Annotated in this window: 46 protein-coding genes (1 of these 46 running past the window's edge); 35 read left to right on the top strand and 11 right to left on the bottom strand. The window is 47.5% G+C overall.

Features of this window, described 5'->3' with window-relative positions; all coding sequences use genetic code 11:
- The 7 genes from DWW90_RS01720 to DWW90_RS01690 form a co-directional block, all read right to left on the bottom strand.
- On the bottom strand, positions 1 to 714 hold the 5' portion of the coding sequence (locus tag DWW90_RS01720) for an MFS transporter (protein ID WP_122343765.1). It extends 486 nt beyond the left edge of the window; 714 of the gene's 1,200 nt are visible here — the first part of the coding sequence; the start codon lies at positions 712 to 714; the stop codon falls past the left edge of the window.
- A gap of 24 nt (positions 715 to 738) precedes the next feature.
- Entirely contained in the window at positions 739 to 1,848 is a 1,110-nt protein-coding gene (gene pdxB / locus DWW90_RS01715; RefSeq protein WP_122343764.1) for a 4-phosphoerythronate dehydrogenase PdxB, read from the bottom strand.
- A gap of 34 nt (positions 1,849 to 1,882) precedes the next feature.
- Positions 1,883 to 2,737 (bottom strand): hypothetical protein, encoded by an 855-nt coding sequence (locus DWW90_RS01710; RefSeq protein ID WP_122343763.1) that lies wholly within the window; start codon positions 2,735 to 2,737, stop codon positions 1,883 to 1,885.
- A gap of 159 nt (positions 2,738 to 2,896) precedes the next feature.
- Positions 2,897 to 4,042 (bottom strand): Fic family protein, encoded by a 1,146-nt coding sequence (locus tag DWW90_RS01705; RefSeq protein ID WP_122343762.1) that lies wholly within the window; start codon positions 4,040 to 4,042, stop codon positions 2,897 to 2,899.
- Positions 4,043 to 4,167: 125 nt separating this feature from the next.
- Positions 4,168 to 5,745, bottom strand: a complete 1,578-nt coding sequence (locus DWW90_RS01700; protein WP_122343761.1) for a hypothetical protein — start codon at positions 5,743 to 5,745, stop codon at positions 4,168 to 4,170.
- A 44-nt stretch (positions 5,746 to 5,789) separates the two neighbouring features.
- Positions 5,790 to 8,282 carry a carboxypeptidase regulatory-like domain-containing protein gene (locus DWW90_RS01695; RefSeq protein WP_122343760.1) on the bottom strand — a complete coding sequence of 831 codons (2,493 nt, stop codon included), beginning with the start codon at positions 8,280 to 8,282 and terminating at the stop codon, positions 5,790 to 5,792.
- 256 nt (positions 8,283 to 8,538) lie between these two features.
- Entirely contained in the window at positions 8,539 to 9,396 is an 858-nt protein-coding gene (locus DWW90_RS01690) for a GLPGLI family protein (protein ID WP_122343759.1), read from the bottom strand.
- 360 nt (positions 9,397 to 9,756) lie between these two features.
- Between DWW90_RS01690 and DWW90_RS01685 the strand changes: the two genes are divergently transcribed.
- The 3 genes from DWW90_RS01685 to DWW90_RS01675 all read left to right on the top strand — a co-directional run bounded on the left by DWW90_RS01685 (position 9,757) and on the right by DWW90_RS01675 (position 14,986).
- Positions 9,757 to 10,773 (top strand): DNA-binding protein, encoded by a 1,017-nt coding sequence (locus tag DWW90_RS01685; RefSeq protein WP_122331475.1) that lies wholly within the window; start codon positions 9,757 to 9,759, stop codon positions 10,771 to 10,773.
- The gene (locus tag DWW90_RS01680) at positions 10,766 to 11,242 is read left to right on the top strand and encodes a Fic family protein (RefSeq protein ID WP_122331476.1); all 477 of its coding nucleotides are present in this window, start codon (positions 10,766 to 10,768) and stop codon (positions 11,240 to 11,242) included. Before DWW90_RS01685 ends, DWW90_RS01680 begins: the two co-directional genes overlap by 8 nt.
- Before the next feature lie 114 nt (positions 11,243 to 11,356).
- A complete protein-coding gene (locus DWW90_RS01675; protein WP_122343870.1) occupies positions 11,357 to 14,986 on the top strand; it encodes a discoidin domain-containing protein in 3,630 nt (1,209 codons plus the stop codon).
- A gap of 38 nt (positions 14,987 to 15,024) precedes the next feature.
- Here DWW90_RS01675 and DWW90_RS01670 read toward each other — a convergent pair whose 3' ends face one another.
- Together DWW90_RS01670 and DWW90_RS01665 are read right to left on the bottom strand one after the other, a co-directional pair.
- Positions 15,025 to 15,741: a response regulator transcription factor gene (locus tag DWW90_RS01670; RefSeq protein WP_122343758.1), complete on the bottom strand. Its 717-nt coding sequence runs from the start codon at positions 15,739 to 15,741 to the stop codon at positions 15,025 to 15,027.
- On the bottom strand, positions 15,738 to 16,946 hold the full coding sequence (locus DWW90_RS01665) for a sensor histidine kinase KdpD (RefSeq protein WP_122343757.1): 1,209 nt from the start codon (positions 16,944 to 16,946) through the stop codon (positions 15,738 to 15,740). Before DWW90_RS01665 ends, DWW90_RS01670 begins: the two co-directional genes overlap by 4 nt.
- A gap of 150 nt (positions 16,947 to 17,096) precedes the next feature.
- Here DWW90_RS01665 and DWW90_RS01660 point away from each other — a divergent pair, with 150 nt between their 5' ends.
- The 11 genes from DWW90_RS01660 to DWW90_RS01610 all read left to right on the top strand — a co-directional run bounded on the left by DWW90_RS01660 (position 17,097) and on the right by DWW90_RS01610 (position 27,783).
- Positions 17,097 to 17,666: a metalloprotease family protein gene (locus DWW90_RS01660; RefSeq protein ID WP_122343756.1), complete on the top strand. Its 570-nt coding sequence runs from the start codon at positions 17,097 to 17,099 to the stop codon at positions 17,664 to 17,666.
- Positions 17,667 to 17,673: 7 nt separating this feature from the next.
- Complete coding sequence (locus DWW90_RS01655) at positions 17,674 to 18,273, top strand: DUF3267 domain-containing protein (RefSeq protein WP_122343755.1); 600 nt, start codon at positions 17,674 to 17,676, stop codon at positions 18,271 to 18,273.
- A gap of 23 nt (positions 18,274 to 18,296) precedes the next feature.
- A complete protein-coding gene (locus tag DWW90_RS01650; protein ID WP_122343754.1) occupies positions 18,297 to 18,881 on the top strand; it encodes a metalloprotease family protein in 585 nt (194 codons plus the stop codon).
- A 277-nt stretch (positions 18,882 to 19,158) separates the two neighbouring features.
- Positions 19,159 to 20,592 carry a sensor histidine kinase KdpD gene (locus DWW90_RS01645; RefSeq protein WP_122343753.1) on the top strand — a complete coding sequence of 478 codons (1,434 nt, stop codon included), beginning with the start codon at positions 19,159 to 19,161 and terminating at the stop codon, positions 20,590 to 20,592.
- Between the two features lie 2 nt (positions 20,593 to 20,594).
- Positions 20,595 to 21,278 (top strand): response regulator transcription factor, encoded by a 684-nt coding sequence (locus DWW90_RS01640; RefSeq protein WP_122343752.1) that lies wholly within the window; start codon positions 20,595 to 20,597, stop codon positions 21,276 to 21,278.
- Between the two features lie 77 nt (positions 21,279 to 21,355).
- A complete protein-coding gene (locus DWW90_RS01635) occupies positions 21,356 to 22,417 on the top strand; it encodes a glycosyltransferase family 9 protein (protein WP_122343751.1) in 1,062 nt (353 codons plus the stop codon).
- 17 nt (positions 22,418 to 22,434) lie between these two features.
- A complete protein-coding gene (locus DWW90_RS01630; protein WP_122343750.1) occupies positions 22,435 to 23,151 on the top strand; it encodes a glycosyltransferase family A protein in 717 nt (238 codons plus the stop codon).
- Positions 23,152 to 23,158: 7 nt separating this feature from the next.
- Positions 23,159 to 24,625 carry a glycosyltransferase gene (locus DWW90_RS01625; RefSeq protein WP_122343749.1) on the top strand — a complete coding sequence of 489 codons (1,467 nt, stop codon included), beginning with the start codon at positions 23,159 to 23,161 and terminating at the stop codon, positions 24,623 to 24,625.
- Positions 24,626 to 24,679: 54 nt separating this feature from the next.
- Positions 24,680 to 25,591 (top strand): glycosyltransferase family 2 protein, encoded by a 912-nt coding sequence (locus DWW90_RS01620; RefSeq protein WP_115498293.1) that lies wholly within the window; start codon positions 24,680 to 24,682, stop codon positions 25,589 to 25,591.
- A gap of 4 nt (positions 25,592 to 25,595) precedes the next feature.
- On the top strand, positions 25,596 to 26,477 hold the full coding sequence (locus DWW90_RS01615; RefSeq protein WP_115498294.1) for a beta-1,6-N-acetylglucosaminyltransferase: 882 nt from the start codon (positions 25,596 to 25,598) through the stop codon (positions 26,475 to 26,477).
- A gap of 16 nt (positions 26,478 to 26,493) precedes the next feature.
- Positions 26,494 to 27,783 (top strand): nucleotide sugar dehydrogenase, encoded by a 1,290-nt coding sequence (locus DWW90_RS01610; RefSeq protein ID WP_115498375.1) that lies wholly within the window; start codon positions 26,494 to 26,496, stop codon positions 27,781 to 27,783.
- Between the two features lie 2 nt (positions 27,784 to 27,785).
- Here the strand turns inward: DWW90_RS01610 and DWW90_RS01605 are convergent, their stop codons facing one another.
- Entirely contained in the window at positions 27,786 to 28,421 is a 636-nt protein-coding gene (locus DWW90_RS01605) for a viroplasmin family protein (protein ID WP_122343748.1), read from the bottom strand.
- A 170-nt stretch (positions 28,422 to 28,591) separates the two neighbouring features.
- Here DWW90_RS01605 and DWW90_RS01600 point away from each other — a divergent pair, with 170 nt between their 5' ends.
- The 14 genes from DWW90_RS01600 (at position 28,592) to DWW90_RS01535 (ending at position 46,323) form a co-directional block, all read left to right on the top strand.
- Complete coding sequence (locus DWW90_RS01600; protein WP_115498298.1) at positions 28,592 to 29,125, top strand: shikimate kinase; 534 nt, start codon at positions 28,592 to 28,594, stop codon at positions 29,123 to 29,125.
- 1 nt (position 29,126) lies between these two features.
- A complete protein-coding gene (locus DWW90_RS01595) occupies positions 29,127 to 30,332 on the top strand; it encodes an alanine dehydrogenase (protein ID WP_115498299.1) in 1,206 nt (401 codons plus the stop codon).
- Between the two features lie 88 nt (positions 30,333 to 30,420).
- Positions 30,421 to 32,277, top strand: coding sequence for a 2-oxoacid:acceptor oxidoreductase subunit alpha (locus DWW90_RS01590; RefSeq protein ID WP_122343747.1), 1,857 nt, complete (start codon positions 30,421 to 30,423; stop codon positions 32,275 to 32,277).
- A gap of 3 nt (positions 32,278 to 32,280) precedes the next feature.
- Positions 32,281 to 33,297 carry a 2-oxoacid:ferredoxin oxidoreductase subunit beta gene (locus DWW90_RS01585; RefSeq protein ID WP_122343746.1) on the top strand — a complete coding sequence of 339 codons (1,017 nt, stop codon included), beginning with the start codon at positions 32,281 to 32,283 and terminating at the stop codon, positions 33,295 to 33,297.
- 113 nt (positions 33,298 to 33,410) lie between these two features.
- Positions 33,411 to 33,704 carry a nucleotidyltransferase family protein gene (locus DWW90_RS01580; RefSeq protein ID WP_115498376.1) on the top strand — a complete coding sequence of 98 codons (294 nt, stop codon included), beginning with the start codon at positions 33,411 to 33,413 and terminating at the stop codon, positions 33,702 to 33,704.
- Positions 33,688 to 34,101, top strand: coding sequence for a DUF86 domain-containing protein (locus tag DWW90_RS01575; RefSeq protein ID WP_115498302.1), 414 nt, complete (start codon positions 33,688 to 33,690; stop codon positions 34,099 to 34,101). The genes DWW90_RS01580 and DWW90_RS01575 overlap by 17 nt, the downstream gene beginning before the upstream one ends.
- A 237-nt stretch (positions 34,102 to 34,338) precedes the next feature.
- Positions 34,339 to 35,946 (top strand): phosphoenolpyruvate carboxykinase (ATP), encoded by a 1,608-nt coding sequence (pckA, locus tag DWW90_RS01570; protein WP_115498303.1) that lies wholly within the window; start codon positions 34,339 to 34,341, stop codon positions 35,944 to 35,946.
- A gap of 150 nt (positions 35,947 to 36,096) precedes the next feature.
- Complete coding sequence (locus DWW90_RS01565) at positions 36,097 to 37,203, top strand: TlpA disulfide reductase family protein (protein WP_199662156.1); 1,107 nt, start codon at positions 36,097 to 36,099, stop codon at positions 37,201 to 37,203.
- A gap of 63 nt (positions 37,204 to 37,266) precedes the next feature.
- Positions 37,267 to 38,805, top strand: coding sequence for a YifB family Mg chelatase-like AAA ATPase (locus DWW90_RS01560; protein ID WP_115498305.1), 1,539 nt, complete (start codon positions 37,267 to 37,269; stop codon positions 38,803 to 38,805).
- A gap of 106 nt (positions 38,806 to 38,911) precedes the next feature.
- On the top strand, positions 38,912 to 39,934 hold the full coding sequence (locus DWW90_RS01555) for a sensor histidine kinase (protein ID WP_115498306.1): 1,023 nt from the start codon (positions 38,912 to 38,914) through the stop codon (positions 39,932 to 39,934).
- 7 nt (positions 39,935 to 39,941) lie between these two features.
- On the top strand, positions 39,942 to 40,694 hold the full coding sequence (locus DWW90_RS01550) for a LytTR family DNA-binding domain-containing protein (RefSeq protein ID WP_115498307.1): 753 nt from the start codon (positions 39,942 to 39,944) through the stop codon (positions 40,692 to 40,694).
- A 114-nt stretch (positions 40,695 to 40,808) separates the two neighbouring features.
- The gene (locus DWW90_RS01545) at positions 40,809 to 42,323 is read left to right on the top strand and encodes a 4Fe-4S binding protein (protein ID WP_122343744.1); all 1,515 of its coding nucleotides are present in this window, start codon (positions 40,809 to 40,811) and stop codon (positions 42,321 to 42,323) included.
- A gap of 21 nt (positions 42,324 to 42,344) precedes the next feature.
- Complete coding sequence (locus DWW90_RS01540; protein ID WP_122343743.1) at positions 42,345 to 43,724, top strand: aldo/keto reductase; 1,380 nt, start codon at positions 42,345 to 42,347, stop codon at positions 43,722 to 43,724.
- Between the two features lie 34 nt (positions 43,725 to 43,758).
- A complete protein-coding gene (locus tag DWW90_RS01535; RefSeq protein WP_122343742.1) occupies positions 43,759 to 46,323 on the top strand; it encodes a glycoside hydrolase family 38 C-terminal domain-containing protein in 2,565 nt (854 codons plus the stop codon).
- Here DWW90_RS01535 and DWW90_RS01530 read toward each other — a convergent pair.
- Positions 46,320 to 47,168: an AraC family transcriptional regulator gene (locus DWW90_RS01530; RefSeq protein ID WP_115498311.1), complete on the bottom strand. Its 849-nt coding sequence runs from the start codon at positions 47,166 to 47,168 to the stop codon at positions 46,320 to 46,322. The two genes, DWW90_RS01535 and DWW90_RS01530, sit on opposite strands and share 4 nt — an antisense overlap.
- A 260-nt stretch (positions 47,169 to 47,428) precedes the next feature.
- Between DWW90_RS01530 and DWW90_RS01525 the strand changes: the two genes are divergently transcribed.
- The 7 genes from DWW90_RS01525 to DWW90_RS20705 all read left to right on the top strand — a co-directional run.
- A complete protein-coding gene (locus DWW90_RS01525; RefSeq protein WP_122343741.1) occupies positions 47,429 to 50,089 on the top strand; it encodes a DUF4493 domain-containing protein in 2,661 nt (886 codons plus the stop codon).
- Between the two features lie 61 nt (positions 50,090 to 50,150).
- Positions 50,151 to 50,813 (top strand): DUF4493 domain-containing protein, encoded by a 663-nt coding sequence (locus DWW90_RS01520; protein WP_158582796.1) that lies wholly within the window; start codon positions 50,151 to 50,153, stop codon positions 50,811 to 50,813.
- Entirely contained in the window at positions 50,810 to 52,060 is a 1,251-nt protein-coding gene (locus DWW90_RS01515) for a DUF4493 domain-containing protein (protein WP_122343739.1), read from the top strand. The genes DWW90_RS01520 and DWW90_RS01515 overlap by 4 nt, the downstream gene beginning before the upstream one ends.
- Before the next feature lie 8 nt (positions 52,061 to 52,068).
- The gene (locus DWW90_RS01510) at positions 52,069 to 54,240 is read left to right on the top strand and encodes a PCMD domain-containing protein (RefSeq protein WP_158582794.1); all 2,172 of its coding nucleotides are present in this window, start codon (positions 52,069 to 52,071) and stop codon (positions 54,238 to 54,240) included.
- Positions 54,241 to 54,249: 9 nt separating this feature from the next.
- Positions 54,250 to 54,990: a hypothetical protein gene (locus DWW90_RS01505; protein WP_199659136.1), complete on the top strand. Its 741-nt coding sequence runs from the start codon at positions 54,250 to 54,252 to the stop codon at positions 54,988 to 54,990.
- Between the two features lie 11 nt (positions 54,991 to 55,001).
- Entirely contained in the window at positions 55,002 to 56,654 is a 1,653-nt protein-coding gene (locus tag DWW90_RS01500; protein ID WP_122343737.1) for a PCMD domain-containing protein, read from the top strand.
- A gap of 779 nt (positions 56,655 to 57,433) precedes the next feature.
- Positions 57,434 to 57,671: hypothetical protein (locus DWW90_RS20705; RefSeq protein ID WP_233547625.1), on the top strand; the 238-nt coding region annotated here is incomplete at its 3' end.

Raw genomic sequence — 57,671 nt, 5'->3', positions numbered from 1 at the left:
GGAAATCCCGATTTCATCGGCATACATGGCGACGTATGTGGTCGTCATGCCGTATGGAATGGAGAGCAACAGCAGGGAGATTCCCGCCCAGGTCCCTTTCACTAAGAAGAAGCGGTCTAAGGAGATCGGCTCCTTCTTGATCGTTTGTTTCAGGGGCGTTTTAACCAGATAGGCCATGATGAACCCGAGGAAACAGGAGACGAGCGAGCAGGCAAAAATCGTTTCGTATGAGAAACTGGTGTGCATGAAAAGTCCGGTCATCGGCCCGAAACTCATGGCGATGTTGTTTGCCAGCCCGTAATAACCGATCCCTTCGCCGCGGCGGGAGGAGGGCAGGATGTCGATCACGATCGTATTGCCCGACACCGTTACCATCCCGAAGGCGAAGCCGTGCAGGATGCGGAAGATGATAAACAGGCTCAACACGCTGGCAATCATATACCCGGCAAAAATAACCATAAAGACAGCGTAGGCAATCAGATACAGCGGCCGCCGGGCAAACGTGTCCAACAGATAGCCGGAGAACGGGCGGATGCACAGCGCGGCAATGGTATAGCACGAGAGGATAAACCCGATCATCGACCTGTCCGCGTTGAACTGATCTTGCAGGTAAAACGGCAGGATCGGCAATATCAGATAGAATGCAAAGAACAGCAGGAAGTTGGCTGCCAGAATGTAGCAGAAGCTGGGTGAAACGAGTTTGTCTTGTGCCATTATATTACGTCTTGTTACGCGTTATTATTGAATCCTGAATCCTAAATTCCGAAGCAGTGCGGCTTCGTCCGGCGTTGCGTGTGCGATTGTGTATGCCCGGTATTCCCGCGGATGGCGGTAGTTCGCCCGGAACCACTCGAACTTGTCCGGCTCTTCGCGCAAAGCCTTGTCCACGGCGAGCGGGTCGAAGGTGGCAAGGATTGCCTGCTCGATCCGGTTTCCGGTGAATACATCCAGGTCGATTACTGGGTTTGCGGGTGCGGGCGGCACGACTTCGCCTATCTTTTCCACTTTCACGCCGAAGAAGGCTTCGATGTTTTCGAGGCACGTGCGCGTCCCGTTCGCTTTCCCGTCGGCGGAGAAACCAGCTATGTGCGGAGTTGCTATCGCTGCCGTCGCCAGCAGTTCGCGGTCGATACGGGGCTCGTTTTCCCAACAGTCGATGATCAGTTCGCCGACCTTTCCTTCCTTCCGGGCCTGCAAGAGGGCTTGCGTGTCGTGGACGGCCCCGCGTGAGGCATTGATGAACCAGGGTTTGCGCCGGAGCTTCCCGAAGAATGCAGCGTCCGCCAGGTGGCGGGTGGCAAAACGGCCCTCTTTGGTCAGAGGCGTATGGAACGTGATGATATCAGCCTGCGCGGCAATGGTATCTAACGGTACGAAGCCGCTTTCCCCTTCCGCCTCTGCGCGTGGCGGGTCATTGCGGAGCACTTTCATTCCGTAGGCTGTGCACACTTTCTCCACCTCTTTCCCAACATGGCCGACACCGACGATCCCGATTGTCTTTCCCTGAAGTGTTTCCCCTTTGCGAAGTGCTGTCGTAATCAATCCGGCGAGCACGTACTGGGCGACTGAGACGGCGTTACATCCCGGAGAGTTTTTCCAGGTGATGCCTGCTTCGTCGCAGTAGCGGGTGTCGATATGGTCGAAGCCTATCGTTGCACTGGTGATCAGCCTGACGCGGCTTCCTTCGAGCAGTTCGCGGGTGCATTTGTCGATGCTGCGTACGATCAGTACGTCTGCATCGTGAATCCGGTCCGGTGTAAATTCGTTGGATGTGAGGTATGTTACATCTGCGATAGGCTCTGCGACCCCTTTCAGATAGGGAACGGTGTTGTCGGCAACTATTTTCATCTTTTTGTCCTTTTGTCGGGGACAAAGATAGACATTATTTGTTGAACTTGACATAATTCAGGCGCGTGTACCTAACGCCATAACTTTCGTAAGTCGCCGCTATCCGGGCCGAGGCGATACGGAGAAATTCTCCCGGTTCGTAGGCATGTTCTAATGATGGCAACTGACCGGATACGCGGCTCGGATGCTTGGACGGGAGCGTGAGGCAGACCAGGTTGCCGTCCCGGTCGATTGTCGTGAGGCGCTGGCGGACGTAAAAGAGTGGGCTTGTTCCGTCGACACCGGTCTTGTACGGGTCGTCTTCTAACCTGACTTTGGTCACTTTCAGAGTCAGGCCGGTCAGCTTGTCGCCCGGCTTTCCTAAATACTGGCTTGGCGGGCGCGTCTGCTGTTTCTTTTTCAGCATCTTGTCGAGCTGTACCATATTATAGGCTTGTGCCATCTTGACGAACCGTTCCTGTTTCGGGATGCGCGCCGTGAACTTGCAGGCGATCCAGTTGATATATCCCGGATCGATCTTCGAGACTTCATACAGGAAATGTCCGCGGTATTTGCCAAACGGAACCAGGTCGTCGCCATGCGTGGACATCCTCTTTTCATTATAGTTGGTGATCAGGATGCACCGGTTGGAATACCACAGTTCCGACGTCACGAGCCGGAGCGAAGCGACGATGCCGGGTTTCAGGTCTTCGATGTACAGGAAGGAACGCCTGTCGAGCAGCGGCGTGTAAAACCAAAGGCTGTAGTTAGGATGTCCCTCGGTCGGAAGAACAACAAGATAGCATCCCGCCTCTTTGTAAGAAGCTTTTCCCTGATTGTAAGTATTCAACTTCTCGTACAGAAGAATCTGTTCCTGCTCGGATATATCGGGTAACCTGGGATTTGCCATATTATTACCTCCTTGTTGTCAATTTTTTTTGTTTTCGGGTACATGACAAACTTATCATGTGCTTGTTTTTGGTTTTTCAGGTACATGAGAAACCGATCATGTACCTGTTTTTGGCTTTTCGGGTACATGAGAAACCGATCATGTACCCTTTCTGCTGTATTATTGCGCACTATGGACAGATTCTATTGTCTCCGCCTTTTGTTCCGGTTCAATTCGCCTGTTGACAAATAAATCCATCAGTGCTGTATTTATATAGTAATTTGTTTTCCATATTTTTATTTTCTCTAACAAGCCTACTTCAACGATCATATCAAGATACTTTGTTGCGGTCTTTCTTTGCACCATCATATCTTTTTCTACAAATTCAATCTTGGTGTATGGATGGAAAAACAGATTATTCAATAATTCGTGTTTATATTGTTTGCCGAACAAAGGACGTAATATTTGTTTATACTGCGACATTAGTGTGTTTATGCCTTTTACTAATTGGATAGTGTCATCGGCTGTCTCCTCAACGCCTTTGAGTATAAATAATATCCATTGTACCCATTCTTCGGCATTATTTTCCCCGGCATCTCTGATATCCTGTATTAACTTGTAATAGGTTCCTTTATTATGTGTGATATATCTACTCAAATAAAGAATAGGCAAATCTAACAAGTTATTGATAACCAAATATAAGATGGATATTATCCGGCCGGTACGGCCATTACCGTCATAAAACGGATGTATACTCTCGAACTGATGATGAATAATGGCCATCTTTATGAGCGGGTCGATATCTTGCAAAGAATTGTCATTAATGTACTGCTCTAAATTAGCCATCAATTTTTCCACATCTTGCTTATCCTGTGGCGGAGTATACACTGTATCCCCGAATTGATTTTTCAATTTTGTCCCCGGCACAGATCTGAATCCGGCATTGTTGCATTCCAACTCTTGCTGAATCCGTTTAATATCGTTCAAGGTTAATAATTTGGTTTTTCTGGCCGATGTAAAGCCTGAACGTATAGCTTGCCTGTAGTTTAAAACCTCTTTGGCAGAAGCGTTTATCAGATTGCTTGTCAAATCAAGTTCAGCCCTGTATAACTCGTCATTGGTCGTGACGATATTTTCTACCTCCGAACTGTCTTTGGCTTCCTGTAATGTTAAGCTATTGATAAGTATATCTTCATTCGGAATAGTCAAGGCGACCCCTTTTAACTCCGCTAATTTTTTATTGGACAGATTCAACTGTTTCAATATAGCTTTTGTCTCTAAGTCATATTTTAAAGGCAATTCGGGGATGATATATTTATGGTCCATATTAAACTCTATTTCTGTTATTTATATTAATAAACATGAGCAATGAACGAAGATAGCAATAAAATTAATAATAAGCGAACCTGTCTTTGTTTTTTTAGCATAGATGTTTTGCTTGTCTACGGCTGTTAGGCTTGCATACCCTCTATCGTCCGGTACGCATCCTGGATGATTGCGGGTGGGAAGCCGTTTATCTCCAACAGGCGGATGGCGTTGCGGCGGTAGAGGGGGCCGCTTTTCAGTTTGTAATCGAATGAGAAGGAGTTGCCGTGTATTACTTCGCTGAAATGATAGAGGTCGTATTCGGAATCGAGCAGTGTGGCTAACTCCGTGTCGTGCGTGGAGGCGACGATGATGTTGTCTGGCGTGTTCAGGTAAGATAAGACCGATTTGGCTGCGGCGATCCGCTCTGTCGTGTTTGTCCCTTTGAATATCTCGTCGAAGAGGAACAGGTGGGTGTTTCCGTCCTGGCTCCGGTCGATCATGTCCTTGATTGTATCGACTTCTTTCATATAAAAGCTTTTCCCTTCCGAAAGATTGTCGGCGAGCATCAGGGCGGAATAAATGTTTATGGGGGCGGAGAGGCGGAATGACCGGGCAAAGGCGGTGTGCAATGTCTGGGCCGTTAGGACATTGATCCCGGCTATGCGGATGAAAGTGGTTTTGCCGGACATATTCGAACCGTTCAGCAGCACCGACTTCCCTTCTATCGTAATGGAGTTTGCAACGCAGTCCTCGATCAACGGGTGATACATCTCTTCACTGGCTAACCTTTGCTTCCCTTCGGTTTTTCCTGGCAGGCAATAATAAGGTAGCTCTTCCCGCAGGAAATAAACAGACAGCAGACTGTCCACCAGACCGACAAACCGGTATACTGTCTCGATCTCCCGGTTCTTGTTCTTCAGGATGGAGACGGATTGCAGGAAAGAGAGCGGTTCCGTCAGGAAGAATATATGGATCAGTTCGGTGAAAAACCAGACAAACGCTGCTATATCGCTTTGCATCTTGTTCTCCATGCGGAGGAATAAGGCAGTCCGCCGGATGGGTTTGAGTGTTGCCAGAGCCTCGGGGATCTCTTCTGTCAGTTTGCTTAGTTCCGGATATTTGCACAGCTTGCCTGCGATACTCATAAGCTTGATCAGTTGGGGAACGGAATAGATATAATCGATGCTTTTCATTTTGAATGTGTAATGAATGACAACATTTGCAATGATAGCGGTTAGGAACAGTATTCCGTACGTCGAAACTTGTGTCAACAGATAGAGAAGCAGGAACAGGGTCGGCAGAAACTTCAGGACTGTAAGAGTGATTCTCGTCTTCCCGGAGGCATTGGGAAGTTCATCTGTCAGCAACCGCACGATCATATAAGCCTCCGTGTCCCGCAAGCCGGACAACACTTTCGCCAGCCTCTCCCGCAGACCGTCGTCGGTTTGCAGGTGGCCGATGATGTCTTCATTCTGCTCGATCTCCCCTGTCGTTCGGGGAACGGTGCATAATGTATGGTACAGGTATTGTTGCCCGACCCTCGATTGCGTCCTGTCCACAAACGTAAACAACTCCTCAGTCCCCAGGTCCGAACAGGTCTGTTCGGACAAAGCATGACTCCCTTTCTCCTGCTTCTTATAAAGGAAGTAAGCAGCGATATCCATAAGGTTGAACTCCTCTGTCTTTATCTTGCCGGGGTGGTTGTTTGCTGTTTGTTTCATTTGTTGCACTTGCCTCTGTTATAGTTACAAAGGTAATAAAATATTCAGAACCTATACCGTGCCGAAACCATAAACTCGCGCGGGCGGATGTTGATCCAGGAGGTGTAGCTTTCGGTGGCGGAGTACTGCGTGTAGCTGTATTGCCGCTTGTTGAACAGGTTGGTGGCTTCGGCGGTGAACTGCCAGCTACCTGTTTTCCAGCGGAAGGAGAGGTCGGCGAAGAAGGCGTTGACGGCTTTGTCGCGGCTGACGTCGTTGTGGTAGTGGTCTACGGCGAGATTGATCTCCACCGGGAAAAGCTCGTAAGAGAGTTGCAACTTCTGTACGACATTCAGCAGCGGGGTGAGGTCCGTATCACTACCGATCTTCGATCTTCCTAAGTTGATGGTGGCCTGATAGCTGGCGGCGAAACTGCGGACAGGTGTCCAGATGACTTTCGGTTCGTATTGCATGAAGTCGTATCGGTAAGGCAAGCGTTCGCCGGCACTCAACTGTTCCGCCTGGTTGCGGCCTAAAAGGTAGTTGAGCGAGGCCTTCAGACCGTAGTCGTAAAAGCCTTTGGAAAACGTCCCCTTCAGTGTCCAGCCGGAAGAGTGGTTCGAGAGGCGGTGGGAGACGAGGGCGATCTGTGCGTCGCGTACCTGTTGTTCGAAGATGCGGTCGGACCAGCCCCGGTTGTGCCCGAGCGAGAGGGTGGCGAAGAACTCGCGAATCGTGTTCTTATATTCCCCGTACAGCGAATAGCTCTGTGTGCGGTTGACCGGCATGATGGCGTTGTTTATCCGCACGTTGCGGTAGTCTGTGCGGTAAGCGTCCGGGTAGAAATCGGTGATGTCGCCGTAGTTCTCCCTGTAGTTGGCATGGAAGGAGAAACGCCAGGCATAATTCAACTTATAATTAATGTAGAGGAACGGATTGACGGCCAACCGTGAAAAGTCCGCCTCCGGAAAGGCAGTCCATACGAGCGGAAGGTTAAAGGAGAGATTCCATTTATGCCGGTTCAACTGGTAGTTCGGGGTGAAATAGAGGCTTGTCCCGTTGCGGAGCGAGTTGAGGTCGCCTGTCACGCCGGCTGTATATTGCCGGGTCAGGTTTCCTTTCTTGCGAAGGAAGGACAGGGAATGGTCCATATAGAGCTGCTGCAAGTCCAACGATTGTCTGTCCCCGTCGATGGTGATCCGTGCCGGTTGGTTGTGATAGCGCAACAGGGAACGGACTTCCAGGGTGTATTTATCCCGCGCCCAGATGTTTTGCAGATAGTTTTGTGCACCCATGTCCGGCGTCCGGATGCGCTGGTTGGCGGCCGAACTGCCGGTGATGTAAGAGGTGCCGCTCTCCCAGTTGCCGGACAGGCTGAAGTTGTTTGTCAGATAATGGCTTTCGGCATTGTTCTCCAGGTTCACAGCCACTTCCGCGCGGTCGGTGCGGACGTGCGTATCGCTTTGCTCCGTTAGGGTGGCGGTGTCGCCCGTCTGGTAAAAGTTCGTGACGCTGCCTCTCTCCTGCCGCTTGAAGTCGTGCAGATAGTTGGCGTTGAGGCGCAGTTGCGTCGTCTCGTTGAGCTTGTACACCCGGTTGCCGGAGAGGGAATGCACGTCGTTGAAGAGCAACCGCTCCTTCTTCAGCGGGGCGGAGAAAGATGGCTGGGAGAGGAAGGCGGGCAGAGCCGGCCCCGATTGCCTTTCCAGGCTGTTTTGTGTGAGGACATTCTGCTCGTCCGTCACATCTTTTCCCCGGTTGTTTCCTTTATAGATATAGGCCGACTGGCTTTTCCGGCTAAGCTGTAGCGCGTTGCCCATGCCTTGCCACAAGAGTGGAGAGGCGCCCATGCCGCCTTCGACCGTCGTCATCCAGCGGTCGCGGAAGTTGTCTTTCAGCTTGAGGTTGATGGCGATGTCTTCGGTCGTCAGCTTCTTTTGCAGGGCGCGGATGGGCTGGTGGTTCTCCATCACCTGCACGCTCTTGACGGCGTCGGCCTGCAGGTTGTTAGTCAGTTGGTTATACCGCCCGCCCGTCAGGTCCATGCCTTCGACGTAAAACTTGCTGATGCTTTTCCCGTTGTAGGAAATCGTTCCCTCGTCGTCCACATCCACGCCGGGCAGCTTCTTCAACACATCCTTGATTGCCTCGTCACGCGGGCTGATGAACTGCGCGACGTCGTAATTGATCGTGTCCTGCCGCCCGTAGACGCGTCCCGGACGTATCTCGACCTCTTTCAAGGTGAATATCTCCGTTTCGAGGCGTATGTGGACTGTCGAACCGGCAGTGACTCTCTGCTGGACGGGCTTGTATCCCAATAGCGAGACATGGATCAGGAGCGAGTCGCCGGCCTGTCGGAGCGGCAGGTTGAACTGTCCGTTTGTGTCCGTCAGGGTGTACGTCAGCGGAACCGGCTGCCCGGCTTTCCGTATCTGCACGGTTGCGGCGTCTACGGGCTGCCCGCTTTCGGCATCGGTCACGATCCCTTTTATGGATTGCTGGGCAGACAGGTTGCAGGCGATAAAGAGGAGAATGAATATGTATAGGAAGCTTTTCATCGTTTTATACTTGCTTATAATTTGAATGACTTAGGAGTAAATTAGCATAGACCCTTATCTTTGTTTGAATGGAGTCCCATCCAATCCTTGTTCGACCCGGGTCGAACGGTTGTTTGACCTCCGTCGAACAGCTGTCCCACCCTCGTCGAACAGCTGTCCGACCCGGGTCGGACAAGGTTCTTGCGGGAGCCGGATGGAAATGGGATGGGAGCTGAGGAAAAATAGAAGGGAGCTGAGGGAAACTAAGTCCCTTGTGTTACTCTCTTTCTATGGGGTTGTAGGGCGTATTCTTCGGGTGATAGGGTTGCCCGTTCTCGTCTGTGACTGTGATCTGGACATGGGGCGCCGTATCTTTCAGGTAGCCGATCGGGTCGGCGGCGAAGCGTTCGTGCACCTTGCGGAGGTCTTTGCGGGAGATAGGCTCGTATTCGGTGCCGGTGAACTGGATCGTTTCTTCTTCGCGCACCTTTTCGATGCCGGTGCAGACGAAGGTGTAGTGCTGTTGGCTGTCGGAGGCTTTCAGGATCAGTCCGGGAAGGCCTTGCAGTTTCCAGGGGCCTTCGCTCCGGGGAATTTCCGGTGTGTACCAGGCCTCATAATCCCGTCCGCGGAAACGGCAGGTCGCTTTGTAGCAGGTGTACGTGAGGATGGTCGCCGTGTCGGGCAGTAATTCCCAAGCGGGCAGTTCGGTCTTTTCCTCGCAGCGGAAGTTGCTGGCGGCGATCGGTTCGAGCATGGTCAGCTTCCCTTCGGGATAATTCTTGAAGATCTGGTAGTTCACATTCGCACTGCCTTGCTTCAGGTGTTCCTGGATGATTTCCTGTGATGCGCCGGATGCTTTGTCCGCCTCGATAAGCGAGTCCATGTGGAAGCGGGCATAGCTGTAGAAGACGGAACTTTTGGGACCGACCTTCAGCATCATCGTTTCGTCGATCGGTTTGTCCGGATGGAGCGTATCGCCGATAAAGGAGGTGTTATACTGCGCGGTAAAGAGCACCTTGTCCACCGGCTTTGACTTAAGCACGTCATTGATATTGTACACATTGATATTAAATTGAGCCTGTGCGCCGAAGCAGCCCAACAAGAGAACTGTAGATAATACGAATCGTTTCATAACTTTATCGTTTTAGAGTGTTTGTCTGCTGCAAAAGTAGCGGGTAGCAGGGGTCCGGGACGAGTAAAGTTATTACTGAAATATTACGGCGGGATTATTATAGGCCTGCTTTCAGATGAGTAGCATATAAAAAGGTTGATAAACAGTGTTGTATTCGAGATAACATGGTTCTGTGCAAAAAACATCAAAATTAAAGAGGGAAAGTATATTTCGACCGAAAACTTTCTGGATGTCAGCCCTCTTTATTATCTTTGTAATTTTCGGTGTAAGTTACCCAAAGACGAGGATGTAATTTTTCCTCCGATAGAGTTGTTTGTTGAGATTTGGTACACATCGAGTATCAATTATAATGGATAAATTATGAAAGATTTGACAGTCTCCGACATTGAGCGTCAGAATGTGCTGAACAATCGTTTTGCAGTTGATGAGATACAAAAACATCTTGATATAACGGGAATGTTATTTGATGGAGAGTATCGATTTACAAAAAAAATGGTTGCCGATTTCTATGAAGTAGATATGTCTACCATAGACCGTTACCTTTCGCTGAATAGTGACGAATTAAAACATAATGGATATGTTTTATGTAAGGGTAAATCGTTGAAAGAGTTTAAGTTGCAGTTTGCTCACCTTATAAATGAGGCGAGCAAAACCACTCAACTCGGTTTATTCAATTTCCGAGCATTTTTAAACATCGGCATGCTGCTGACAGAAAGCGAAAAAGCAAAGGCTGTACGTAGTATGATTTTGGATTTGGTAATAGCTACCATCAATAAGAAAACAGGTGGAGGAACAAAATTCATCAATCGTAGGGACGTGTATTACATACCCGCTGCGATCACTGAAGAAAACTATCGTAGAAACCTTACTTCTGCAGTCAATCAATGCGTAAACGGGCATCAAACCTATAAGTATGCACAAGTTACGGACTTCATCTACAAAGCGGTATTCAAGGAGAACGCTAAAGAATACCGTGAAGTACTCAACTTAGATACCAAAGATAATGTGCGGCATACGCTTTATGCGGAAGTACTGCTTGTAATATCTTCTTTTGAAAATGGAGTAGGCGCAGTAATTCAAGAACGTTATAAAGCAAAACATAGTGTTAAGTTGACAATGAAAGAAGTCGAGGATATTGTCGATGAGCTTGCTGAGCATCCTATGCAGAAACCGTATTTAAATGATGCCCGAACAAAGATGGCTTCAAGGGATTACAGCTTCCGTGATGCTTATCATGGAAATATTGCCAATTATCTGAAAGCTGTAACGCCCGAAGAGTTCGAGCGTTTTATAGGCGACCAATCTATTGATTTTGATCACATCTTGGAGGAAAATAAGGATGTGCTTAAACGCTTAAAGCAAGCTGAGAATGAATGATAAAATAAAATATATCAACTATGACGAAACGTTGGATATTTATCATCGTATGATAGATGCCAGTGATGGTGGATTTGAAGGCGTGCGCGATGAAGGCGGTATCCTTGCCACCCTTGATTTCGTGCAAAATGATGTGTATTATCCATTGTTTGTAGATAAGTTGTCATACATTGTTTTTAAGTTTTGTTCCGGTCATTATTTCAACGATGGGAACAAGCGTATTGCCCTTACCCTGGGGGCTTATTTCTTACATAAAAATGCCTATTATTGGCAGGCGTGTGTTTTCATGCGTCAATTAGAATCTATTGTTTATCATGTTGCCGCTTCCAATATAGACCAAGAATTATTGTTGCGCATTGTGAATTGTTTCATGGATGGACAAGATTATGATGAAGAATTGAAGATAGATATTGCTAATGCAATGAGCAGAGGAGAACTTGGAATTAGAGGAGAGGATTACGAATTATGAATGGAAAACAATTTTTATTCGTCTATTCCACCGTTTTTCCGTAAGTTTGTGCAAACTTCTTCGCAGGAAGGAGTTAGGCGTTTGGGTAGTATGAAATCAAACAAACATTCATATATGAAGACTTTTAATGAACAGAAAAAGAGTGTCCGTGTTCTCACCCTTTGCGGGGCGGCGGTGGCGTCGTTGATCCTCTGGGGATGTGGGGGAGCAGGCACGACGGCCGAATCGTTCGAGCGGTCGGACTATTACACGCGTGGCATCGGGCAGTATCCCGGCGATCCGAAGGAAGATTTCTCTCCTTCCTTAGCTCCGGATTATTCGACTTACAGGAACATTGCTCTCCTGCGGTCGGCCTATTCCTCTTCCAGCCACGACTATAACCTGGTGGCACAGTTGGCGACAGACGGGATCGTGACGGACAAACAGCCGCAGTATCTGAACCTCTCGACTCCGGACGGCGACGTGCCGCGGCGTGAACGCGAATGGATGATCGACGAAGGTCCGTATTCCCGTAACACCTTTCCCGGGGCGGATACCTATTTCCGTTTTACGCTGGCCAACTATAGCAAGGCGGTCGACAAGCTGTCGCTCGTGGGAACAGTCGTTTATGACGATGCCGTGTCGAAAGGCGGCTATGAAATCGTCTGCGAAGGCTCCAACGACGGAGAGAGCTGGACGGAGATTGGCAAACTGAGCGGAAGCGGCTTGCCTGGTCAGGGACAGTCCGGACGAGTGAAGGTGACCGATCCGAACAAGCAGACCGGAGAAACAACAATGCCGGTCCGCAAGCTAAATGAAACGATTACATTCGATACCGAAGCAAACTACTCGAACTATCGCGTCCGCCTGAAGATGGCAGGTGCGCACGACTGGGTGTTTACGGAGGCTAACTTCTACGATAAAGGGGAATTGGTGGAAATGAAACCGTCCCAGTTCTTCAACAGCGCCTGGATGAGCGCCACTGCGGGAGAAGAATGGCTGTATGTGGATCTCGGAAGCACGTCCGAGTTCGACAAGGTAATCCTGCACTGGATCAATAAAGCCGTTAAAGGAAAGATACAGGTGTCGGATGATGCCAAGCAATGGAAAGATGTTGCCGAGTTGCCGGGTGGCGACGGGCTGAACGATGAAATCGCCCTCGGCGGCAAGCAGAAAGCCCGCTACGTGCGTGTCCTCATGCAGCAGCCGGCTAATGACAGCCGTTATATCCTGAGTGAAGTGGAAGTGATGGGTAAAGGTGGACTGGTGGCACAGCCTGTTGCGACTCCTGCCGCGTCGAAAGGCGAGATCAACCTCTCCGGCGGCAACTGGAAGCTTCAGCGCGCATCGGAAGTGAGCGCTTCCGGCGAAGAAATATCGACTCCCGCCTTCCAGCCTGCGAACTGGATTGTGGCGACTGTTCCGGGAACTGTCCTGAGCAGTTACAAGAATATCGGGGCGATCGGCGATCCGAACTATGCGGATAACCAGTTGCATGTTTCCGAATCATTCTTCTGGTCCGACTTCTGGTACAGGGATGAGTTTGAAGTGCCCGAAGGATTCAAGCAAGACCGCCTGTTCCTGAACTTCGACGGTATCAACTGGAAAGCAAATGTATATGTGAACGGTAAGAAGATCGGACGCATCGAAGGCGCCTTTATGCGCGGTAAGTTCGACGTGACGGATGCCGTCGTTCCGGGAAAGAACGTGGTGGCCGTCGAGATCATTAAGAATACGCATATCGGAGCAATCAAGGAAAAGAATAAACAGAGTACGGACTTCAACGGCGGTATCTTAGGTGCTGATAACCCGACATTCCATGCGACAATCGGTTGGGACTGGATCCCGACGGTTCGCGGACGTAACATCGGTATCTGGAACGATGTCAGCTTGACGACTACGGGTAAGGTGACGGTTGCCGATCCGCTCGTACAGTCTGTCTTGCCGTTGCCCGACACGACATCAGCTACATTGACGGCTGAAGTGATCGTGAAGAACCACGATGCCAATGCCGTTAAAGGTACGTTGGAAGGCAAGGTCGGAGAGATCACGTTCCAGCAGCCGGTAGAACTGGCGGCCGGAGAAGAAAAGACGGTGGTTTTCGACGCCAAGGAGTTCCCGCAGTTGAAGGTCGAGAACCCGCGCCTGTGGTGGCCGAACGGTTACGGAGCGCCGAACCTCTATGATGCGAACTTTACGTTCAAGATCGACGATAAGGTTTCGGATGCTAAAGACTTCAAAGTCGGTATCCGCCAGATGACGTTCAACGAAGACAATCATATCCTGACCCTCTTTATCAATGGACGCCGCTTTATCGGTCGTGGCGGTAACTGGGGATTCGGCGAATCGAACCTGAACTACCGTGGCCGTGAATATGACATTGCGGTGGCTTATCATGCGGATATGAACTTCACGATGATGCGTAACTGGGTCGGTATGATCGGCGACAAGGAGCTGTATGAAGCCTGCGACCGCCATGGTATTATGATCTGGCAGGACTTCTGGCTGGCAAACCCGGCTGACGGACCTGATCCTTATTACCCGGAATTGTTTATCGCCAACGCGGAAGACTACGTGAAACGCATCCGCAGCCATGCTTCTATCGGACTGTATTGCGGTCGTAACGAAGGTTTCCCGCCGGAGCAGATCGAAAAGGCGCTCCGCCGTATCATCAAGGCTGAACATCCCGACATCCATTATATCCCGAGCTCGGCAGACGATGTAGTGAGTGGCCACGGCCCGTACCGTATGCTCCCGGCAAAAGAATACTTTACGTTGAAGACCGGTAACGATAAGTTTCACAGCGAACGCGGTATGCCGAACGTGATGACTTACGAAAGTATGCTCCGTACCTTCTCACCGGAAGGAATCTGGCCGCAGGGTGACCAGTGGGGTATGCACGATTATACACGCGAAGGAGCGCAGGGTTGTACAACCTTCAACTCGATTATCGCAATGGGATATGGCGAACCGCAGAATGCAAAAGAGTTTGCTGAACTGGCGCAGTGGGTGAACTACGACGGCCATCGCAGTATGTTCGAATCCAGAAGCCAGAACCGTAAAGGCTTGCTGATGTGGATGAGTCATCCTTGCTGGCCTTCTATGGTATGGCAGACCTACGACTACTATTTCGAGCCGACAGCTGCCTACTTTGCTATCAAGAAGGCTTCCGAACCGTTGCATATCCAGTGGAATCCGGTAACCGACGAGGTGGAAGTTGTCAACTACAATGCCGGTGTGCATAAAGGCCTGACGGCAAAAGTCCAGATTCTGAATATGGATGCATCCGTAGTCTGGGAAAAAGAAACGACACTCGACAGCAACGAAGACACAACCGATAAATGTATCAAACTGGAATTCCCGGCCGACATCTCGAAGGTTCATTTCATCAAGATGACGCTGACCGAGAACGGCAAAGTTATTTCCGATAACTTCTACCACCGCAGCCTTGAAGAGAACAACTATCAGGATCTGGCCAAGTTGCCGAAAGTCGCTTTGCAATCCGACATCACAACGGATAAAGCTCCCGACGGGACCTGGAACGCGACAGCCGTTATCGAGAATACGACTTCTACCCCGGCCTTGATGATCCGCCTCAACGTGGTGGGTGAGCAGGACGGACAGCAGTTCCTCCCGATGTTCTATTCGGACAACTACTTCTCTTTGCTCCCGGGCGAAAAGAAAGAAGTCCGCATCCACTGGAAGGACGAGGACACGCGCGGCAATGCGCCGAAGGTGGTTGTTTCAGGATATAATGTAGAATAACAAAAGGATTACATTGTTTCTCATATATGGGGCAGGCTTCAAACCTGCCCCTGTTTGTTTTCGGTTATAATCATCAGCCCGATCCCTTTTACCGTCTTGATGCAGATTGTTTCGTCTTTTGACAACAGCTTGCGTAGTTTGGTTACGAATACATCGAGGCTGCGGGAGGCGAAATAATCGTCTTCTGTGTTCCAGAACTTGTCTAAGATGACTTCGCGGCGGACCACTTCGCCCGGCTTGCGGAACAGGAGTTCCAGGATGCCGGTTTCACGTGGGGTGAGCAGTTGGGTGCTGCCGGAGGTGTGGAGCAGTGTAGCCTGGATAGGATTCAAGGTATAATTGCCGACTGTAAAGGTTTGCTGTGCGGCGCTTTTCTCCGCCGTCCCTTGCTTCATGCGGAGCAGGGCGTGGACGTGGGCATCCAGCTCTTCGGGGAGAAAAGGCTTCTTTACGTAATTGTTGACCCCTAACTCGTAACCTTTCACCACATCTTTGGGTGAGACACGGGCGGAGGAAAAAAGGATCGGAATCTCCTGGTCCGTTTCCCGGATGCGGCGTACCATCTCGTAGCCGTCCATGACCGGCATTTCGATGTCGGCAACAATCACATCCGGCTTGTCCCGGTGGTAAGCTTCCAGCCCTTCTTTTCCGTTGTGGGTGATCGATACTTCATAATCACCGATCATATCTTCCAAGGCGCTCTGAATAATATAACTCAGGTTCGCATCGTCTTCTACCAATAGTAACTTAATCATACTGTTATTTCGTGTTCTGTGGGTAAAGGTAATGAGATCGTAAATTCGCTGTATTTCCCTTCCTGGCTCTCGACGCTGACGTAGCCGCCATGCGAGCGGGTGACGTTCATCACGTAGTTCAACCCCAAGCCGAACCCGGTGACGTTGTTTGCCGCACTGCGACGACTGGCGGAAGCGCGTTCGAACTTGTCAAAGATATGATTTTGTGCGGAGAGGGAGATACCGATTCCGTTGTCTTTTACCTTGATCTGTATAAATTTATTGTAGGTGCAGGAGCTGATTTGTATTTCGATTGTCTCTTTCGAGTACTTGATGGCGTTGTCTATCAGGTTGCTGACCGCCTCTTTCAGGTATTCTTCGTCTGCAAATATCTCTTCTGCTTCAATATTCAGGTTGAAGGTAACGGGTTTGCTTGCCTTGGCGGCAAACATCTGTGTCAGTTCCTCTATCATCGGGCGGATGGGAATCCAACTTTTCTCCAGCAAGAGCTGCCCGTGTTCCAGCTTGGAAATGGTCAGAACCTTGTTGGTTAGCGCTAACAGGTGTTCCGTCTCTTTTTCCAGGATATCGAAGAACTTCTCTTTCTTCTCCGGCTTGTCGTCCAACTTCCCGCTCCGGAGGATGCGGGCTCCCATCAGGATAGAGCTGAGCGGTGTTTTCATATCGTGGATCATGGCATAGGAGAAGTCTTCACGCATCCGGGCTACTTCATCTTGCCGTTTGATGATGTTGATTTGTTTCTGGATACCGATCAGCAGTATTATCAGTGCGATGGCTGTACCGAAAAAGTAATACAGCAGCCGGCCGATGGAGCCTGCGCGCGGATTGATGATATGGGCTTGTACACCTTGCGTGTCGTTGATCGGATAGACAAATGTATGCCGTTCGTTGAACAATTGTTCGTAATCGGAGAAATACCGGATATCTTTCCTTAAAACGGTTTCTGGATCGCTGAGGGAGACGGTATCCATGCGGAACACAAGTTTGTCCAGTTCTCTCTTGTTGAGTTCTTCCCTGAACAGGGCCGGAAATTCTTTTGTCCTATCCGCATCGTACTGTTCCGTCGTGTGGCAGAAGGCCTCGTACACTTGTCGTGCCAACAGCCCTTTTGTCAATGAATAGCTCCTGCCTATCCATTGCCCCATCAGGAAAAGGACGACAAAGACAGCAATTGCCGTTAATATAATGTAGAATGATTTCGTCATAACTTCTTGATTACGCCGGTAAATATAGGTATTTCACCATTCCCGGCACCCTTTGCTTTCCATCTTAACGTAAAGATAACGTTGAGATAACTTTCTATCTCTTTCCTCTCCTGTATCTTTGCAGTGTAGAAATCAAAAAACAAATACGATATGGAAACGAAAGATAAAAGGATGGAAGAATATATACCTTCGGGAGGAGTGGAAGTTAAGGCTCCTATGGGTAAGAGAAGGCTATGGATAGTTTTTTGTTTTGTGCTTCTTATCATGAGTTTGATGTTATTCGACTATATATGGGGCGAATCGAAATATTCGACTGGAGGTGTTGGCGGACTTTTCCTTATGTGTGCAACTTATATCTCTTTTCAGTTTCTTCTACTATATTTTTTTACTGGAAGAGATATTCGGGCTCTTCGTTTTCGTATAGGCTGGGGAATAACAGGACTTCTTTTGAAAAAGCCTATGCTATTAAAATACTATCGTGTGATGTTGGTGCTGCCGGCTACAGTCTTGGGAGTATTGCCATCCATACATGGATTGTGTACCGGAAATCCAACGTGCTATGCTGTAGGACTGGTTCTATTTTATGCGGGTGCGATGGGTGATTTTATCTATTTGTGGAAACTCCGCCATTTTAGCGGAGAAGATATGATCGTTGATGGTGAAGAACCTTATTCCGCAATAGTTTTTAAAGGCACATATATTAATTCGGATAAAATGTAACAGCGATATGGAAGCACAAGATAAAAGAATGGGAGAGTATATTCACCCGGAAGGAGTGGTAGTGGAAGTGAATGTTAGCCGAATAATTACGATATGTAGCTATTTATTTCTTTTCTTAGCTATGGCGGGAGGGCTATTATTTAACTCTGTATGGGGAGGAGTTCCCGAGTATCAGGCAGGGCGTGAAGTAGGAAAAATGTTGAGGATGTTTGTTTTCAGTTTGAAAGGCATATCGATTCTTTTTCTTTTTATGCTGGCTTATCACTTAATGCAATATGCATTGCTTTATTGGTTTTCCGGAAAAGACCGTCGGGCTATATGTTGGAATAAAGATTGGAAATGTTTCGGTCTCTTATTAGTGAAACCTCTCGCTTTGAGATACTATCGCCTGGTGTTGCTGGCTCCGTTCTTTATATTGGGTATTTTCCCTATGGTACATGGGTTCTGCTCAGGAAACCTGTTTATTTATGTTTTTGGAATTCTTTCTACTGGTATTGGTTTTGGAGATTGTTACTATTGCTGGAAACTCCGCTCTTTTAGGGCAGAAGACAAAATAGTAGATGGAAAGAAGCCTTATTCCTGTATGATTCTTAAAAGTACGTATTAATTCAGATAAAATGTAACAACGATATGGACACGAAAGATAAAATATTAGAAGAATATATACATCCGGAGGGGATGGAGGTGAAAATGAAAGCTGGCTGGATAAATGGAAGAGGCGTGGTATTAATACTAATGGTCGTCATAATAGGTGGCTGGTTATTTAATTATATCTGGGGGAAAGGTTCTGCTTTTGATTCTGGCCATCAGTTGGGGTATGCAATCAAGTATATAGGGATTGTCTGTATATTGTTTGGTTTTGCAGGATATATTTTGATTCAGTATGCCGTGCTGTATTATTTTTCCGGCCGAGACCGTCATGCTTTACAATGGAAGATGGATCAGGGGGCGTGGCGATTTCTACTGGTTAAGCCAATGGCATTGAAGTATTATCGCGTGGCGTTATTATTGCCTTTCCTTGTGATGGGGTTACTGCCTATGTTACACGGATTTTGTATGGGAAACCCCTTAGTCTACTATTTCGGCGGTTATTGCCTTATTTGTAGCAGCAATGACTTTTGGTATTTCCTAAAACTTCGGTCTTTTAAAGACGAGGATAAGATTGTTGATGGAAAACGGTCGTTTAATGCTACTATAATCAAAGAAACTTATTAATACATATATATTATGGAATCAAAATTACACCAACTGATTGTGCGTTATTACGAGGACAAGAGATACCGGAATGGCATAAATATACTGTTATGCTTAGTCTCTTTGGCAATGATCTATCGTTTAGGCTATGTTGTAGGGAGATTTTTCTATTATGTGCAACAAAATTTCTTTTCCTGATTTATTACTAAAATATTACGCTGCCCGAAAAAGAACCGTCTCCATACGGGACTTATCGGGCAGCCTTTCTATCTTTGCCGGAAAGAAATAAGACGGGCAGATGGAAAAGCGGATCAAACTGATTTATATATTATCCTTGCTTTCGGCATTGGTGGCAATCGGCGTACAGGGATATTGGCTGTATAACCAATATTACTATGAGGCTGAACGGTATGCGGACGAGGTGGCTGCCGATGTATTGCGTGTCGGAGATGAAGAATTTGCCGGGCGTAAGAAGGTGGCGTTAGGGGATGATACTTCATTTGTTCTCGGCCGGAACTCACAGACTCGATCAAAGCAGGATTCTGTCTCCCGGAATGTCTTGACACAGCTTAGCTTGAACTTCGACAGGAAGGGGATGCCCGATACAGCAAACGAAGACCAGGTGAATATAACAAAGCTTCGTATCTCTTTTGACCCATATCTTCCAGAGGACAGTATTATTCATGGCGTGGAGCGTAGTGTGGTCAATCACCATATACCTTTTCGGACGGAACGGCTCGACAGTCTGCTCCGGGAACGTTTGCCGCTGTATGATTTCCGGGTATCATTCTTGCCGGAGGGAGATACGTTAAGCCGGTTCGCATCTTGGGAAATCCTGCCGGGGCATCTGTTCCCGCCTTGCTTAGGTGTCAAATACCGCTATGCGCCGTTAGAAAAAAGGGGGGTGATGATCGAGGTTGGTCTCACTGCCAATTCTCTATTGAAGAAGATGGCAGGGCAATTGATCTTAAGTCTTTTCCTGATTGTCTTATTATTGGGCTGTCTGGGTTTCCTGATCAAGACGATCCTTGCACAGAAGAAGTTGGGTGAATTGCGCGAAAGTTTTGTCCACACAATGATTCATGAGTTGCGCCGTCCGGTACAGACTATCAAGATGTGTATCGCTTTTCTGAATGACAAGCAGATGCGGATGGATGAGGCGGCGAGCGATGAGGCTGTGCAGGATGCAATGTTCGAGTTGGATAATCTTTCGGCTTATTTAGGGAAACTGAAGAATATGGTGAGTGCCGACGGCAGTGCGACGCTATTGCATCCTGTCGCGTTCAATCTACAGGAGTTGGTGGAAAAGGTCATTCGCCTGATCCATATCCCTTCCGGAAAACAGGTTACGTTCTCCACGGCTTTCCCTCCTGAACTTCCGCCTGTTACGGCTGATCCGGTACATATCGCCAATATCCTCAGTAACCTGATCGAGAATGCGATTAAGTACTCCGGTCCGGAAGTGAATATCCGGGTGGTTGTTATCCGAAATGAACAGTCGGTCGTGTTGACGGTTGCCGATAATGGCGTGGGCATTGCTCCGGATGAACAGGGAAAAGTATTTGATAAATTCTACCGTTCCGCCCGTCTGCCGGATAAACAGATTCCGGGATTAGGACTGGGGCTAAGCTATGTGCGTCAGGTTGTCGAGGCGCATCACGGGCATGTATCGCTCCGCAGTGAAGTCGGGAAGGGAACGGAAGTAACAGTGGAAATACCTAATATAAGATGAGTATGGCAGTACCTTTGAAAATACTTTTTGCGGACGATGACCTGAAATATTCCCTTCTTCTGAAGCGTTTTCTGGAGAAAGAAGGATATGATGTGACCTATACCGGCAACGGGACGATGGCGCTCGAGCAGTTTCCGGTCGTTAAGCCCGACCTGGTCCTGCTGGATATCAATATGCCGGGACTGAACGGTTTTGAAGTGGCGGAAAAGATACGCGAAGCCGACCGCCATGTCCTCATCTTCTTCCTTTCCGACCGCTCGGACAAGAGCGACCGTCTGAAGGGCTTTAGCCTGAAAGGGAATGACTATCTCGCCAAACCGTTCTATCCGGAAGAGCTATTGGCGCGTATCAAAGAACGTCTGGAAACGAACCCCGAAGTGGAGGTCGAAGAAGAAACCTACCATTTCGGCAATACCGTATTCGATTACTCCACGAACGAGATACGGACCGGCAACAGCAAGACATTGATCACTTCCCGCCAGGCGGAAATCCTCCGTATTCTGGCCCGCAACCCGAATGTGGCGATCGACCGCGAAATCCTCCTTTCAGCCGTATGGGGGAATGTCTCTTATGCCAATTCCCTCGCCTTGAATGTCCAAATCACTTATCTCCGTAAAGCCCTCCGCAACGACCCCTCCACCGGCATCGTTTCTTTGACAAAAAAAGGCTATATGCTGAAAGGATGAAAAAACTTGCTATCTTTGTACACTGGTATTTACAAAGAGATTCATGCGGTACAAATGAAAATGTACGATAAGAAATAATGGCAAAAATATTGGTCATACGACTTGCTGCTATTGCCGATGTGGCGATGACACTTCCGGTCATCTATTCTGCAGCCAAAGCTAATCCACAAGATTCGTTTACGGTGTTGACTCAGGCGTTTATGATGCCGGTTTTTATGAACCGTCCTTCCAATTTAGAGGTGATAGGCATCAGTACGAAAGGGGCCGAAAAAACACTCATCGGTCTTTTGCGTTTTACTTCCGCCTTGGTGAAATTCGATTATGATGTCGTATTGGATTTGAATGATGTCATTCGCACGATGATTATCCGTACACTCTTTTGGGTGAAAGGCAAGCCGGTTTATGTCCTGGATAAAATCCGGAAAAGATATCCGCCGCTTATGCGGAAGGAGAATAAGAAGATGGAACCGCTACCGACTGTTATCGAGCGCTATGCTGATGTTTTCCGGGCTGCGGGACTGGCTTATACCGAGTCGTTTACTTCCCTTTATGAATCGCGTCCGGCAGACTTGTCCAAGATGGAAGCCATTGCCGGAGCCAAGACAGGTAAATGGCTGGGAATTGCACCTTTTGCACGTTATCGGGGAAAGGTTTATCCGATAGATGAAATGGAACAGGTCGTGGCGGCTCTTTCCCGGCGGGAAGATATAACGCTGTTTCTGTTCGGGGCGAAAGGATACGAAGAAGCGATACTGGAAGAATGGGAATATCGTTACCCGCATGTGAAGAATGTGGTCGGGAAATATACGCTCGACAACGAATTGGCGTTAATAAGTCAGTTAGACTTGCTGTTGAGCATGGATTCGGCTAATATGCATTTTGCATCATTGGTCGGGACGCGTGTCCTGTCTGTCTGGGGAGCAACGCATACATATACAGGCTTTTACGGCTATCGCCAGCGTCCGGATGATGTGATCGGGCTGCCTTTGCCTTGTCGCCCCTGTTCGCAGTTCGGGCAGAAAGAATGTGCCCGGGGGGACTGGGCTTGTCTGACACAGTTGCCGGCGGAAACGATCGTCTCCCGCGTGTTGGATGCTTTGAGCGAAAAACAGCAGGTTACAGCCGGTTTATCCGAATAGTACAAATAAAGTTGCATATGAAACAATTACATATTATCACTCCGGTAAAAGATTCGATCGAGCTGACTTTGCAGACAATCGAATCGATACTTGCATCCGATTTTACCGTGCCTTATCGTTATTTTGTATATAATGATTTCAGTACGGAAGAAAACACGGAAAGGCTGCGCGAAGCTTCGGAAAGACTGGGCTTTGAACTGGTGAATCTGTCGGGTCTGACCGAACATCCTTCTCCCAACTATCTGTTAATCCTTCAGACGGCACAGGAAAAGGCGATTGCGGCGGAAGCCGGATTGCTGATCGTGGAATCGGATGTTATCGTGAAGAAACATACCCTGCAGGCTTTGTTTGACGGTGCGTCGGATCGTCCGGATTGCGGGATTGCCGCTGCCGTTACTGTCGACGAGCAGGAGAATATCAACTATCCTTATTTATATGCCAAAGGCAAAGAAGGACAGGTTTTTCCGGAGAAGAAACATCTGAGTTTCTGCTGCTCGCTGCTTACACTCTCTTTCCTGAAAACGTTCGATTTCCATCTGCTGGACCCATCAAAGAACTGGCATGATGTGACGATTTCGCACCGTTCTCTGGAAAAGGGTTTTACGAACTATCTGTTTACTACGCTCACCGTGTGGCACCGTCCGCATGGCAGTCGTCCCTGGAAACAGCTTAAATATACAAATCCCCTGAAATATTACTGGCTGAAGTTTACGAAAGGCCTGGATAAAATCTGATTTGCTTATGAATCATTCACCTTTGGTTTCGGTAATCGTGCCCGTGTACAACATGGAACAGTATTTGAGTGAGACGCTCGATTCTGTTTTAGCTTCCGACTATCCTTCGTTTGAAGTGATTGTCATGGATGACGGTTCGAAAGATTCCTCCCTGCAGATTGCAAAAGCGTATGCATCGAAGGATGCACGGGTGAAAGCGTACACGCAACCGAATGCCGGCGCCTGTGCCGCCCGTAACCATGCGATAGCGTTGGCGGAAGGGGAGTTGATCTTGCCGGTCGATGCGGATAATACGATTACCCCGGTTTTTATCCGTAAAGCGGTCGAGGTAATCGTGCAGGATGATGAGATCAAGGTTGTCTGTCCGCGTGCAGACTTCTTCGGTGACCGTTCGGGCGAGTGGGTTTTACCTCCTTTTTCCTTGAAACTGCTGGCCAGGAAGAATATTATGGACACGTGCGCCCTGTATCGGAAGTCCGATTGGGAGCGGGTGAAAGGTTATTGCGAGGAAATCATTGCCCGCGAAGACTGGGAGTTTTGGATATCGATACTGAAAGACGGTGGGAAAGTCGTGAAGCTTCCTGAAATCTCCCTGCATTACCGGGTCCGGAACAGTTCGAAACGCGTAACGGACCGTTCATTGAAAAAGCACGTCATCGACGTCTTGAATAAGCGTCACCCGGAATTTTTTGAACGGGAATTAGGCGGCCCTCTGCGATATAGGAGAACCTGGTCGAAGCTGATAAATAAGGCTTATCGCCTGTTTCACCCTCGTGTGGTTTTTGTGAATAAGGACTTTGCAGACTTTACTTCTTTTATAAAGGCGCTTCCTGTTTATTTTAAGAATAATGAAGGCCGGATCATTCATAAAGGTCGTAATGAGTTGCGTGAGATTGATTATAAAGGGAAAGAATTGGTCATAAAGTCTTTTTGCAAACCGAACCCGGTTAATCAAATTGTCTATGGCCTCTTCCGTTCTTCCAAGGCGCAACGTTCGTATGAGTATGCAGAACTGTTGTTGAAATCGGGTATCGGAACACCTCAACCGGTGGGCTATTATACCGAACGTACAGGTTTGCTGTTTACGCGCAGCTATTACGTTAGCCTGAAATCGGAATGCCCTCACATATATTATGATTTGGTGAAAAGCCATTTTACCGGACAGGAACGGATTCTCCGTGCGATAGCCCGTGCTACGGCAGCCATGCATGAACATGGCTATTTGCATAAAGATTACTCACGTGGTAATATCCTGTTTAAGGAAACAGAACAGGACGTGAAAGTGGAAATTATTGATTTGAACAGAATACGTTTCAGAGAGATCGGGATGGAAGAAGGATGTAAGAATTTTGAGCGATTGCCCGGCACGCATGAAATGTTTGCCGTGCTTGCCGACGAATATGCAAAGGCACGCGGTTTTGATGGTGCTGAATGTTTAAAACGAATACTGAGCCATAATCCTCCCTCGCAATAAGTATCTGGTGTTTATGCCAGGTTATATTATTATCGTTAAATGTGAAATTTGAATATGAGTTACCTATTTTTAAATAAGAAAATCCTTCAGGCCATCATGGAGAGCTATAAAGCTTTCAGGCCGTGTCCGGCTCCGCGGTTGATAATGACTTTGCTGGTCAAGAATGAAGAAGACATGCTGGAAGAGAATCTGTTGTTTCACAAAGCAATGGGAGTGGACGGTTTCATTATTACTGATAATAACTCATCGGATCGGACACCGGAAATTATCCGTAAATATAAAGAAAAAGGCTGGATCCTCGAGGTTATCGAAGAGAAGGCGACGAACTATGAACAAAAGAAATGGGTCGATCGCATGATCTGGAAAGCAAAATCTGTTTATCAGGCTGACTGGATCATTAATGCGGATGCTGATGAGTTGTGGTATGCCCCGTCCGGGAACTTAAAGACGGAACTTATTTCCACTGCTGCAAATGTCCTGACTTGTGAGATGAAATGTGTTTATCCGGAAGAGGATAAACCGTTTTGGCAATGGAATCGGACGGTGGAAGTCGTTGCTGATCCTGAACTTTATAATCTTTCCCGTTATTCTCTTTTTACCCGGCAGAATCAAAAAGTAATCCATCGCACAACAGGATATATTCAAATCTCGATGGGCAATCATAAAGTGACCATGTTTCCGAAACGGACTGCAGCAAGTGAAATCCGTATTTATCATTATAATATTCGGGGAAAACAACCGTTTTTAGAGAAGATGATCAACGGAGGAAAGCAACTGGAGCAAAATCCCAAGAAGCATGGCGGACGTCATTGGCGTTATTTCTACCAATTGTATAAGGATGGTTTGTTGGAAGCCGAGTATGATAGAGTGGTGGGAATCGCTTCGTTTGACCAACTGAAACGGGACGGATTTATCCGGGAGGATTCGACTATACCGGAATTCTTTGCACGCCTGAATAAAGACTGACAAAATGAAACACGCTTATTTGATTATTGCACATGGTGAGTTACCCGTGCTGGAAACTCTGCTATCCATGTTGGATGATGAGCGAAACGATGTTTATCTGCATGTGGATAAACGTGCGCATGATTTATTTAGCCGGATAAGCTTCTTCAAGATGAAGAAAGCCGGGTTCTACATTCTGCAGAACCCGGTGAAGGTCTTTTGGGGAGATATCAGTCAGGTGAAAGTGGAATATCTGTTATTTCAGGCAGCTTTCTTGAATGGACCGTATGCTTATTATCATCTTTTATCGGGCGTTGATTTGCCGATACAGAGACAGGATTATATTCATGCCTTCTTTCAGGAGAATGGAGGAAAAGAGTTTGTCGGTTTCTGGCAGGATGAGGCACATCGGCGGGATCTGGACCGCAAAATATCGCGATATTACCTGTTTACGGAGCGTGTTAAAGGAGGAAATACTTTTTTGCATTCGGCCTCCTCTTTCAGTCGGAATATCGTATTAAGTTTGCAGAAGATTTCCTGGTATCGCAGGTATCATGAATTGGAATTCAAAAAAGGGCCAAACTGGGTGAGTGTCACGCAGGCCTTTGTCGAATACCTTATCGAGAGAAGGAATTTTGTCTTGAAACGTTTCCGGTACACACTTTGTCCGGATGAGATATTTCTGCAAACGATTCTGTGGAATTCACCTTTTCGTTCCAATGTTTATTCATTGGAGGATGCGGAAACAAGCTGTATGCGGGAAATAGACTGGAAGCGGGGACGTCCTTACGTGTGGAAAGATACGGATTGCGAAGAACTGTTTCGTTCGGATAAGCTTTTTGCCCGCAAATTCAGTTCTGCCAATCCCGGACTAATTGGAAGGATACGGAAACACTATAGTGAATAAAAACAAAGAGAATACGATGGGAAAGATAAGAGTTGCCGTTATCGGCTTAGGATATGTGGGGTTGCCGCTGGCGCGGTTGTTTGCTACGCTTTATCCGGTTGTCGGATTTGATGTGAAGCGGGAGCGGGTGGCTGCCTTGATGGCCGGACAGGATGCGACGCAGGAAGTATCCGGCGAGTTGTTGCAGTCCGTATTGCTTCCGCATCTTCCGGGCGAAGGGGAGAACGGTTTGTTCTGCACTTCCGATGTGGAAGAGCTTCGCTCGTGCAACTATTATATTGTAGCGGTTCCCACGCCTGTGGATCTTCATCACAGTCCCGACTTGACACCTTTGTATTCGGCCAGCGAGACCGTCGGGAAAGTGTTGGGGAAAGGCGATATTGTAATCTATGAATCGACCGTTTGTCCCGGCATAACGGAAGAGGAATGTGTCCCGATTCTGGAAAAGACATCAGGACTCGTTTTCAACCGTGATTTCTTTGCCGGATATTCTCCGGAGCGTATCAATCCCGGCGATAAGGAACATACCGTAGAGAAGATTATGAAAGTCACCTCCGGTTCCACGCCCGAAGCGGCAGCCAAAGTGGATGCGTTGTATCGCTCGGTGATTACGGCCGGAACTTTCCCTGTCTCCAGTATAAAAGTGGCTGAAGCCGCCAAGGTGATCGAGAACTCCCAGCGCGATATCAATATCGCTTTTATGAACGAGTTGTCCAAGATATTCCATCTGATCGGCATCGACACGAATGAGGTGTTGGCTGCGGCCGGAACAAAATGGAACTTCCTGCATTTCAAACCTGGACTGGTTGGCGGTCATTGCATCGGTGTCGATCCTTATTACCTGATTCGCAAGGCACAGGACTACGGTTTTCATCCGGGACTGATCTTGTACGGACGCCGCATCAATGATACGATGGGCGAATATATCGCCGGGCGTGTCGTGAAATGTATGATTAAGAAAGATGTCCCGGTGCGGAATGCGGAAGCGTTGGTGTTGGGCTTTACTTTCAAGGAAAACTGTCCGGATGTTCGCAACTCCAAGGTCGGTGATGTCGTCCGCTACCTGCAGGATTACGGCATAAAGGTCACGATTTATGATCCCTGGGCACGGCAGGAAGATGTGCGGCGCGAATACGGGTTGGAAGTTCTCTCTTCCCTGCCTGATAAGAAGTTCGACGTAGTCGTGCTGGCCGTTGCCCATACGGATTTCCTTTCTTTGGATGTCCCGGCTCTGGCAAAGGAGCACAGCGTCGTCTATGATGTGAAAGGCTGCCTGAATCCGGCTTGGGTGGATGACAGGCTATGATTTTATTTCCTCCCGAAATCCGCCGGAATCTCGCCCCATTCTGAGGTTTCCCATTTGAGGATGGTAGTTGTGTAAGTGTTTGTGTTGAGCCATTTCTCCGCCCGCTGGATCAGGTCGAAGATCGGTTCGTTCTCCGGTACGCGTTCCAATAGCGTCTTGCATTTTTTCTTTTTCACCCAGCCGATGGCGTTCCGGCTATCCGAATAGATCGGCAGGTTGCTGCCCATTTGCTTCAACAGGGCGAGGCCGTGCACGAGTGCCAGGAACTCTCCGATGTTGTTTGTCCCTTTCTTCAGCGGCCCGATGCGGAAGACCTCTTGCATGGTCGGTGGATAAACGCCCCGGTATTCCATGTCGCCCGGATTGCCGCTACAAGCTGCATCGACACAAAGGCTTTCCCAGACCGGCTTTCCAACGGGCGCTTTCGGAGTAAGACCGGCTGCCGCTTTGGCGGAGGATGCTGCTTTCAGATAATGTTCATATCCTCCATTAAAAGCCTTTGTCGCCTCTTCCTCGGTCTCGAACGACTTATATTTGGCTCCGTCCTGGCCTTCCACCTGCGCTTTGCATTCGGCCCAGTTGTCATAGACGCCGGGATTCAGCCCTTTCCATACTACATAATATTTATTTTTTGCCATTACTTCCTGTTTAAAAGATCCGCATCAAACTTCTCCGTTCTCCGGGAGAAGTTTGGATTCCCTGCTGGGGAAACCGGGAATGCATGGGGTCAAAGATAAAAATTTATCCGGCATAAAACGGGCGTTCTTAGCGGAAAAAGTATACATTTGCAGGAAACAATCGTTTAGATATGAAGCGTATATTTCTGATTGGATATATGGGAGCCGGAAAAACTACTGTGGGAAAGGTGTTGTCAAGGCAGTTGGGGCTCTCGTTTATTGATCTGGACCATTATATAGAAGGCCGTTATCATAAAACCGTCGGTCAGCTTTTTGCTGAAAGAGGGGAAGAGGCGTTCCGGGATGTCGAACGGAGGATGCTCCGCGAAGTGGCTATGTTTGAAGACGTCCTGGTGTCTACCGGAGGCGGTGCACCCTGCTTTTTCGATAATATGGAGTTTATGAATGAAGCCGGACAAACCGTTTATCTCAAGGTCTCGGTCGATGAGCTGGCAAAACGCCTGGAACTCTGCAAAACGACGCGTCCGGTGTTGAAAGGGCGTTCGGGCGATGAGTTGAGAGCCTTTATCGCCGAAAGTTTAGAGAAAAGGGAACCTTTCTATTCGAAGGCATCTATCGTCTTCAATGCGGAAGAGATGATGACTGATCAGGATGTGCAGAATATATCACAAGCATTGGCAACGCTATTTTCAACTTTCAACTGATATGACAGTAGGCAAACAAGGACAGGGAGTTTATATTCCCCAGGAATTATTGAAAGAACTCAGTAAGGTAAACAATCGCTTGCTGATAGGTATTCCCTGTGAGCGGGTAGAAGACGAACGGCGTCTGGCTTTGACTCCGGAAGCTGTCGATATGCTGACTGACCGCGGGCATCATGTCCTGGTCGAAACCGGGGCCGGGTTAGGAATCAACTATTCTGATAATCATTACTCGGAAGCGGGTGCTGAAATTGTGGCGACGCCGGCCGAAGTCTATCAGGCGGATGTTATCCTGAAGATATTGCCGCCGCTTGCCGCTGAGGTGGCGATGATGAAACAGCGAGCTACGTTGTTCTCCACTGTCCAGTTCAACGTCTTTTCACAGGAAGCCTTCGAGCTCATGATGGCGAAACGGATCACGGCGATTGCTTACGAGCTGCTGGCGGACGAAACGCAGTGCTGTCCGGTGTTGAATGTGATCTCAGAGATTGAAGGGACGGCCTCCATTTCCATTGCATCCGAACTGTTGAGCAATACGCAGGGAGGAAAGGGTATTTTGCTGGGAGGCATACCGGGCGTTTCTCCGACGGAAGTTGTGATTATCGGGGCCGGCAATGCCGGGACCGTTGCCGCCCGTGCTGCTATGGCGTTGGGAGCTTCCGTGAAAGTCTTCGATGACGATATCAACAAGCTTCGGACGATCCAGCAGGTTTTGGGGCAGGGATTGTTTACTTCCACCTTCCACCCGAATGTTTTGCAGAACGCTTTTCGCAGCGCAGATGTGGTAATCGGGGCAATGCGTTATATAAATTCCCGCCACCGCTATATAATTGCCGAAGATATGATCCGGACTATGAAGCGCGGTGCGCTGGTCATCGATCTCAGGATCAACCAAGGCGGTTGCTTCGAGACGACCTGCTGTCTTTGCCCTTCCGATCCGGCAATTTTCGAGCAGTATGGTGTGTTGCATTATTGCAAGCAGAATATCAGCAACTATGTGGCGCGTACCACATCAATGGCATTGAGCAATATCTTTGTTCCGATGCTTTTTCAGTTGGGCGACGCCGGTGCCGTGCAGGGAATGGTCAAGAGTGATCCCGGGTTCAAAAGCGGCGTGTATATGTATTGCGGGAAACCCGTTAACAACTACGTTTCCAATAGATTCGGTCTATCTTCTAATAACATCGATCTATACCTGTCTGCGTTTTAACCCTTAAAAGTTTTGAACTCGCGAAGTTTATGCTTTACTTTGCGGGAATCTTAAATATAAACAGGCGATTAAGCTAATAAATTATATTATGGCAGAACAGACAAAAGTAACAACTCTGGAAAAGGTTGTCATCCGTTTCTCCGGGGACTCCGGGGACGGAATGCAGTTAACCGGAACAATCTTTTCGAATCTGTCGGCTATTTTTGGGAATGAAATATCTACATTCCCCGATTATCCGGCAGAAGTACGTGCTCCCCAGGGAACACTAAGTGGCGTATCAGGTTTCCAGGTTCATCTGGGATCCCGTAAGATTTTTACTCCTGGTGATAAGGCGGATGTATTGGTGGCAATGAATCCCGCTGCGCTGAAAGTAAATGTAAAGAACTTGAAGCCCAATGCTATCGTCATTATCGATACCGATTCGTTCCAGAAGAGTGACCTGGATAAAGCGCTGTTTACGACAGACGATCCGTTCAAGGAACTGGGACTCGGAGGCGTTCAGGTTGTGGCAGCTCCTATCTCGACAATGGTGAAAGACGGTCTGGCTGAATTTGGTCTGGACAATAAGTCTGCGCTCCGTTGCAAGAATATGTTCGCATTGGGATTGGTTTGTTGGCTGTTCGAACGTCCGCTGGAAGAAGCCATGCATATGCTTCAGAATAAGTTTGCCAAGAAACCGGCAATTGCTCAGGCTAACATCAAGGCGCTGACGGACGGTTACAACTACGGACATAATATCCACGCTTCGGTTTCGACCTATCGTATCGAAAGTAAGAAAGCCGAACCGGGTTTCTATACCGATGTAAACGGAAACAAGGCTACTTCTTACGGTCTGATTGCAGCAGCCGAAAAGGCTGGCTTGCAGCTGTTCCTGGGAAGTTACCCGATTACACCGGCAACCGATATCCTGCATGAATTGTCGAAACGCAAAGATTTAGGTGTCGTTACTGTACAGGCAGAAGATGAAATTGCAGGTATCTGTACTTCCATCGGTGCCAGCTTTGCAGGTTGTCTGGCTGCCACATCAACATCCGGTCCCGGTCTGGCGCTGAAGAGTGAAGCGATCGGTCTGGCTGTTATTGCCGAATTGCCGCTGGTTATCATCGACGTACAGCGTGGCGGCCCTTCTACGGGTATGCCGACCAAGAGCGAACAGACCGACTTGATGCAAGCGCTTTACGGACGTAACGGTGAAAGTCCGGTTGTCGTAATTGCAGCCTCCACGCCGACAGACTGTTTCGATGCTGCTTATTGGGCCGGTAAACTGGCTGTCGAACATATGACTCCGGTTATCCTGTTGACAGACGCTTTCATCGCAAACGGTTCTTCCGCCTGGAAGTTGCCGAACCTGGATGAATATCCGGAAATCAAGCCGAATTATGTCTCCAACTACGACGCAAGCGAAAAGGTATGGAAAGCCTATCGCCGCGATAAGGATAGTTTGGTTCGCTATTGGGCTATCCCCGGAACGGAAGGCTTTGCGCACCGTCTGGGCGGTCTTGAGAAAGACTACGAAACAAGCGCCATTTCGACTGACCCGGTTAACCACCAGAAGATGGTTAACACCCGTCAAGCCAAGATTGATAAGATTGCCGATTATATTCCTGATGTAGAAGTGATCGGAGATGAAGATGCCGACCTGTTGATCGTCGGATGGGGTGGAACATACGGACACCTGTACGAAGCGATGGAAACGATGCAGGAACAGGGAAAGAAGGTGGCTTTGGCTCACTTCAAGTTTATCAGTCCGTTGCCTAAGAACACAGCTGAAGTGCTGGGTAAATATAAGAAAGTGGTTGTTGCCGAACAGAACAACGGCCAGTTTGCAAACTACCTGCGTGGGCGGGTGGCCGGATTCAATCCGTACCGTTTTAACCGCGTAAAGGGACAACCTTTTGTCGTAGCGAGATTAGTTGAGGAATTCACGAAAATATTGGAGGCTTAAAAGATGGCAACTGAAGAAGTAAAATTTCAACCGAAAGATTATAAGAGCGATCAATATGTACGCTGGTGTCCGGGTTGCGGAGACCATGCCGTGTTGAACTGCTTGCACAAAGCAATGGCCGAAGTAGGAGTGGCTCCTCATGATATGGCTGTAATCTCGGGTATCGGGTGTTCTTCCCGTTTACCTTATTATATGAATACATACGGCTTCCATACCATTCACGGACGTGGCGCTGCTATTGCTACCGGCGTGAAGACGGCTCGCCCGGACTTAAGCGTCTGGTTGATTACCGGTGATGGAGACTGTCTGGCTATCGGTGGTAACCATTTTATCCATGCCGTACGCCGTAACATCGATTTGAACATCGTTTTGTTTAACAATAAGATCTATGGTCTGACGAAAGGACAATATTCACCGACTTCCGACCGTGGTTTTGTATCCAAGAGTTCTCCTTATGGAACGGTGGAAGACCCGTTTGTGCCGGCAGAACTGGCATTGGGCGCCCGCGGTAACTTCTTTGCACGTGCGATCGATGTGGATCTGAAGAATACGACAGAAGTGCTCGTTGCTTCAGCCCGCCATAAAGGGGCTTCCGTTACGGAAGTGCTCGTAAACTGCGTGATCTTCAACGATGGTATCCATAAAAAGATTGTCGACAAAGAATTTCGTGCCGACCGTACGATTTTCCTGCGTCACGGTGAAAAGATGCTGTTCGGTAAGGACAACGAAAAAGGTATTGTGTTGGAAGGTCTGAAGCTGAAAGCTGTAACAATCGGACAGGATGGTTATACACTGGACGATGTGCTGGTACACGATGCACATGAAAAAGATAACACTTTGCACATGATGCTTGCCATGATGAGCGGCGATATGCCGGTTGCTTTAGGTGTGATCCGTGATGTCGAAGGCCCGACTTATGATGAAGCTGTCCACCAGCAGATCGCTGAAGTCCAGGCTAAGACCCCGACCCGCAAACTGCAGGATTTCCTGATGAGCGGGGAAATCTGGGAAGTGAAGTAAGAAACCCTATCTCAAATGACAATACGAAGCTGCAGGCGCCGGAAAAATAATCCGGCTGTTTGCAGCTTTTCTTGTATAAATTGTGTATCTTTGTGAAACAAAAGGGTATAGATATGAAGACAACAGCCGAAATTGTAGAAATATTGCGCGATTATAAAGCCCGTTCCGCAGAGAAGTACGGGATAGAAATGCTTGGCCTTTTCGGTAGTGTTGCCCGTGGAGAACAGAATGAGGATAGTGATATTGATGTGTTTGTGAAGTTGCGGATTCCTGATTTTTTTGTTCGCATGAAAATTAAGGAAGAATTGGAACATTTGTTTCATACTAAAATTGATTTAATCCCTATCTTTGAAACTATGCGTGCTTTGCTTCAACAAAATATAAAACGTGATGCGATCTATATCTAAATCTTTTATTTTAGAACATTTGTCTTTTATCAGCGAGAAGGCAGAGTTTACTTTAGAACGCACTTCTTGCATTGAAGGAGTCAATGATTTTTTATTAACTCCTTCAGGCGTGGATCTGTTTGATGCAACAACTATGCGCCTTCAAGTTATTGGTGAAATGATAAAACAGATAGATGTTGCAACGAAGGGACTGTTATTGAAACAATATCCGGAAATACCATGGCGTAGTGTGTTTGGTTTGAGAAACTTAATTTCACATGAATATGCGTCTGTTGATCCAAATGAAATACTTAATATCGTCAAACATAATTTATCCCCTTTATTGGCTGTACTTCATCGTATCGCTGATGATCTAAATGCAGGTAAACACGATGCTATTTTTCAAGAAAAGGTCTGATTTGTAAACTATAGATTGCAAAATGACGGGGTTTAATGTTAACAGCCTGGAAAAGTGTAATTATTACTGAAAAATTTCCTTAATACGGTATGTACTATGAAAATTTGTATTACTTTTGTACCGCGATTAACAAGGCGAGGGAACAGCAAGTAAAAAAACAATGATGATGAGCCTTGTGGTTTTAATAGAGTAGAGAGAAAAAGTTATATAAAGTCAATCAATTAAATTAATTACAAGATGGCTACATTAGATTTAAGCAAGTACGGAATTAAAGACGTGAAGGAAGTTCTTCACAATCCGTCTTATGACGTTCTGTTCGCAGAAGAAACAAAACCAGGTTTAGAAGGCTTTGAAAAAGGTCAGGTAACTGAACTGGGTGCTGTAAACGTAATGACTGGTGTTTATACAGGTCGTTCTCCTAAAGATAAATTTTTCGTAAAGAACGAAGCCAGCGAAGATTCAGTATGGTGGACTTCTGAAGAATATAAAAACGATAACAAGCCTTGTTCTGAAGAAGCTTGGGCTGATCTGAAAGCTAAAGCTGTAAAAGAATTGTCAGGCAAACGTCTGTTCGTTGTTGATACTTTCTGTGGCGCTAACGAAGCAACTCGTATGAAAGTACGTTTCATCATGGAAGTAGCATGGCAGGCACATTTCGTAACTAACATGTTCATCCGTCCGACAGCTGAAGAACTGGCTAACTACGGAGAACCTGATTTCGTATGTTTCAACGCTTCTAAAGCAAAAGTTGACAACTACAAAGAATTAGGCTTGAACTCTGAAACTGCTACAGTTTTCAACCTGAAGACTAAAGAACAGGTTATCCTGAACACTTGGTACGGTGGTGAAATGAAGAAAGGTATGTTCTCTATCATGAACTACATGAACCCGTTGCGTGGTATCGCTTCAATGCACTGCTCTGCTAACACAAACATGGAAGGTACAAGCTCTGCTATCTTCTTCGGTTTGTCTGGTACAGGTAAGACTACTTTGTCTACAGACCCGAAACGTAAGTTGATCGGTGATGACGAACACGGATGGGATGACGAAGGTGTATTCAACTATGAAGGTGGTTGCTACGCTAAAGTTATCAACTTGGATAAAGAAAGCGAACCGGATATCTATGCTGCTATCAAACGTGACGCTCTTCTGGAAAACGTTACAGTTGCTGCTGACGGTAAGATCGACTTCGCTGATAAGAGCGTAACAGAAAACACTCGTGTTTCTTATCCGATCTATCACATCGAAAACATTGTTAAACCGGTTTCTAAAGGCCCGCACGCACAACAGGTTATCTTCCTGTCTGCTGACGCATTCGGTGTATTGCCTCCGGTATCTATCCTGAACCCGGAACAGGCTCAGTACTACTTCCTGTCTGGTTTTACAGCTAAATTGGCTGGAACAGAACGTGGTATCACTGAACCGACTCCTACTTTCTCAGCTTGCTTCGGTGCTGCTTTCTTGTCATTGCACCCGACAAAATATGCTGAAGAACTGGTTAAGAAGATGGAAAAGACTGGTGCTAAGGCTTATTTGGTTAACACAGGTTGGAATGGTTCTGGCAAACGTATCTCTATCCGCGATACTCGTGGTATCATCGATGCTATCTTGGACGGTTCAATCGACAAAGCTCCGACAAAAGTTATCCCGTACTTCGATTTCGTTGTACCGACAGAATTGCCGGGTGTTGATCCGAATATCCTTGATCCGCGTGATACTTATGCTGACGCTGCTCAGTGGGACGAAAAAGCTAAAGATTTGGCTGGTCGTTTCATCAAGAACTTTGCTAAGTTTACAGGTAACGAAGCTGGTAAGAAGCTGGTTGCTGCTGGTCCGAAATTGTAATTACATACATAACGACTATAAAGCGCAGGACTTCGGTTCTGCGCTTTTTTTGTATATATACATTAATTTTAGCATAAATGTTAGGATGTTTTAAAATCTATTTCTATCTTTACACCAAATTATCTGTTAATGTGGGATGTGAGGTATAAAATGATAAAACGTTTATTGCTGATCGTAGGATTTATTGTGTCTTTGTCATCATGTGGCGAAGATATTGCTTACCGGATAGAGGGCAAACTGACCAATCTGGAAGATCAGACCTTATATGCCGTTTTTGAGAATGATGATATAAAGGCGGTAGACACTGTCATTTGCGAGAAATCGGGTCAATTCCTGATAGAACGAAAACAAGGTGATTTCCGGGAAGTCACAATTTTCTTTGAGGATAAGACACATTGGGTCACTGTTTATCCTGAAAAAGGGGAGAAGGTGACAATTACCGGTGATGCCAATTACCCGACTATGCTGCGCGTGAAAGGAGGACACATAAACGATCGTCTTTCAGCCATAAAAAAAGAATTGGCCTCTTTGTTGAAAGAGCAGGCTGATCTGATTCATCAACTTCATAATAGAGGTAAGGAGAGCGTTAACAATACGATAGAAGAGACAGATGTCGCTTCTCGTCTGGCGAATGTGAATCATTTGTTGAGTGAGGAAGTCGCAGCTGCCGTTAAGAAATATCCGGATGAGGAAGCTTCTGTGATATTGATCCAGAATTATTTTATGCATCCGGATGATACAAGGCGGATGGATGAACTGCTGGCCGTGTTGAATCCTAAATTGAAGGATTTTTATCTGGTACAGAAGCTACAGGAATATAGTGCACGGGCAAAGCGTACAGCTTTAGGAGCAGAAGCTCCGGGATTTAATGTGAAAAACATATATGGAGCGCCTGTTAGCCTGGATTCTTTCCCCCAAAGATATTTATTGCTTGCCTTTACGGCTCCCTGGTGCGATATGTGCCAGACGGAAGATCTGTATTTGGATAAAGTCGCAACAAAATATCCGAAGGACAAAGTGGATATGTTGTTGATTAGTTTGGATGACAATCAGAGTGAAGTTCGTAAAGTCCTTGCAAAAGACAGTATCGATTGGAATTTGGTTACTGACTCAGCCGGACAAGCGGCTATGTTGGTCGATTTATATAATGTAAGTGCTCTACCCCGTTGCTTCTTGATTGATGAAGAAGGGAAGATTATTCTGAAAACGGATAATGGAATGGAGATCAAGCACACACTGGAAAACTTAATAGAATAATGGATTTACTATTCATTGATTCTTAGTCTATAAGTCATAATTTATAATTCAAAATTCTTAACTATGTTAGTCAAGTCTTATGCTGCCGCCGTGCAGGGTATATCGGCAACGATCGTTACGATCGAAGTGAATTGCACAAAAGGTATCCAATTCTTTTTGGTAGGTCTTCCGGATGTAGCTGTCCGTGAAAGTCATGAACGTATCATTTCAGCCCTTCAGGTGAGTGGCTATAAATTCCCCCGTAACCGTATCGTGATTAATATGGCTCCTGCCGATATTCGGAAGGAAGGTTCTGCGTATGACCTGCCGCTTGCAATCGGTATTTTGGCCGCTGCAGAAGCATTGGATGCTTCTCGTCTGGACCAGTTTCTGATGATGGGTGAACTGTCGCTTGATGGTAGCCTGCAACCGGTCAAAGGGGTACTTCCGATTGCGATTAAGGCCCGGGAGGAAGGTTTCAAAGGCTTTATCGTGCCTAAGCAGAATGCACGGGAAGCGGCTGTTGTCAATGATTTGGAAGTATATGGCGCCTCTACAATTAAAGAGGTAATCGAGTTTATTGCCGGGAAGCGGGATTTGGAGCCAACTGTTGTCAACACGCGCGAAGAGTTCTACGCCCGCCAGTTGCAGTTTGAATCTGATTTTTCAGATGTGCGTGGACAGGAAAACGTGAAGCGTGCGATGGAAGTGGCGGCAGCCGGTGGCCACAATCTGATCCTGATCGGCCCGCCGGGCAGCGGAAAATCGATGCTTGCCAAACGCCTCCCATCTATTTTACCCCCTTTTACCTTACAGGAGTCGCTGGAAACAACCAAAATACATTCAGTCGCCGGAAAAATAGGTCTGGAGACCTCTTTGATGACACAACGTCCGTTCCGTTCCCCTCACCATACGATTTCGAATGTGGCAATGGTTGGCGGAGGCGCTTTCCCTCAGCCGGGAGAGATCAGTCTGGCGCATAACGGTGTTTTGTTTCTTGATGAGCTGCCGGAGTTCAACAGGAGTGTCCTCGAAGTCATGCGGCAACCTTTGGAAGACCGGACGATCACGGTTTCCCGTGCCCGTTTCTCTGTCGATTATCCGGCAAATTTTATGTTGGTGGCCTCTATGAATCCTTGTCCATGCGGTTATTATAATCATCCCGATCGTCCATGCCTCTGTTCACCGGGTGCTGTCCAGAAATATATGAACCGTGTTTCCGGTCCCTTGTTGGATCGTATCGATATCCAGATAGAAGTCGTACCTGTCCCCTTTGAGAAGATTTCCGAACAGCGTCCCTCCGAATCCAGCGAAGCGATCCGTGAACGGGTGATGCAAGCCCGTGCCATTCAGGAAAAGCGTTTTGCCGGTTGTGAAGGTATTTACAGCAATGCGCAGATGACCTCCAAACTGCTCCACGAATATGCCGTGCCGGATGCTGCCGGCCTCTCCCTGCTGAAAGTGGCGATGCAACGTCTCAACTTGTCTGCCCGGGCCTATGACCGTATTTTAAAGGTATCCCGTACCATTGCCGACCTCGAAGCCTCTCCAAGTATTGAAGCACGCCATCTGGCGGAAGCAATCAACTATCGTAACCTGGACCGGGAGACATGGGGACAGTAAGAATTTTCTTTCGCTTCGTCTTTATGCTTCTTTTTTTCGTTTTCCTTCTTTAAGCAGGTAAAGTAATGATTATTTTCTTTTCCTTTGTTACTGAAAAGAAGATGTTATGGATTCGTTCGACATTTATATTACCCGGAAGCTTCCACTGGTCGGCCTGATCAGTGCGGTGTTTATCGTATATCCCAACATCGCCTGTATTCCCTGGGAACTGAGATTCCTCAAAGCATCCGAACACGCCGGCTTTCTTGCGTTTTTTGTCTACCGCTTTTTTTTCTTTTGGGGGCTGATCTGTCTTCTGATACACTATAATCTGAAGAAGATGCCGGCCGCCCTGTTCCGGCAACGGTTGATGCGTAATTTCCTGTTTTCGCTGGTTGCCTATCTGATCTATGCCTCTGTTTCATACGGAGTCTCTTCCATGGGGATTCATACGGATGCGTTGGGCAGCATCCTGATCTTCCAGTTTTTCGTGACCTGCTTCCTTTGTACGTTTATCGGATATATATCGATGCTCTATTCCAGGCAGCGGGAAAAGGAGTCGGAGATCGAGCGCCTGCGTTTCGAGAACCTGCAGAGCCGGTGCGACGCGCTTGCCAATCAGATCAATCCGCACTTCTTCTTTAATTCGCTGAACGGGATATCCGCTCTGATCCGCAAGAAGGATGACGAGAAGACGCTGATGTATGTCTATCAGTTGTCCGACATCTTCCGGTATATCCTTCAGAGCGACAGGAAGGGACTGGTCTCCTTGCGGGAGGAGCTGGAGTTTATGCTTTCCTTCCAATATGTGATGGAAGTCCGCTTTGCCAACAAACTGGTCTTTTCCGTCCGGGTGGATGAGGAACGGAAGGACCGGCTGATGTTGCCCGTTCTTTCTTTGTTGCCATTGGTCGATAACGTAGTTGTACATAACACGATAGATAGCGAGCATAAGATGGAGATTTCGATTGTGCTCAACGAACTGGACGAATTGGTCGTCTCGAATCCGGTCTATCCGAAGCTATCCATCCCCGATACGAACGGTACCGGGCTGAAGAACCTGGAAAGCCGTTTTGCCCTGTTGATGGACAGGCAGATACGGATAGAGTCCACAGAAGAGACCTTCCGCGTTTATCTTCCTTTAAAATGAAAGCCGTATGAGAGTATTGATTGTAGAAGACGAAACTGCTGCTTATGAGAACCTGGTGGATATATTGAAAGAGGTGGCACCGGATATCCGGATTGCCGGGAATACGGAAAGCGTCACGCAGACTGTCCACTGGCTTCAGGAGAATCCTGCCCCGGAGCTGATTTTTATGGATATCCATTTGTCGGACGGCTCGGCGTTCAACATTTTTGACAAGATCGAGCTCGAGACGCCGATCGTGTTCACGACCGCCTACGACCGCTATGCGATAGAGGCGTTTAAGGTGAACAGTATCGATTACCTGCTGAAACCGATAAAGGTGGAAGACATCCGGCATGCACTGGCCAAATACGGCAAGCTGAACCGGCAGGATATTCTCCAATACCTGTCCCAATTGGCACGGTTGGCGCCTGCCCCCAAATACAAGGATAAACTGCTGGTTCCCTATAAAGACAAGCTGTTGCCGGTCAACCTGAAAGAGGTCTCCTGTTTCTATACCTCCGACAAAAGCACATGCATCTATTTGAAAGACGGGACGCAATATCCTTATTCCAAGACACTCGAACAGATCATGCCTTCGCTCGATCCGGCGGACTTTATCCGGGCGAACAAACAGTTTATCGTCAACAGAGACAGTATCTCCGACATAACGGTCTGGTTCGATAACCGTCTGCTGGTGACCCTGGATGTGGAAGTCCCCGAACGTATCTATGTAAGCAAGAACAAGGCTTCCGAATTCAAGTCGTGGTTGGTGAGCGACTGAGCGGCATTTCGCGATGATCCACCTTTTTTTCGTTTTGGTGAAGTGCCTGTGTATATGTAAAGTAGAAATTTTGCATCTTTGTAGTTATATTTTTAACCAATAATGAGATACGCGATGTTAAGAAAGATTAGACTAATGGCGGCCACGTTGTGTTTCGTGCTTATCACACTACTGTTCCTCGACTTTACGGGGACGTTGCACGGATGGTTCGGATGGCTTGCCAAGATCCAGTTCTTGCCTGCCGTGCTGGCATTGAATGTGGGTGTTGTGTTACTTTTAATTCTCCTGACGCTGGTGTTCGGACGTATTTACTGCTCCGTGATTTGTCCGTTAGGTGTTTTTCAGGATGTGATTGCGAGGTTCGGCAGGAAAGGGAAGAAGTTGCCCTATTCCTATTCGCCTGCGCTTTCCTGGCTGCGCTATGGAGTGCTGGCTGTTTTTGTGGCGGCTTTAGTGGCGGGGGTCGGTTCCTTTGTCGCTTTGCTGGCGCCTTACAGTGCCTACGGGCGTATTGCCAACAGCTTGCTCCAGCCGCTTTGGATGTGGGGAAACAATTTGTTGGCCTATCTGGCGGAACGGATGGACAGCTACGCTTTCTACGAGGTGGATGTCTGGATGAAGAGCCTGCCGACGCTTTTAGTTGCGGTCGCTACGGTGGTCGTGCTTTTCGTCTTGGCCTGGCGGAACGGGCGTACGTACTGCAATACGATCTGTCCGGTGGGGACAGTGTTGGGCTTCATCTCCCGCTTTTCCCTCTATCGCATCACGATCGATACGGAGAAATGCAACAGTTGCGGCCTCTGTACCCGCCAATGCAAGGCAGCCTGTATCGACGGCAAGCAGCATAAAGTGGACGGCAGCCGTTGTGTTGTCTGCATGAACTGCCTGGATGTTTGCCGCAAGAATGCGCTTTCGTATGCCCCGGTATGGAAAGCGAAAAAGCAGGAAACGGACCGGCCGGCAGCGGAAGACAAAACAAACCTTTCCCGCCGCAGAGCCTTGTCGACAACAGCCCTCGTACTTATGGGCGGTGCGTTGAAAGCGCAGGAAAAGAAGGTGGAAGAGGTCGAGATGAAAAGAGACGGCGGACTGGCGCCGATCAAAGAACGGAAAGAACAGGAACGGCTGACGCCTATCGTCCCGCCCGGTGCACAAAGCATACGCAACATGAGACAGCATTGCACCGCTTGCCAGTTGTGCGTTTCGGTCTGTCCCAGCCATGTGTTGCGCCCTTCCGGCGGCCTGATGACCCTGATGCAACCGGAGATGTCTTACGAGCGCGGCTATTGCCGTCCCGAATGTACGAAATGCTCCGAGGTATGTCCGGCGGGAGCGATCCTGCCGATCACGAAAGAGGATAAGTCGTCTGTCCAGATCGGCCATGCCGTATGGGTGAAGGCTAACTGTGTGCCGATCACCGATGGTGTCGAGTGCGGCAACTGTTCCCGCCATTGTCCGACGAATGCGATCGAGATGGTGGCATCCGACCCTGCCGATCCGAAATCCTTGAAGATACCGGCTATCAATGTCGAACGATGCATCGGTTGCGGCGCTTGCGAGAACCTTTGTCCTTCGCGCCCGCTGACGGCTATCTATGTGGAAGGCCATGAAAGGCATCGAGTTATATAATCCGTTTTAAAGAATAAATCTATGAAAGATCAATATATCAACCGCCGTGATTTTCTGAATATTGTAGGCATCACGGCTGCGACGACGACAGCCGCCCTTTACGGCTGTGCCCCGAAAGATCAAAAAGGTTCCGGCAGCAAGGGCTCTTCGCCTGTCCCGACCGACAAGATGACTTACCGTTCGTTCCCCAGCTTGGGAGATGATAAGGTTTCCCTGCTGGGCTATGGTTGTATGCGCTGGCCGACAATCCCTTCCCCCGACGGAAAAGGCGATCTGATCGATCAGGATGCGGTCAACGAACTGGTCGACTATGCCATTGCCCATGGTGTGAACTATTTCGATACGGCCCCCGTCTACGTGCAGGGCTGGTCGGAGAAAGCTACGGGGATCGCCCTGAGCCGTCATCCGCGCGAATCGTATTATCTGGCGACCAAACTGTCGAACTTCTCGAACTATACGCGCGAGAACTCGATCGCCATGTACCGCCGCTCACTGAACGAACTGCAAACGGACTATCTGGATTACTACCTGCTCCACTCTATCGGCGGCGGAGGAATGAAGATGTTCAACGAACGCTACATCAACAACGGGATGCTCGACTTCGTGATGAAGGAACGTGAAGCGGGACGTATCCGTCACTTGGGCTGGTCATTCCACGGGAAGCCGGATGTCTTTGACGAAGTGCTGGCTTTGCACGACACGGTGCATTGGGACTTCGTGCAGATACAGATGAATTATGTCGACTGGCGTCATGCCACGGGAAACAATGTAAACGGCGAATATCTGTATCAGGAGTTGGAAAAACGGAATATACCCGCCATTATCATGGAACCGTTGTTGGGTGGCCGCCTGTCGAACGTTCCCCAGCATATCATGATGCGTTTGAAGGAACAGCGTCCCGAGGACAGCGTTGCGTCGTGGGCTTTCCGCTTTGCCGGTTCTCCCGAACTGGTACTGACGGCATTGAGCGGTATGACCTATATGGAGCATTTGCAGGATAATATCCGTACTTATTCCCCGCTGGTTCCGCTTACCGATGCGGAAAAAGACTTCCTGGAAGAGACGGCGCAATTGATGATCAAATATCCGACAATCCCTTGTAATGACTGCAAGTATTGTATGCCGTGCCCGTATGCGATCGATATCCCGGCCGTGCTGCTTCACTATAATAAGTGTGTGAACGAAGGAAATGTCCCGAAAAGCCGGACGGACGAGAACTACCGGAAAGCGCGCCGTGCCTTCCTGGTGGGCTACGACCGCAGCGTGCCGAAATTGCGCCAGGCCGATCATTGCGTCGGGTGCGACCAGTGCAACGAGCATTGTCCCCAATCGATCGACATACCGAAAGAGTTGCAGCGCATCGATAAGTTTGTTGAACAGTTGAGGCAGGAGACGCTGTAAAACCGGAAATCATCTCATTAAACAGGAATAGACCATGAAGAAAAAACTAATTGCACTGCTCGTCGTCCTGATTCTGATTCCCGGTTGGGTATCCGCCCAGCAAGCCTATTTTATAGACGGATATCATGGTGGAATCTACGGGCATTATCCGGTCGGACAGACCGCTTTTATCGCCCTCAAATTGCGCCAGAATCCGGATTGGCGCGTGAACCTCGAGATCGAACCTGAGTCGTGGGACGTGGTCAAGCAACGCGACCCCGAAGGATATGCCGCCTTTAAGCGCTTGTTCAAAGACCAGTCGGTGGAGACCGGGCGGATCGAATATGTTAATCCGACGTATGCGCAAAGTTATTTCTTCGGCACTTCGGGCGAAAGCACGATCCGTCAGTTTGAATATGGGATGCAGCTGATACGGAAACATTTTCCGGAAGCTGTATTCACTACTTATTCGGCTGAAGAGCCTTGCTTTACGAGCTGTCTGCCTATGATCCTGAAGTCTTTCGGTTTTTCGTACGCTTCCACCAAGAACCCGAACACGATGTGGGGCGGATATGTCAATGCTTACGGTGGGGAACTGGTGAACTGGGTGGGACCGGACGGCACGAAGTTGCTCACTGTTCCCCGCTATGCCTGCGAGAATTTGTCGCCCAACTCGACCTGGACATCTGTTGCCAGCTACAATTCGAAAGAATATATACGTAAATGCCTGGCAGCAGGTATCGGGAATCCGGTGGGAATGTGCATCCAGGATGCTGCCTGGAGCCATGGTTGGGATAACGGGCCCTGGCTGGGACGGGATACTTCCGCTTATTACACGCCGACGGCCTATAAGACCTGGCGCGATTATATCCGGAACTGTTCTGTCGGAACGACTACGGACGACTGGCACGCGACGCAGGAAGATTTCTTGCCCGGCTTGATGTGGGGAACCCAGGTCATGCAACGCCTGGCAACGGAAGTGCGTACCTCGGAAAACGCAATCGTGCAGGCTGAGAAAATGGCGGCTTACGGACGTTTGTATAAAGGCATGGAATGGCCTGCCGGACAGATTGACGAAGGATGGCGGACACTTCTGTTGTCGCAACACCACGATTGCTGGATTGTCCCGTACAATAATTTAAAGGATAACAAGAACTGGGCGGAAACAGTCACGGACTGGACTGCTTCGACAAACCGGATCAGCCGCGAGGTCATCCGGGAAGCGCTCGGTTTGATGACCGAAAAGGGACAGACGGCCGTGCGTGTCTATAACACGTTAGCGACAGACCGCGATGAACTTGTCTTCGTCGAGGTCCCCGATGCCTGGGCAAATGACAAATGGGTGGTAGCCGACAGAAAAGGCAAGACCTATCCTGCGCAGCTGGTTACGGAAAACGGACATACCCGGTTGTTCTTCCGGGCACAAGTCCCTTCTGCCGGTTACGCCTCGTACGCCCTTCGCAAAGCGGAGCCTGCAAAGACGAACGGTCCCCGGATCACACAAAACGCGGATGGTACCTATCTGCTGGAAAGTGATTTATACGCCTTGGTTATCGACCCGTCCCGGGGAGGAATTATACGCAGCCTGAAGTCAGCGAAGGCCCGGGGGTACGAGTATGTCGACCGGACGGATGAACGTAGTTTCAATGAAATGCGCGGTTATTTCGTGGACGAAGGACGGTTTATCTCCAGTACGGAACAGCCGGCAAAAGTCCGGATAGTCGAACAGGGACCCCTGTTTGCCACTGTTGCGATAGAGGGCCGGATCGGCAATCATCCGTTTACGCAAACCATCCGCCTGGTGCAGGGCGATCCGCGTATCGAGATGCGTGTGAAGTTAGATTGGAAAGGCAATCCGCATATCGGTGAACCGGGTATCCCGTTTGATTCGAAAGATCCCCGGAAAGCTTTTTATGATGACCGCTACAAGCTGTTAGTGCATTTCCCTGTCAACCTTCCGGAACAACAGATTTATAAGAATGCGCCTTTCGATGTTTGCGAAAGCCGTCTGGAGAACACTTTCTTCAACCGCTGGGACAGTATCAAGAACAACCTTATCCTGAACTGGGTCGATTTGGGAAGCCGGAATAAGCCGTACGGTCTGGCTCTTTTCACCGACCATACCACCTCTTATGCACACGGACAGGATTTCCCGCTCTCGTTAGATCTTCAATATGCCGGAAAAGGTCTTTGGGGAAGGGATTATGATATCACCCGTCCAACGGAGATCACCTACGCCATCATGCCCCACACCGGCACATGGGAAAAGAGCCGCCTGTGGACATGGGGCGAGCGGCGCAATGAACCGCTGTTGGCAACCCTTACCGGCGATTCTTCTCCCGACTCTGGTTCTTTCTTCCGGATAGAAGATCATGCATATGAGCTGGTGTCCATGACCTGCAAGGGGAACGACCTGTATGTCCGCCTGTTTAATGCACAAGGAAACCAAGCCCCCAAAACGCTGACCTTCTTGGTGGAAGATATGAAGGCTTGCCTGGTGGAACTGGACGGACGTCCGGCGGGAGATTTGGCTGTGTCCAAGAAGAACAAAGCTTCATCCGTCACGCTCTCCATCCCCCGGTATGGAATAAGGACATTGAAAATAAGCGATATCTTCTAACTGTTTCTGTATTCCAACGGCCCCATTCCGACATTGCGTTTGAAATATTTGCCGAAGAAGGACATGTTGGTGAAGTTCAGCGAATAGGCGATATCGTGGATGCTCAGGTTTGTCGATTTCAACTGTGTTTTGGCATCCATAATCACCATCAGGGTAATGATCTCGACACAGGTTTTACCGGTTGTCTGTTTGACGATCGTACTGAGGTGTGCCGCAGTTATGCCAAGCTTTTTGGCATACCACGCAACGTTTCGTTGCGTGGTATAGTTCTGCATCACCAGGCGGCTGAAGTTCTTACTGATCTGTTCGGCTTTGGATATGTTTGCCTTGCTTTGGATTTTGTCCTTGTGCATGGCGCCCACTCCCATCAGTATTCCGGACAGAAGGTGGTTCAGAATATCTTTGTTTAACCGGGAGCCACAAACCTCGTATGTTTTAAGAAGCAATGAGAAGTAGTCTTTCAACAGTTGCGCGTGCTGTTCTTTCAACTCGATGATCGGGTTGTCTTTGACTGCATAAAGCATATCCATTGCCGATTTACCGATATTGGAATGTTCGATAAAATCCGACGAGAATCCCATAAAATAAATCTGCAAATCCCCCTCCACCTTGTGTATTTGTAAAATCGTACCCGGCAATATCGTGATAAAGCTGCCCGGCTTCACCTGCTTGCGCGTCAGATTGACAGAGGCTTCAATTTCCCCTTGCATGCAAAGCACGAATATCTCCGCTTTCAACCGGCACGGATAATTGGCATACAGGCTGAGCAAACCGATATCGTTATGAGTAAGATTTCCGATGATCCAATCCTCGGGAAGGTCTATTTTAGGAATGTCGTTCTCCATATTTGTGTTTATTATCTCCTTCGCAAAGATAAACGGATTTTGCGGAAAATCTATACAAGTATTGAAAAATAGGACATAAAGTAAATGGAAAAGGTTGAGAACTGCAACTTATTAGTCCGTTTTCAGTCTGTATAATTCCGTAATGTCTAAAAAATAGGACACGTAATCGGATAAATAGACCTTGTAGGAATTTGCGAGTTGTCGTTATTTTGCACCGTTTTTAGTATAGGGTATGTTATTTAAAGGCTGATAGGCTGTTTATGAAGGACAAGAATCTTTGTAAAATGTGCTCCGTAGGAAAAGTCATGTTCCTGATTGGGAGTGTTTTCGTTCTGTTGATATCTATATTTTCATGTGATTCGGAAAAAGCAGGGGTGTTTGAGCATCCCGGCCTGTTGCAGTTTGGACTTTCGGCTGATACTGCCGGTATTCAGGGAAGCCAGGTACTGACGAAGGCTGTTTTGCCGGACCTGACCCCTTATCTCAACACGAACCTCTATAAGATAGAAATTCTGCAAGGAGAGGAGGAGACAGTCGTCTCTTCTTTCGAGCATTATGAGGATATGCCGGATCTTGTAGAGTTGGAGCGGGGTAACTACCGGATTCGTGCCTCTATGGGCGAACTGAAGGCGGCCGCTTTCGAGGCTCCCCGTTTTGAGGGTGTGTCGGATTTCATTATTAAGGAAAACATGACAACCAAGCTGGATGTGACTTGTTCGTTGGCAAATGCGCGGGTGACGGTTGCGTATACGGATAGTTTCAAAGTCGTTTATCCCACATATACACTTGGCATAGAAACCTCCCATACGACAGAACCTTTTGAGTTTGTGCAGGATGAAGCACGTTCCGGATGGTTTCAGGTAAATACAGAGGGAGAGGATCTGAAAGGGATTTTGACCGTAAAGCCTGATACTGGCGAAGTAAAGCAGTTTACCGTAACAATCCCCTCCGTAAAACCCAAAGACAATGTGATGCTCACCTTTAACTCTACCCCTAATACACGTCCGGATCAGGGGCTGACGGTGAAAGTTACGATTAATGAAGAGACAGAGGAAAAGCCTGTTTATGTGTATATTCCGGATTATATGCTTCCCGTAGATGCGGCGTTATTAGAGGCGCATGGGTTTGCGCATGCGGACCCGATCGTTCTGGGAGCAAGTGACGTGGTGACAGAGGCAAATGTAAAGATGTATGTTCCCGGAACTATCGAGAATTGCAAATTGTCAATATGGGAAGATGAAGGGAAGGCCATGGAGTACGACCTGGCTCATTTGAGTGATGGGGAAAAGATGAACTTAACGGCTAAAGGCTTTAATCTCCCCGAAATTTGGCATAAGAAGCAGGTGACATTAGACTTCAAGCCTGTAGTAGAAAAACTTCCTCGTATAGAAGAAGGCAAAACAGAGGTGAAACAATATAATTATCAGCTTATCGTGACAGATTCGCTGGTGAATCCTCATGTGAGTAGACCTTTGACGCTAAGCGTGAAGATGATACCGGATGTAGCTCCGAAGATCTTGTTTTCGGATGGTTTTATCAGTTCGCAGGTTATTCGTGTAACGGAAGGTGGCATTGTGTATAGCGATGGTATAAAGAATGATTCTGAATTTAAAGCGACAATCAAATCGAGTACAACGCTTTCTGCCTGCATGCTGAAAATAACGGATGCAACGGGAACATCACGTGAGTATAATTTGCTTGCAGGCGAATCTGTTGCGGGTGTGAAATATGATTTAAGTGCTTCGACTCCTTATGTAAACTTGAAAGAGCTTATTTCAGCTTTGATACTGGATGATGACAACATAAAGCGATACGAATATGAACTCACTGTCCGAACTGAATTTGATGGTTCGACTTACGAAGATGTGAAAACATTTATCGTAGATCTGATTCCTCCTAAGTTTGAAATGTCAATGAACGGCGATACGGAAGAGAATGGAGATGCCTTTGCCAAACGTGCTGTGCTGAGAGCCAAGACAACAACAGGTGATGCAGAGAAATTATCTTTCCAGTTATATGAGGATGGACAATGGAAAGACCTCACAAAAGAACGGATCGATGGCGAAGTTTCGATAAAAGAGGATGTCGCCTCTGCTGTGGTAACGGGGCTTAAGCCGGAAACACAGTACAGGGTCCGGGCGAAGTATGGAAAGCATATTTCGGGGGAGATGACGTTTACGACAGAAAAAGAGGTTTATTTACCAGCTAATATATCTGGTATTGAAGATTGGTATAGTGAAAATGGAAATGGAGGAAAATGGAAGAAATGGTATCCCTATAATCAAGGAGAAACTAATCCTGCTTGGAATACATTGAATCCCAAAACGACATCTCCAAATAGCAAGTATGCATATGCATCAAGTTCAGGAACATTACAAGCTTCTGGTAGTGATGCGGTTTCTGGATATTCAGCATTGTTGCAAACAATTGCTTGGGGTAGTGGGGTTACTGCTGCAGGCTCAGCTTCGGCAGGAAATGTAAATGATCATAATGTGGATCCTGGGTTTCTGTATTTAGGGAAATATAATGAGAATCCAGGATATACCTTAGGAGATGGATATAGCTTTGAATCTAAACCATATGGTGTCTATTTTTCCTATAAATATTATCCATATAAATCGGATGACCAATTTACAGTGGAAGTGGTAGTTGCAAATGATGATGAGATACTGGGGCGATGTATTAAGACAATAGGTGGCAGACAAGAGGAATTTAAAATGGATGAGGTAATAATTAATTATAATTGGTTTAAAAAACTTTCTAAGGCGACTCATGTGTATATATTGGTGAAATCAGGTGAGGTTGTTGGCAGTAAGAGTAGTAATGTGAATTTAGTGTTTGATGCAAGTATATTCTCTTCAGGGTCGGTCCATATTGGTAGTAAATTATATATAGATAATATTCAGTTGAAATATGAGTAATGAGATTAAATATTTGTCTTTTTTATTAATCTGCATTTTATTTTCTTGCCAACAAGAAAATATGCAATATAATCAGCACGGTTCCCTCTCCCTCCTCATGGACACCAAGAGCGGAACTGACATCCCTGCCATAATGAAATCGACATCTACCGTAGATGTCGATACCTTCCACATCGTGATAAAAGATGCCGGCGGGCAGCCGATAAAGCAGAACTTCGACACCTTTGCCGAACTGAAAAAGGAAGGCATGCCTTTATTGCTTCCGGTAGGCACTTATATGGCCGAAGCCTCTTCCGGCGATCTTCCCGAAGCAGCCTTCGACAGCCCTTGCTATAGAGGGCAGAAAGAGTTTGTCATTGAAGAAAATACGGTTACCGAAGTGAAGCTGCATTGTACGCATCAAAGCATTAAAGTGTCGTTGAAGTATACAGATGCGTTTTTGAATATGATCAATCCTGACTTTAAAGTGACGGTGACAAACAGCAGGGCGGAATTGCTTTTTACGAAAAGTGAAACACGTTCCGGCTTCTTTACCGTAAGCCAGTTGTTCACGGTGCATGTGACGGGAACGGCAAAAGAGTTCGGGACACGGGTCGATTTTGCCGGTGATCTGAAGCATCTGGAAGATGGTGTGGAACAGGAACTGAAAGCCGGCGATCATCTGATTGTGACATTGGATGCCTATAAAGAAACACCTACAGTAAAATCAGTACAGGTATTATGAGGACAATAGCATATATCATTCTGCTTTTTTCGCTCTTGGGCGGACTGACCTCCTGTGAGATGAAGAAGGAACTGACCGGAGGTTTGAAACCCGGCAATCCGGGAGAGGTACCGGTTGATCCGACGGTAACAGGTGCTCTGGATCTTAAATTGAATCTGCGTCCGGAGACCGATACGCAGGAAACAAAAGCTAAGGCCGATGTGGCTGCAACAGTCGATGTGAACGACTTTAACATCCAGATTATTGACTCGACGGGAACAGTAGTCCGTAGTTTCGACTCCTATCGTGAATATCAGGATGCTGACGAACTGCTGCTAAAAGAGGGTCTGTACACGGTCCGTGCCACATGGGGCAAACTGTATGAGGCCGCTTTTGATGCACCCTATTTTGTCGGAGATACGGTTTGCCGGATAGAACCGGGAGTCGTCAGCTCGATCAAGACCGATTGCAGCCTGCAGAACGCCAAAGTAAACATCGATTATACGGAAGATTTTCTGAAAGTGTTCAAAGATGATTATGCCGCTATCGTGACAAACGGGGTAGGAGCTTTGACGTTGGACAAGAAGGAACAGCGTGTGGCCTATTTCCGCTCAAATAATAATATCCATCTGACAATCAATGCGACGACCGTGAAGGGCCTGGATGTAATTTCCAAACATAAGATAGAGGAAGCCCGCCCCAACGCCTTGTATAATGTCGTGTTGGGTATCGACATGAGTGTAGATTCCGTGATCGACCAGATTATGAAACCCGGCATCACGGTCGACATCACGATGCACGACCGCGATACAGTGATTGACATTGAAGCCCCTGCCCTTCCTCCCGATCCGGATGAGGGAACGGGTGAACCGGGAGAGGATGCCGCGATTACAATAACGGGTAACGGACTCGATTCTCCGATTGAAATGACAGAGACAGAGGCTAATGCCAACAGTGTGCCGGTAAAAGTTGTGATAAAGGCTCCAGCCGGTTTGTCGAAAGTTTTGGTGAAGATAATCGCTCCGGAACTGGAGGCGATATTAGGGAAGGAGAACCCGTTTGATTTGGTTAATCCTACGGAAGAGATAAAAACCATTTTGGATGGAGTCGGGTTAGTACGTCCGTTGGCAGGTGATTCGGAATATGCTTTGGATGTAACCGGGTTTATGGGAATGTTGGGTGGTCCAGGTACATATAAATTTGATGTCACGATTACCGACAGTAAGAGTAATAACCTGTCTAAAACGTTGACCGTAATTATCAAATAAGTATGAATATGAAGCAATATATATATTGTCTGCTTGTAATGCTGATTCTCTTTCCTTCTTGTGAGGAGAAAGAGAGCTTGTTGGAGACAGGTTTCCTCTGTGTGAATCCGTCGGTGGATTATACTTTGGTGACAAAAGCCGCAGAAAGTGATAGTTTGCCGATGAGTGTTGCGATCTGTAAAGCTTCTACCGGCGATACTGTAAAATATTTCGAGAATTATAAAACGGATCCGGGGAATGAAAAGATTACTCTCGCTGTAGGCCAATATCATGTAAAAGCCAGTCTGCTGCATTCGGGTAAGGCTGCTTTTGACAAACCTTTCTATTTTGGTGTAGACACGATAGATGTGGTGAAATCGACTATAAAGGAGTCTGAGGTCGTTTGTACGCTGGCAAATGTCAAGGTAACAGTGAATTATTCGGATATGCTAAAGAAATTCTTTACCGGATATAAAGCGACAATCGGTAATGCCAGTGGCGAATTGACCTTTGAAGAGGATGAGAAGCGTGCTGGCTATTTCGCTCCGGGTAAACTGAACGTAACGCTGAATTTAGTCAATAACGATGGTACCGCTTACAAAATAGTAAAAGAGATACCGGATACAAAAGCGCGTGAGCATTACCGTCTGACTTTCTCGATCGGTGAAGAGCCGGAAAGTCCGGAAGCGGGTGGAGACTTTGACATAACGGTGAACGAAGAAACGAACGATATTGAATGTACATTGAATGTTCCTGTCTTTACGGATGATTATGGGCGGAATGTTCCGAAGATAAATATTGATGCATCTAAAATCACCGAAGAGCATTTAGTAAATGTTGTTGCCGGCAAAGCAGGAGATGAACATTTGCAAATTAATGTGTCATCAGAAAAGACAGGCTTGTCTCTTGTTGCGTTAAGTCTGAAATCGGATTATTTTGATCAAAAAGGTGTGTCCGGTTATTGGGATTTGACAAAGCTGGATGATAATGTAAAGAGTTTGCTAAGTAGTGTCGGTATTATGTGTACGCCCATCGATGATAATACGAAAACGGTTGTAATAGATTTAAATGGTTTGTTGAGAGATAATCCGTTTGATGAACCGCTGTGGGCCGAACATGGACCGATTGTCAATGAAATAACGGTTATTGTCCGCGATATATTGGGACAGCAAATAGAAGAATCTCTCACTGTTCGCCTAAGACCGGATGTTGCCGTTCAAACATTGGAACCGACACCTTGGCCATATCGTGCCTACTTGAAAGGATTGGCAGGAGATAATACAGATCTGGGATTTAAGTTCAGGAAAGCAGGGGACGATGATTCGGCATGGCAATCTGTGTCTGTCGCATCATCCGATATTAGGGAAACAGAGAATGGATATGAATTTTATGCCATTATCAAAGATTTACCTATGAATACGGACTATGAGTTCAAAGCGGTTGCCGGAGAATCCGAAGGCGTGGTTATTCCTTTTACAACCGAAGGGGTTAATGGTAAGTTCACTGTACCGAATTTAAGCTTTGATGAATGGACGAAAAATGGTAAGAATTGGTTCCCGAATGCAACTTCAGACCGTGGTAACAGTAGTTTCTGGTGGGATTCCGGTAATCAGGGTGCGAATACTATTGGAGAGAATAATCCGACATCTCCCGAAGAATCCGATGTTAAAAAGGGGAAAGCTGCAAGGTTAGGCAGTACAGCTGTTGCGGGTGTATTTGCGGCAGGAAGCCTATTTACCGGAACTTTCGGAAAAGTAGAAGGGTTGAGCGGAGCTTCTCTAAACTTTGGACATCCGTACACCGGGCATCCGACAAAATTGAAAGGCTATTATAAATATAATTCGGGTAAGATAACTAATACGAAGAAAGATTTTATCAAGAAAGACGATCAGGATAGTTGTCACATTTACGTCGCTTTGTGTAATTGGAGTTCGGCATATCCTGTCAATACGAATACAGGTTCTTTTGTTGATTTATCCGATGAAAGAATTGTCGCTTTCGGTGAGTTCAAAAGTAATACGACCGTCTCGGCCTATACTGAGATTGCAATTGATATTAAATATCGTCATCCTGAGGTGAAACCCACATATATTCTGATTGTGGCTTCTGCCAGTAAGTATGGAGATTATTTTACAGGAAGTACAAGTAGTGTCTTGTTACTTGATGAGTTTGAATTATTGTTTGATGATCCTGTTGAGTAAAAGATGCGAATGAAAAGGATAATAGTATTTATATTTTGTATGTTGCCATTGGTCGCTTTCTCGAAAACAGCCAAAGAAGCCAAATACGACCGCGGGATCGTGATGAAAACATTTATACCGAAAGGGCAATGGATGGTGGGGACGACTTTCTCCTATTCCGAGCATGTGGACGATAATTTTGAGTTCCTATCCGTCCTGAAAGATATAAACAGTGAAGGGTATACATTCAAGGTGACTCCGTTAGTGAGTTATGCGATCCGCAATAATATCAGTATCGGCGGCCGGTTTGCCTATTCCCGTTCTTACACGAAACTGGATAATATCGACCTGTCGTTGGGCGACGACCTGAGTTTTCAGGTGGAGGACTACCATGATGTGTCCAACACCTTTTCGGGAGCAGTCTTTCTTAGGACATACCTGAACCTGGGCGATAGCAAACGCTTCGGCCTTTTCAATGAAGCAAGGGTGACATACGGGTATTCGACAAGCAAGTCTACCACCGGGACCGACCTGGACCTGAGCGGGATGCATCAGTTGAAACATTCGCTGAATATCGGCGTGGCTCCCGGACTGACGGTCTTTATCAATGATTTTTCGGCGGTAGAGGCTTCCGTAAATGTGGCGGGGCTGGACTTTAAATGGTACGATCAGACGAAGGATCAGGTGTATAAAGGCTCTCGCCGATCAAGTTCCGCCAATTTTAAGATTAATCTGTTGTCTATCGATTTGGGTATTGTCTTCTACCTTTAAACTGAGTTACGATGTATAGAAAGGAAATATGGATATACCTCTTGATCGGGATAGCAACTCTTCTTCAGAGTTGTATAGAAAATGATATTCCTTATCCGAGGATAAAGGCCGAGATAGAAAAGATCGACGTGGAAGGAATGGTCACAGCCAAGATCAATGGCGAGATGAACACGGTAACGGTGAAAGTCGCGGATACGCTCGACCTGAGAAATGTACAGGTCAGGACGCTGGAAGTGACTGCTGGTGCGACTGTGATACCTGATTCGTCGTCATGCCTTGACTTTGTCCATTTCCCCGATACCGGCTTCTCTTCGGTCGACAGCTTGCCGGGGACGGTGAATACGCGGATGAATTTCAAGAAGCCGGTTTCTTTCCTGCTTCGTATCTATCAGGATTATTTGTGGACGGTCTCGGTAGAGCACGACATTAACCGGATCATCAAAGTAAAGAACCAGGTCGGGACACCTCTGGTCGATGAGCATAATAAACAGATTGTCATCTATGTGGATGAAGCGGCTCAACCTACATTCTCCAATATTGAGATCGAGACGTTGCAGTTAGGCAGTTCAATTGCTGTCACAACCCCTCTACCTGAAACGGTTCATGACTTCCGGCGTCCCCAGACCTTTACGGTTGCTGCATTCGGCGAAACGGAAACATGGACGGTCAGCGTTCTCCATCCGGGCGATGACGTGCAGACAAACACCGTCTCCGCATGGTCGAAGCGTGTCTATATCGAAGGAACAACCAAGACAGGGCAGGTCTCGGCCCGTTACCGTACGGTTGACACAACGACAAAAGCCGGGGGAGAAGGAGAGTGGGAGAATGTATTATCCAATGAGATCGAGATCCGCGAAGACGGCACCTTCCTGTTGACTTTCACGCATCTGAAGCCGGGCAGTACATACGAATATGAGTTGACGGTAGATGGAAAAAGCGACGGAGTGCAAACCTTTACGACAGAAGCAGTAGAGCTTGTTCCGAATCTTTCTTTTGATGATTGGTATAAGGACGGGAAAAGCTGGTATGCCAATAAGGATTTGACAGAGGCCAATTATTTCTGGGATTCGGGAAACAAAGGCTCTAACTCGGTCGGAGAAGCGAATCCGACCTCACCCGAAACGAATGACGTTGTGAAAGGGAAAGCCGCGCGGTTGGAAAGTAAAACTGTCGCAGGCGTATTTGCTGCCGGGAGCCTTTACACCGGAACATTCGGGAAGGTGGAAGGACTGAGTGGCGCCTCGCTCAACTTCGGCCGTCCTTATACGTCCCGTCCTTCAGCCCTGAAAGGCTATTATAAATATAATGCCGGAACGATAGACAAAGCGAAAGCTCCTTATGAGGAATTGAAAGACCGTCAGGATTCCTGTCATATTTATATCGGACTGTTTACCTGGGATAAACCCTTCCCGGTCAGCACGAGCAATGGCGTGTTTGTCGATCGTACGTGGAACAATGAGACGATGGTGGCTTACGGCGAACTGGTCTCCGGCGAGACCGTAAAGGATTATACCGCTTTCACGATCCCGTTGGAATACCGGGATTATTCGACAAAGCCGACTTATATCCTGATCGTCGCTTCAGCAAGTAAGTACGGGGATTACTTCACCGGCAGTACAAGTAGTGTCCTGTTGTTAGATGAATGTGAACTGGTTTTTGAATAAATAGGACAAAAACCCTTCAATCCTTCATCTCCCCTCTAAATGATGATTTATTGTTTCAAATATGCCAAATTTTGAACCTCCTACAAATAAAGAAAAATACAATAACCCCCTTTTCGGCCGTTTTTCTATTTCGTCCGAAATCTTGATCGATTTTGGATTGACTCTTTTCACGGTTTTACCCACTCCGGCTGACACCGGACGGAATGGGCTGCCAAGGTCATCCTAAAAAACGTGCAATTTGATTGGCAAAAACCAAAAACACCGACAATGTGATAAACCTTAACTCCCGGAGAATCGAATATTTGAAAATAAAACGGACGGCGTCCTAAATATCCCAAGGAATTTCAGGTGCTTTTTTGCCCTGAAAACGGTCCTCTTTCCAATTACGACCGTTCAACTCGCCATTACGACCGTCCTAATCCCCGCGAGGTGCCGAGTGCACTACACATTAGCACGGTCGTAATGGCAAAGAGGACGGTCGTAATTGTTGAAAACGCTCAAGAAAGGCGAAAAAGTCCCTTTTTGAGGTCAAAAAAGCGGATTAACATTTGTTTTGTTTCGGATGTCTCCTGAGCTCGAAAAATGCGTTTTTTACAATAAGCTCCCCTGCCGCAGGCTCTCTTTTGCCGTTGATTTCAATCAACGGGTTGATAAATTCCCGGCTTTGTCGGATTCCTCTGTGGGTTTGAACCCCTTTCAAATATCTACAGGCAATCTCTATTAAAGGGGCTGAAGCCCACAGAGGAAGAGGCTCTGCCTCTAAGCTCTAAAACCGTTCGTTGAAACGAAACGGCAAAAGAGAGCCTGCGGCAGGGGGCTTATTGTATAAAACGTGTTTTTTGATCTCGAAAGGCACCCTAATTCAAACAAATGTCAAATCACTTTTCAGCCGTCAAAAAGGAGCTTTTTCCTATGATCCGGAACCTTATCGCCATGAAGAGGGACTTTATCGCTCTAACCCGGAACTTTATCGCTCTGAAGTCGGACTTCATATAGCACGAAGTCAACCTTCAGAGC

The sequence above is a fragment of the Parabacteroides sp. AF17-28 genome, assembly GCF_003479205.1.
Lineage (GTDB): Bacteria > Bacteroidota > Bacteroidia > Bacteroidales > Tannerellaceae > Parabacteroides > Parabacteroides acidifaciens.
This window is presented reverse-complemented; position numbering and strand designations above follow the sequence as displayed.

Coding starts and splice junctions, on each gene's coding strand:
- DWW90_RS01645 (WP_122343753.1), top strand. CDS start 19,159: ATGGAAAAGCGGATCAAACTGATTTATATATTATCCTTGCTTTCGGCA.
- DWW90_RS01655 (WP_122343755.1), top strand. CDS start 17,674: ATGGAAGCACAAGATAAAAGAATGGGAGAGTATATTCACCCGGAAGGA.
- DWW90_RS01640 (WP_122343752.1), top strand. CDS start 20,595: ATGGCAGTACCTTTGAAAATACTTTTTGCGGACGATGACCTGAAATAT.
- DWW90_RS01670 (WP_122343758.1), bottom strand. CDS start 15,741: ATGATTAAGTTACTATTGGTAGAAGACGATGCGAACCTGAGTTATATT.
- DWW90_RS01650 (WP_122343754.1), top strand. CDS start 18,297: ATGGACACGAAAGATAAAATATTAGAAGAATATATACATCCGGAGGGG.
- pdxB (WP_122343764.1), bottom strand. CDS start 1,848: ATGAAAATAGTTGCCGACAACACCGTTCCCTATCTGAAAGGGGTCGCA.
- DWW90_RS01530 (WP_115498311.1), bottom strand. CDS start 47,168: ATGGAGAACGACATTCCTAAAATAGACCTTCCCGAGGATTGGATCATC.
- DWW90_RS01525 (WP_122343741.1), top strand. CDS start 47,429: ATGAAGGACAAGAATCTTTGTAAAATGTGCTCCGTAGGAAAAGTCATG.
- DWW90_RS01510 (WP_158582794.1), top strand. CDS start 52,069: ATGAAGCAATATATATATTGTCTGCTTGTAATGCTGATTCTCTTTCCT.
- DWW90_RS01625 (WP_122343749.1), top strand. CDS start 23,159: ATGAATCATTCACCTTTGGTTTCGGTAATCGTGCCCGTGTACAACATG.
- DWW90_RS01695 (WP_122343760.1), bottom strand. CDS start 8,282: ATGAAAAGCTTCCTATACATATTCATTCTCCTCTTTATCGCCTGCAAC.
- DWW90_RS01540 (WP_122343743.1), top strand. CDS start 42,345: ATGAAAGATCAATATATCAACCGCCGTGATTTTCTGAATATTGTAGGC.
- DWW90_RS01505 (WP_199659136.1), top strand. CDS start 54,250: ATGAAAAGGATAATAGTATTTATATTTTGTATGTTGCCATTGGTCGCT.
- DWW90_RS01500 (WP_122343737.1), top strand. CDS start 55,002: ATGTATAGAAAGGAAATATGGATATACCTCTTGATCGGGATAGCAACT.
- DWW90_RS01605 (WP_122343748.1), bottom strand. CDS start 28,421: ATGGCAAAAAATAAATATTATGTAGTATGGAAAGGGCTGAATCCCGGC.
- DWW90_RS01555 (WP_115498306.1), top strand. CDS start 38,912: ATGGATTCGTTCGACATTTATATTACCCGGAAGCTTCCACTGGTCGGC.
- DWW90_RS01615 (WP_115498294.1), top strand. CDS start 25,596: ATGAAACACGCTTATTTGATTATTGCACATGGTGAGTTACCCGTGCTG.
- DWW90_RS01590 (WP_122343747.1), top strand. CDS start 30,421: ATGGCAGAACAGACAAAAGTAACAACTCTGGAAAAGGTTGTCATCCGT.
- DWW90_RS01675 (WP_122343870.1), top strand. CDS start 11,357: ATGAAGACTTTTAATGAACAGAAAAAGAGTGTCCGTGTTCTCACCCTT.
- DWW90_RS01600 (WP_115498298.1), top strand. CDS start 28,592: ATGAAGCGTATATTTCTGATTGGATATATGGGAGCCGGAAAAACTACT.
- DWW90_RS01620 (WP_115498293.1), top strand. CDS start 24,680: ATGAGTTACCTATTTTTAAATAAGAAAATCCTTCAGGCCATCATGGAG.
- DWW90_RS01550 (WP_115498307.1), top strand. CDS start 39,942: ATGAGAGTATTGATTGTAGAAGACGAAACTGCTGCTTATGAGAACCTG.
- DWW90_RS01565 (WP_199662156.1), top strand. CDS start 36,097: ATGATAAAACGTTTATTGCTGATCGTAGGATTTATTGTGTCTTTGTCA.
- DWW90_RS01585 (WP_122343746.1), top strand. CDS start 32,281: ATGGCAACTGAAGAAGTAAAATTTCAACCGAAAGATTATAAGAGCGAT.
- DWW90_RS01535 (WP_122343742.1), top strand. CDS start 43,759: ATGAAGAAAAAACTAATTGCACTGCTCGTCGTCCTGATTCTGATTCCC.
- DWW90_RS01680 (WP_122331476.1), top strand. CDS start 10,766: ATGAATGATAAAATAAAATATATCAACTATGACGAAACGTTGGATATT.
- DWW90_RS01700 (WP_122343761.1), bottom strand. CDS start 5,745: ATGAAACAAACAGCAAACAACCACCCCGGCAAGATAAAGACAGAGGAG.
- DWW90_RS01575 (WP_115498302.1), top strand. CDS start 33,688: ATGCGATCTATATCTAAATCTTTTATTTTAGAACATTTGTCTTTTATC.
- DWW90_RS01660 (WP_122343756.1), top strand. CDS start 17,097: ATGGAAACGAAAGATAAAAGGATGGAAGAATATATACCTTCGGGAGGA.
- DWW90_RS01630 (WP_122343750.1), top strand. CDS start 22,435: ATGAAACAATTACATATTATCACTCCGGTAAAAGATTCGATCGAGCTG.
- DWW90_RS01610 (WP_115498375.1), top strand. CDS start 26,494: ATGGGAAAGATAAGAGTTGCCGTTATCGGCTTAGGATATGTGGGGTTG.
- DWW90_RS01515 (WP_122343739.1), top strand. CDS start 50,810: ATGAGGACAATAGCATATATCATTCTGCTTTTTTCGCTCTTGGGCGGA.
- DWW90_RS01520 (WP_158582796.1), top strand. CDS start 50,151: ATGCAATATAATCAGCACGGTTCCCTCTCCCTCCTCATGGACACCAAG.
- DWW90_RS01690 (WP_122343759.1), bottom strand. CDS start 9,396: ATGAAACGATTCGTATTATCTACAGTTCTCTTGTTGGGCTGCTTCGGC.
- DWW90_RS01595 (WP_115498299.1), top strand. CDS start 29,127: ATGACAGTAGGCAAACAAGGACAGGGAGTTTATATTCCCCAGGAATTA.
- DWW90_RS01635 (WP_122343751.1), top strand. CDS start 21,356: ATGGCAAAAATATTGGTCATACGACTTGCTGCTATTGCCGATGTGGCG.
- DWW90_RS01545 (WP_122343744.1), top strand. CDS start 40,809: ATGTTAAGAAAGATTAGACTAATGGCGGCCACGTTGTGTTTCGTGCTT.
- DWW90_RS01685 (WP_122331475.1), top strand. CDS start 9,757: ATGAAAGATTTGACAGTCTCCGACATTGAGCGTCAGAATGTGCTGAAC.
- DWW90_RS01580 (WP_115498376.1), top strand. CDS start 33,411: ATGAAGACAACAGCCGAAATTGTAGAAATATTGCGCGATTATAAAGCC.
- pckA (WP_115498303.1), top strand. CDS start 34,339: ATGGCTACATTAGATTTAAGCAAGTACGGAATTAAAGACGTGAAGGAA.
- DWW90_RS01705 (WP_122343762.1), bottom strand. CDS start 4,042: ATGGACCATAAATATATCATCCCCGAATTGCCTTTAAAATATGACTTA.
- DWW90_RS01560 (WP_115498305.1), top strand. CDS start 37,267: ATGTTAGTCAAGTCTTATGCTGCCGCCGTGCAGGGTATATCGGCAACG.
- DWW90_RS01710 (WP_122343763.1), bottom strand. CDS start 2,737: ATGGCAAATCCCAGGTTACCCGATATATCCGAGCAGGAACAGATTCTT.
- DWW90_RS01665 (WP_122343757.1), bottom strand. CDS start 16,946: ATGACGAAATCATTCTACATTATATTAACGGCAATTGCTGTCTTTGTC.